Source organism: Nostoc sp. C057 (assembly GCF_013393925.1).
Classification (GTDB): Bacteria; Cyanobacteriota; Cyanobacteriia; order Cyanobacteriales; family Nostocaceae; genus Nostoc; species Nostoc muscorum_A.
Window position 1 is genome coordinate 5,149,489 of sequence record NZ_CP040281.1, and the last position, 57,311, is coordinate 5,206,799.

Here is a 57,311-nt window from a genome sequence, read left to right on the forward strand (position 1 = left end):
TAGAGTTGCAAAACCAATTATTAAACCCAACAAGGCGGCGACAATTGCCCCAGCTACTGCCGATATAAATAGGGGCACGCCCTTTAAACTTAACAATACCGTTGTATACGCTCCAAGGGTCATGAAAGCAATATGACCAAAGTTAATTAACCCTGTAAAGCCCCACTGTAAATTGAGTCCCAGTCCGAATAAAGCAAAAAGTGCTGTAGAAATTGCTAAGAAAATAAGATAGTCAACCATATTAAATAGTTATTTTGGCATTGGGAATTGGAAATTGGGAATTGGAAATTGAGAATTGGGAATTGGGAATTGGGAATTGGGAAAGACTTGTTGAAAGGTTCTCACTCAAATCACCTTGTCCCCTTGTCCCCTTGTCCCCCCTGCCTCCCCTGCCCCTCTGCCCCTCTGCCCCCCTGCCCCTTCACTGGGCGAATAAATTTTAGCGTAGCTTGAGCATAGTGCTACATTGCCGTTAACCTTTGCTAATTTTGTGGGAATAATATTTACTGTTGGTGTTGGGTTGTAGGTAAAAATTGGCCTATGAATTTGCTGAGGCTGAGAATGCATCACTTAATCGAGCAGTTAGGTGATGACGATTTGCAAGACATTTGGAACGTTCTGGAAGGTTTATATTATGACTTTTATATGCTCAAAGCGATACAACAAGTTAAGCGAGCGCAGCAACCGTGGGATATCTTAACCCATGAAGAAGCGGTACGACTGTTGATGTTTTTCTGATTCAGCAGCGCTTTCTTTTCTTGTGCCAGTGGCCCCTCAAGTTTTGGTTAAGGTAAAGCCTAGTGAGTCTAGAAATGCGCTATGCAAGGTCTTTTTTGCTAGACCTGAAAAATTTAGAACCTGCTGCTTACGAGCGGGTGCATGATTTTGTCTTTGTTGAGTTAGCCCAAAAGTGGCAACTGAGCGATTTAAAAGAACTACGACAGCTTGATGGTGAAGGCATTTTTCACCGTTTCACACTGGATAATTACCTGATTGGTATAGAAATCAGGGGTGAAATTGTGAAATTTCTGCGTGTCATTCCTATGCCAGATGTTTAAAGTGAAGAGTTAAGGGAACACTTAAAACTGTAAACTGTATAAGGCTAGGCAGGGATCGCTATAACCTTACACTAAACTGGTTTTTGAAAAACACTTTATTTGAGATTTCCCTATGGATGCTAGGGCACTTTGGCAACGATACCAAAACTGGTTATATTTCCACGAGGGATTGGGACTGTACTTAGACATAAGTCGAATGCGGTTCGATGATGCCTTCGTGGAATCGTTGCAGCCGAAGTTTGACAAGGCGTTTGCGGATATGGCGGAACTGGAGAAGGGTGCGATCGCAAATCCCGACGAGAACCGCATGGTTGGACACTACTGGCTGCGAAATCCTGATTTAGCGCCAACTCCAGAACTTACACAAGAAATTGTCCAAACCCTAGAACTAATCGAAGCCTTTGCGGAAAAAGTCCAAACAGGTGCTATTCATCCTCCCAGAGCAAGCCGCTTCACGGATATTATCTCCATTGGCATTGGTGGTTCCGCCCTCGGCCCCCAATTCGTCGCAGAAGCTCTCGCTCCTGATTTCCCACCTCTGAAACTTCACTTTATCGATAACAACGATCCGGCAGGTATCGATCGCGTCATCAATCATCTACGAAATACCCTCGCCAGCACTTTGGTATTGGTGATTTCCAAATCTGGGGGAACACCAGAACCCCGCAACGGCATGATTGAGGTTAAAAAAGCTTACGCCGGACATAATTTGGAATTTGCTCAATATGCGGTAGCAATTACCAGCGTTGACAGCAACCTCGATAAACTAGCGAAAGATGAAGGTTGGCTGGCTAGATTTCCCATGTATGACTGGGTGGGAGGACGCACATCAGAAATGTCTGCTGTGGGGCTAGTACCAGCCGCATTACAGGGCATTGATGTTCGCGCCATCCTAGATGGTGCAAAAGAAATGGATGACGCTACCCGCGTCCCAGATGTGAAAAATAACCCAGCAGCCCTGCTAGCTTTATCTTGGTACTTTGCTGGCAATGGAAAGGGCGAAAAAGATATGGTTGTCTTACCTTACAAAGACAGCTTATTTTTATTCAGTCGCTATTTGCAACAGCTGGTGATGGAATCTTTGGGCAAGGAAAAAGACTTAGACGGTAACGTTGTCCATCAAGGCATCGCCGTTTATGGCAATAAAGGCTCAACAGATCAACACGCTTACGTTCAGCAGTTGCGTGAGGGTGTAGCGAATTTCTTTGCTACCTTCGTTGAAGTGTTGGAAGATCGTCAGGGCCCATCCACTGAAATAGATCCGGGAGTTACATCAGGCGATTATCTTTCCGGTTTTCTCCAAGGAACCCGACAAGCGCTTTATGAAAATCACCGCGATTCAATTACAGTTACCATTCCCCAAGTTAACCCCCGAACTGTAGGGGCATTAATAGCTTTGTATGAACGTGCTGTTGGTTTATACGCTAGCTTGGTTAACGTCAACGCCTACCATCAGCCAGGGGTAGAAGCTGGCAAAAAAGCTGCTGCCTCCATTCTCGATTTGCAAACACGAGTGGTAGCAGTGCTGCAAAAAGAAAAAACTCCCATTTCTCTTGACGAACTCGCCGAGAAAGCTGGCGCATCAGACCAAGTTGAGGCAATTTACAAGATTTTGCGTCATATCCATGCCAATCAGCGAGGTGTGGTTTTGCAAGGTGATCTTCAGAAACCCGGCAGTTTAACCGTTTCTGCTAGCTGATAGCTCTAGTTTAAATATCACATTTTGTCCCTAATTGTTGTATCAGCAACAATTTTTGATTGTGAAGCATCCTAGATAAAACTTTTATCTAGGATGCTTTGCTGTATAGTTTGTAACTTGCAATTCCTAGTTAAGTTTTATAAGTTTAATTTAATTTTTTGAATTTTGACGCAGCTATGTTGAGAGACTCAGAGGTTGTTTGAAAAGTATTTCATTGTGACTTTAGATCCCCAAGAGGAGGAAAACAGAATCAAAGTCCCCCCTTTTTAATGGGGATTTAGAGGGATCTAAAACTTTTGATACCGACAAAAAGACTTTTCAAACATCCTCTCAAGATGCCCAGCTTTTTATAAAAATCGAGCATCTTTTTGTTCGTAACTCCTGCACGGATTACTATATACATCATTCATTACGAATTAATACTTACCAAAAGGCGTTGATTAAGATAGCTTTTGGGTAGAAAACAGCGATCGAGTAAAAAAGGATTATTGGCATCTCCAAATAATATATTACCCGGCTTCTCTCGATGACAGAATGGTGGCACAATTCCCCAGTCTTCTGCTAGCCAAATCCAGTACCCTATGTCAATTCTGCCGTAGTTTGAACCTGTGAGAATCTCCCCAACACTGTTGTTAATAGATACTATTTCTGGCGATGATTTGATTTCAATTAACAGCCAAGCTAACTCTTCTACAGAAAAGGAATAGCCATTATTAGCAGCTATGTTGACGAACTGCTGCGGATTTTTCGCTATGAGCAATTCTTCTTTGAGAGATGGCGTTTTTTGTGCAAAATCAAAAAGATCCCAAATCTGTCTTCTTGTAACTAGAAACCACGCAAGTTCTTCTGCCGTCAAATTATAACCATTGTCTTTTGCTAACTTAAGAAATGGCTCAAGGCTATCGGTTTCTGCTAGTTGACTTTTCAATTGGAAAGTTTGCTCTACTAAAGACAAAAAATCAACAATTTTTTGCCATACAACCTTGTCAAAACTTTTGTTAACTTTTATTTGTTCTTTCCAATAAATGTATTTATCTTCTTTAAGAAAGAAATTCCAAATTTGATAATACATGGGTCATCTCACCTAAGTCTTAAACTTGGTACAGGTTGGTTATCAATGAACACCAGTGTAGTAAGTATAATGTGTTTCTTCGACAGTACTAAATCTGTTATTTCATGTAAATGAAGTTACATGGTGACTAAGTACAAAGTTTTTGTAAAGTTTGTCACTATAAATAAACTATACTGAGAAAAAGATGAAGATGACGATCGCTGTGGTAAGTTGTGCGATCGCTCTTTATTGAAATCCATAAAAATAAAGTTAAGTCAATAGATAGTATTAATTATTCATAAACGAATTAACCGTAAAACAACTTGCACTTCAGTTACTTTGAAACGAACCGCAGAGACGCAGAAAGAAGAAAAGAAATATATTTTGCTGTTTTTAGTTAATAGGTAAATCGCGGAGGAAGTAAAAGCGATCGCTATTCCAATCACTACCTTTGATTCGCCCTAAATAGCCTGTTAAGGGTGAGGAAAGTTCTATCAGAATTTCGTGCATTTCTGGTGTTTTTATTGGCTGCGGCGGATGTGAGCCAAAATATGCACCATGTAAAGCTTCAACACCAGTAGATTCTGCACCTGAGCTTTGTAGATAATTTTTGACAAGCTGGATAATGTGCGATCGCAACCTTATAGATTGTTCAACTTTATCAATATAATTATTAATTTTATCTTCAGCTAAACCAAAAGGAGCTTGTTGCAAAGACTCTTTTAGTTCTAACAAGTTGATAGAATTTTTGTAGTGTGCTTGCAGTTCAACTAGTTTTTGTAATGTTTCGGGGCTAATAACATTCATTTGATTTTCGGTTGCTGTTCTCAGAGCGTAAAAATTTAGTTCTCCAGCCGCTACAATTAATTTAATTGAATTTTCATACTGAACTTTACGAAGATGGTTCATGCCTATTTTTAGTAACTGTGCAGGTGTCCCATCAGTAACTTTCTCAGTTTTAGTTGCTTTGCACTCTCCTACTATTGGATAAGGTTGTTCAGCGTAAAAATCCATACCTCCTGCGCCACCAGTTGCATCTGGATTCAAGCCTGAACCTGTAAAGCCTAATTTTAGTAATGCTCTACGAACTAATTTTTCAAATGTATGTCCGTCGCTAGAGTTCCCAACTTTAGCGATTTTTTGAATCCAAGGTAAGTCTGAATCTAATGTATTTGTTAGTTGCTCGCTACTCCAACCCAAAAATACTTTGATATCCTCGTCTAATTGCTTGGCTGCTGGTTGGCTAATGGTTAGGGATGCGATCGCACTTTGCAATTCTTCCAATTCAGGATGCAGTGGTGGCTGTCGATTTTCTAATTGATGCTTGCGTTGGGCGAAGATGCGATCGTTTAAAATTGGCTTTGCTTCAGAAATACTTAAAGGCTCATTCAAATAAATAAACTGGCTATTTGCCTTTATAGAAAGTGTAATTAGTTTGGGTAACTGATAAACACGCAAGTATAACAAAAAAATATTATGTCGTTGCCTTAGTATTTCTTGTAATGCTTCTATAGTCCAAATTGTTAGCGGTGATAAAGCAAGCAATGGTTCAGTATTATGCAGAGGTTCACACTTTTCACACCTTACCCAGGCTTTAACTGATACAGTTTCAGCACTGGCTTGGGTAAAAGCAGTTTTGGCAGTAGCCAAGAAATTTGAGTGATAGTACTGCTCAATAGGTAGCGTATTAATTGAAGAATCTATTGGATAAAGGGCAAATTGACGCTCTGGAACTATATAATTTTTGGACATCGCCACAATCGCTCGTCCTTGAATTAATGCCTCAACATCTGGTGCAGGCAAGCAAATAGCAGTATTAATTACAACAGAATTATTCATTATTTGTGAAAAATCTAAATATTGCGGCTAAATAAACCAAGTCCACCTGTGCGGGCTTCGTTTATTTAGCCCTAATTTTCTAGCTTTAGGTAAATTTATTACAACAATATACACCTTCTTTAAATATCTTCATCAATAGCATCTTCAGGAATCTCTCCAGATGGATCACTAAGAATTTCACGAATGAGATTATTGTCGATTACTATCCGATTTTGTAGAGCAAAATCAATTATTTCTGCTTCAGATAATTCATAATCATTTCGAGCTTTCATAACATAATTAATTGCTAAAATAGGCTTAATCTCTTCAGACTTTAACAATATCCATTCCCCACCTAGATTAGGTGATAAAAGTATATCTAAATATTGTTTTGCTTTAGTACCACTACTAATTTTTTTAGAACGAATTAAGCAGCCACGAGTTAAATCAAACTCTTTATATTCGATTAATCGTTTTAATGCAGCCTGTATAAACCTACCACTGACTCCTTGAAGAACAGATACTCCAATTTTTACAACATTGCCATTTTCCTGACCAACAATTTTAAAATTAATATATCCTTGGTCTACGCTCCGAGCTTTAATGTCTGCAATTTCCGTAATTTGGACATTTTCTACAATCTGTCCAACTAACGTGGAAAAGCTGAATTGCAGAGCATTAGCGAGTTTAGTTTTATCCTCGATGTCATCTTGTATCTTACTTTCAACGGCTGCCAATTCTTTATTATAAGCAGATTCTACTGGGTGCTTTAACGGTGGTGGCGGGATAATTGGAATAGTCCAGTTTTCTGCACACCATTGTAAAACCTTTCTAACCATTGGTTTTTCCTTTCCCAGTTCCCTCAGTTTCGCTTCGTCAAAAGGATAAACTGAATGAGGTGGTGTTACTTCGTGTTGGTCATAAAAGTCTTTTAACCACTGAGAAACTAAGACAATAACATCTTCAGGCTTGAGATAAGTTAACTCAATACTTCTTTGAGCAATCCTATCAGTGACTGATTCAGCCTCTTTTAAGGCTCTTATTTGATCAGTCCAAGTTTGAGGAAACATAGCCGTAATAAAAACACCACGTTTAATCTTGTCATATAAGTCTTTGGCTAAAATAGCAGTAACTTGTGATGCTGTAAATCCAGCATCATTACACATTAGAATACTTTCCAATTCGTCAAAACAAATGACTATTGGTTTGTAATCACTAATCAAGTCGAGAATTTGACGAACTGTGCTGAAAGCTTGGGCTTCTCTATCCTGAGCGCTAGAGTTTGCTAAACCTAGTGCATCAGCTCTTGATTGTGGTAGTTCTTGACCAGCAAGCCAGTTTATAGCGTAACGCTCCTCAGATGGATTAGAGGAAAGTGTCCATAAAATTGCAGCGATAATATCAGGGTTTTCAATGTCCTGCTTAATTCCTAGGACTCTATCTGTCCAATGCTCAACTACCTTGGAATTTACTCTTAAAACTTCGGAAAAGTGACGAACCATCTCATCACATGTGAAAGCTTTTTTGTAAGCTTCATTGAAAATAGCAGTTGCTAATTCCCGCCACTGGCTCATTCCTTGGCTACCGATTTGTTTAAGGCTATTTGCTAAATTTCGTAAAAATTCACCTTTGATTCGATTTAAATCGTTAATCTCGCTTGTATAAACAAATAAAGCACTACCATCAGTCTGAAGTCGGCGACGAATTCGACTGATAAGATGGCTTTTGCCTAGTCCTCTTTCAGCCTTGATAGTAATGCCTATGACTGGTTGTTGTTTGGTGCGAACTTTCTCAACGGCATCAAAAATAGCATCTGAGGCATGGGCATTTAAGGAGGGAACGTCAGGAAAACCTGTTACCCAAAATCTTGACTTCTAACTACTAAAGGTCTGTCAAATGGGTTGTGACTTTTGATGGCATTAATTAGGCCGTTTTCGTTAGACATGAATCTAAAGTGAGGTGAATTTTTGATTTTGGATACTAGATTTTGGATTGCTCACTATTTGTAGCTGTACGACATCTAAACTGGTGTTTCAGTGCGTGTGAAGAGCAACCTAAAAATTGATTTATGAGTTTAAACGCTTAGCGTAGCAGCGTAACCCACTTATAGGAGTAGTTATGGAATCTTCCAGTTTGTCTGGATCGCTGTCTGACAAGCTACCGCCTTGGAGTTGTAAAATGTCCTTTTCTTGCATTTCCAGTAGCCACTCATTGAAATTTTGACGACTCACCTGACCACCTATTTCTCTTCTAATGCGATAAATTGGCACTAGATCATCTAGGTTGTAGTTTTGGTTCAGCTTGTCGTAGACTTCCAACGCCACTGACTTAAACTCGTCGTAAGATCCGATCGCACCCTTTCCGTTAACTGGTACATCTGCACTAACTACTGCAACATCAATCTGACTAATCCACCGCAACAACGCATTCGCCGCCCAAGTTCCGACAATCGTCCCTTCAAATTTAAAATCGCCACTTTTCAAACCCTCACCCAATACCTCTAAACCCTTGGGGGATGTCAGAGAATATCCCTTTTTGGAAATTGCGATCGCACCCTGATTCTGCAATTCTTCAAATGAACCCTGATAATCTGCTACCTTCTGGCTTTTAGATACAATGCGCTTGCTAAGTTGACCCTTTTTAACTTCCTGCTGCGTTCCTCCCAAATCCCACAAAGCCAAAAGGAGACGAGTTCTAGTTTGGGCTGTATTTTTTGATGTCATATTGAGTGTATTTTTTGACAATATCTATTGTAGCGTCTGTATCTATTTAAGTAATTTACACTGAAAAAATAACCGAGAAATTGCTGAATATTTCGGCGTTTCAGCTAAATAGATTAATTAAAAATCAATAATATATTTCTTTGGGATGAATGCAATTTCTCTCAAAGGCAGGATGGAACACTTGAAGAAACCGATCATCATGAAAGTGAAACGCTGTAGCTGTGCAGTTACAAATTAAGTGAAATATGTTTTTTCAATCCCAGGTGAAATAACAGGATTTCCAACTTGGTTTTTGCAACAGCGAGGCTTTTAGCAAATACAGGTGATGAAGAAATCCAATGAACACAATATTTAAAGAACGTAAAATAGTGTCGCGTCTATTTGCAGTGCTACTTTCGGCATTGCTAATGGTACCCTTGCTGAGTAGCTGCGGAGGCGGTTCCCAAAAAGCTTCAGTACCACCACCTGTTGATGATACCGTTGGTAGAACAGTCAGCGATCGCACAAACCAAACCGAAGTTAAGAAAGGATTGGGTACAGGTCAAAAAGTGGCACTTTTGGCGGGGGCTGCGGCACTTTACTACATGTACAACCAGCACAAGAATGCTCCCCAAGAAGGAGCGCAAGGTAAGTACTATCTTTCCAAGAACGGGCGCGTATACTACCGCGATGCTGAACATCGCGCTCACTGGGTAACGCCACCAGCAGAAGGAATCCGAGTACCCGAATCTGAAGCACAAAAGTATCGGGAATTCCAGGGCTATAACCGGAGTGCCACAGGTCGCGATCTAACTGGTATAACTTCATCCGCAGCACCAGCACTCTAGATCGGCGAAGCGTGTGTAAATATAAAGCGGGTTTCCCGGAGGATAACGCCATCGCGCACGTCGGAAACACGAACTTAAATCAGGAGACTAGATTATGGTAAATGAATTTTTCCGAAAGGCGAAAGATTTACTCTTGGGATCGAACAGCGATCAAGATGCTGAATTCCGCGATGGGCTACGCCCCGCCGGAGGCGATCGCAATGTACGTCCAGCCAGCGAAGACCCCTACGGCGATCCCGCAGACCCAGCATCTTACGGCAACGTTATTCCAGCCAGTCAAGATCCTTACGGCGACCCCGCAGATATATCGTCTTACGGCAACGTTCGCCCAGCTACTGAAGACCCTTATGGCGACCCCGCAGACACAGGGGAGTTTGGTGATGTCCGCCCAGCCAGCGAAGACCCCTACGGCGACCCCGCAGACGAGGATTACCGTCGTTAACGCGAATGGCACAAATATTCTGGTGAGTTTGACGAACCTCTCCCTGCCTTGAACTTTAGTTCAAGTCTGTCCCTCTCCGACTCGGAGAGGGACTGTTTTATGTAGTAAGGGAATTGCAAAAAATAAATTATCCACAAAGACGCGATAAATCGCCGTCTCTACAAAGGACTGATTATTGTAAAGACGGCGATTTATCGCGTCTCTTCCCTTAACAGAACCGTATTGGACTATATGAGTCATCGAACTCATGTTGAATTACGAATTATTTTTGTTACCCAAAATTTCCTGCGATCGCTCAATATTTTGACGCACAGATTGAGCCGAAGTATGCAAACTCTCTCTTTCTTCATCGCTGAGTGTCAATTCCAATACACTCTCAATTCCACCGCATCCCAACCGGCAGGGAACACCAATTACAACATCTTCTAAACTGTATTCACCTTGCAGATATGCCGCTACAGGCAACAACCTCGACTGATTTAATAAAATCGATTCTACCATCACGCTAGTAGCCGATGCCGGAGCAAAAAAAGCACCTCCCGTCTGCATCAATTCCACAATTTCTGCGCCACCGTTGCGGGTTCTTTCCACCAAGCGTTCAATTGTGGCTGCATCCAGCAATTCAGTGATAGGAATGCCATTAACGGTAGCATAACGAGACAAGGGAACCATTAAATCGCCGTGGCTGCCCAATACCATCGCTTTGACATCGGCGGGTAAAACGCCCAATTCTAGGGCAATAAAGGTTTCAAAACGGGCGGAATCTAACACGCCAGCCATACCCATAATGCGATCGCGTGGTAAACCTGTAGCTTGCCAAGCTAAATAAGTCATCACATCCAACGGATTGGTGACGACAATAAAAATAGCATTGGGAGAATGAGCGATCGCATTTTTTGCCGCTTCCACCACAATCTTGGCATTGGTTTTCAGCAAATCATCCCGACTCATCCCTGGTTTGCGGGGAAGTCCTGCGGTAATCACCACAATTTGAGAACCAGATGTATCAGCATAATTATTTGTGCCGATAATCTGGCGATTATGTATTTCAATTCCCCTGGCTTCCATCAAATCCAGCGCCAAGCCTTGGGGCATTCCCGCGATAATATCTAGTAAAACTACATCTGCAAGGTTTTTCTCTGCAATGCGTTGAGCTAAAGTGCTACCAACCCTACCCGCACCCACGATGGTGACACGGGGTAAATTACACACAATTGGAGAGTTAGGAGAAAAAGACATAATTATTAAAGTGCGATTTTTATCAACAAGAATTCAAGAGTCAGGATGAATTCTGACTCTTGGATTTTGACTTCTGAATTCTTTTTGCTTATTTAAACTCTTCTAGTTGATCGACGCGTAACCAAACGTTGGGTGTTGGCACTTTCCCAAACTTAATCAGGGCGTAATCACCTTTAACATCTACAATTTCGCCCTTGGTTTCAAACAAATAAGAAGGAAAGCGAGTATCACTGGCTTTTGCTTCCAGACTGTTTTCCAGTTTCTCGCGGATAGCGCGAACCATATCTCCCTTTTTAACTGCCATGAATTCCCCTCTCAAATTTCTAGATTGTTTTATCTGCATTTTAGGAGACTTCCGAATTAGAAGTAACAATTCCTGTAAAGAAGCGATTAATCGCGTCTCCTAATTCCCCCTGGCGTTTGACATTCGGAACAAAAATGACTAGATCGCCCAGCTAGCCTAATCCGTTGAATTGGCGTATCACAAACTCGACAGGGTTCTCCAGCGCGATTATAAACCCAAGCAACACCACCATAATTGCCGTTGACACCCTGAACACTTAAGAAATTACTAAAAGTTGTACCGCCAGCCTGAATGCTGGTTTCTAAAACTTGAATTATGGCTGTTCGCAAAAGCTCAATTTGCTTTAGCTGCAAATCTATACACAAAGTTTCAGGTAAAATTCCACTCTTAAACAGGGCTTCATCGGCATAAATGTTGCCTAATCCAGCCACCACAGACTGATCGAGTAGCGCAGTTTTAATCGGACGGCGGCGGTTTTTGAGTTTGCTTGCTAGATATTCAACAGTGAATTCTGGCGAAAATGGATCTGCTGCCAGTTTTGCCAAACCAGTCATAATACTTTCTACAGCAACACCAGGTGGAACCCACCAAATTTTACCGAAGGTGCGCTGATCGACAAAACGTAATTCCTGCTGATCCCCAAAGAATAATCTAACCCGCGTGTGCTTATGTAATGGTTCATCTCGATGCAGCCATAGTAATTGACCGGTCATTCGCAGATGAACCCCTAGCCAACTGGTTGAGGAAGGGGAGGAGAGTTCGGCCAGGAGATATTTACCGCGACGATGCCAAGTGGCGATCGCATTTTTTTCAATTCCATCAACAAACTCATCAACAGAAAACGGGTAGGCGATGGTGCGATTGAGCAACACATCTCCACCCGTAATTTCTTGGTTAAGAGTCAATTGATTTAGACCCTTTCGGACTGTTTCAACTTCAGGCAGTTCAGGCATTTAAGCTGATTAAGCAGACAATTTTGATGTACTTGGGGGTTCAAATAAAGAAGAGATGGGATACTAACTTACACATCCGTAGATGGCTCGTATTATTACCCAAAAGAAACCGTGAATACCCGCAGGGCGGCTCTCATAGATTAGGGTAGGCTAGGGTGAAGAATGAATGAACTGAAATTTTCAGATTTCATACTTCAGACTTAAGACTACCCTTCATCATCGCATCAAACAACCCCCTTGTAGCTTTGCTGCTATTTTTTAGCTGGTTTAGCCTTTGGTGCTTCAACCTCGACTAATTCATCTTGGGCAAAGTTGTTGGTATTGATACCAGAGTAATTGACCTTTTCAAAGCGGACAATTACAGGGTATTTGATGCCGCTTTGGTCAATGGAAGCCACAGTTCCTAGATCCTGAAACCAGTAGGATTCAGGGCGGAGAATACGTACTTTAGAACCACGTTGAACCATGATTATTTTCCCTTTTAGTTATCAATCGCCAATCTAGAGGGCTAATTGATTTCACTCTACAACCTGAAGGTCGCTGCTAGAGTCTTTGTTAAGTTATTTGTCTGAATTGGGCATGGGGTATTGGGAATTGGGCATTGAATATTAGTTATTCATTCTTCCTCATCTCCCTCATCTTCCCCACTACCCACCCAAAATTTAAAAAGGTATCATACCCTACTTGACAAGGTTGACATTATAGCTTACCTTCATTCGCAAATAGTATTTTTGTACAAACTTTATGTTTTACTCAATATGAACACACTCCCCTCGTTACCTCTGCCAATCCGCAGATCGTTATCTATATAAGTGATATCTAACCAGCCTTGCTGTTTATCACTGTTTATGGCAACATCAATCGCCGGAAATTTTCTACCTTCTTCAATTTGTTGGATAAAAGTTCCCGGAGAATTGTATTCTATTAAACGTTGTAAGCCGATAATAGACCGCTCAAATTTCACTTGGACACGCCGACCTGAAACTGGCTCAAATTTAGCAGCAATGCTGACTAATCCTTCTAAATAAGGTAAGCCATAAATCTCAGCTATGTTGTAAACACTGGTAGTCTCTACCCGGATACACTGATAGATTTGACCCAGTTTACAAAAAGGTAGACGATCTAAATTTAAAAGAGCCTTGCTAGTGGTGTATAGTAATCGCCAATTGCCATCTAGCAAATTACCAGCTTCTACCGGGCGGGGTGTAGGATTAAAGTCTTCTAAATTGGCGATCGCAGCTAAGATAGCTTGTTTCTGTGCTTCAGTCGCCAGTAGACCGCGATTTGTACCAGCGATCGCATCCATGAGAGCCGCTTTTCCCATCATCGCCTGTCACCTCTAAAATCAGTCAGTTTCCATCAGCATAAACAAGATATTCATCACATATATGGAGAACCATAAAACTTACTAAGAATCGCTTGACTTAAGCCTTATGCCTATTAAATAAAAAATTTCTATCTGAATGCGGATTTATTCACTAAAGGGTTGAAAAGATAACTAAATAAATCCGTGTCAAGTGATAGACTCTAAATGTCAACTTACGTAAACCTTTTCTTGTCTTCTTTGATATGTTGAACTCTCCATTACGTGAAGAACCCCGTAACCAGCGAGCCCATGTCATCCCCCTCAAGCCAGAGTCCTCTTTGTTGGATTGGTTGGAAAATAAAGGTCGGATCATAACACGTGACGTTCAAGACCCAGATTTTCAAGATGGCGAAGAAGAAATAGACTCCCTAATGGGTGTAGAAGATGGGATTGGCTACGACCTTGATGATGATGACGATATAGGAATCGCCGAGGATTAGCCTTTTCAGGCTAGGGACTTGGTAGTATCCCTAGCTACTGATATTCAATTTTAATAAGTGTGGAGTGAAGGGAAACTTCTGTGGACGCTAAATTATCTCCTGAGCAAGGATTAAATATTTCTGGAATTGCACTAGCCTCTTTATTAGCCGTCGGGCTAGGTACAACAGCATTTTTCTTGGATTCGATGGCCAACAGGCTACCCTGGCAAAGTATGTCGCTAACCCTGCCACTGCTGTTGTGTGCTATGGGTTCAGGTGTGGTTGGCTTTTGGGTAATACCTTTACTCCAAGCACTCAAAACTGGACAAATAATCCGCGAAGATGGCCCCCAAGCCCATCTAAAAAAAGCAGGCACTCCCACAATGGGAGGTATATTCTTTATTCCTGTAGGTGTAATTATTGCCTGCATATTGTCTAACTTTGCTACAGATGTCCTTGCAGTTTCGGCATTGACAACCAGCTACGGATTAATTGGTTGGCTCGACGATTGGCAAATTCTGCGCCGGAAATCAAATAAAGGTATATCTCCCCGAACAAAACTTGCTTTGCAAGTTGGTTTTGCGGCAGTATTTTGCCTCTGGCTAATGTTTAATCAACCTTCTAATATTACAAATATTGCTTTACCTTGGGTCAGCTTCACACTACCATTAGGATTTCTATTTTGGCCTTTGGCAGGTTTTGTACTAGTTGCAGAAAGTAACGCAACTAATTTAACAGATGGTATTGATGGCTTGGCAGCCGGAACAGTAGCGATCGCACTTTTGGCATTAGGAGCTTTAATCGCGCCTACAGCACCAGGGTTAATGGTTTTCTGTGCGGCTTTAAGTGGTGGTTGTTTAGGTTTCTTAGCCCATAATCGTAACCCAGCCCGCGTTTTCATGGGAGATACTGGTTCCCTCGCACTGGGAGGAGCATTAGCTGCTGTAGCGCTCTTGACAAACACCTTAGTAGCACTGTTCATTCTCAGTGGTATCTTCTTCGTAGAAACTCTTTCGGTGATGGCACAGGTAAGTTATTACAAAGCCACCAAGGGGCCTGATGGCAAAGGCAAGCGCCTCTTTAAAATGGCACCCTTACACCATCATTTAGAACTCACTGGCTGGTCAGAATTGCAAGTGGTTGGAGTATTTTATGTCATCGCGGCTATTTTGGCTGCCATCTGCTTGGCGTAGGCGCAGCCCAACCCAGGCATCGCTCCATTCTGAATCATGTTTTGAGAAAATAGTAAAAGATAAAAACAACTCCCACATCTTCAGGGAGTTGTTTTTTTATACGGGAAAATGCTTTATCTAAAAGCCTCATAGAAACGCGAAATTGCACTGAGCTTCTCTACACTCTATTCCACCGCTTACAGAATTACGAATTACGAATTATTTTAATCGTACCTATTTACATACTCCATAACCCGATTCTTCCCTGTTCGCTTTGCTTCAAGCATCGCTTGATTTGCTCGATTCAAAAAATCCTTAACTGTAATCCCTGGTTCTGATACAGCTATTCCAAAAGAGGCGGTGATCCCTTGAAGGATCTGATCGCCATCCTTCAATTGCATTTGTTCAATATCTGCCCTTAATTGTTCTACTCGCTTCCTGAGCGCTTCTAGCGTCATATTAGGCATGACAATCACAAATTCTTCACCACCCCATCTACAAGGAATATCAAAAGAGCGAATAGATTTTAACAGCAGTTTTCCTAATCCCTGAATAACAATATTGGCAGTCACATGCCCATAGCGCGAGTTATAAGATTTGAAGTTATCGATATCCAGAAAAATAACACTAAGAGGTTGTCCCGACCTTTCAGCCTCCGCTAGCCTTTGTTCCAGTATAGTTTCCATATAGCTTTGATTAAATAGTTGGGTCATCCCATCCCGCAAATTATCATAGGTAAGACGTTGTTTTACCGATAGATTATTTAGTGCAAAGCCTAAAGTTCTAGCAATAATCTCAGTAATTTGTTGATCTTCTGGACTGATTTCTTCAAGGGCATAGATATGTAAAATCCCAACTACTTCGCCTTGTCCAAACAATGGAACACACAAATGTATGCCGCTAATAGGCTGTATTAAATGGTTGCACATCAGTCCTGAGTTACCAGACGATAAAAGGTTGAATTTGCCTCTCCGCAATGCCCAACATTCAGACAGTGAAAATACTTCTTTACTGGTTCTTTTATCTCCCCAAAAACTATTCATCTGAACATAATTCTTGGAATTAGCAATTATATATATACAACCACTCATATTAGGAAATAGCTTGGAACAGGTTAAAGCGACTACTTGATATACCTCATCTTCAGATTCGCAGCAATAAAGCATATCTGCCATATCTGAGAGATATATAAGTTCCCGTTTTTTTGCCTCTAATTTCAGCGTTTTTTCTTCTAGCTGCCGATTTAGATCAGTGAGCGATCGCTGTGCTTCTATTGATTCTGTAATATCGATACTGATCCCACCGATGCGGCGATCGCCCGTTGCGCCATCGCTAAACGGAAACTTAAACGATAGCCAGTAACACGGCTGATTATTGCCAGGTACCTTTACCTCTTCAATCAGCTTTAAGGGGCGTAGAGTCTTCAAAACGACTTGATCGTTTTCCATTACTCTCTGCCCCTCTTCGGGATCTGGCAAGAATTCACTATCCGTTTTTCCTAACCATTCTTGTGAATCTACTGAAAATCTAGACTGTAGCTCCTGGTTGTAATAAAGCACTCTAGATTGCTCATCTTTGATATAGGCCCCAAAGGGGCCCTGATCTAGAAATAGCCGTTGCATCTGCTGGCTGCGTTGAAGTTCGCGGGTATCTTCTTGATATTTGGCGATCGCCTCTACAATTTGATAAGCCGTTGGCATTAAGTAGAGTAAGGCAGACAAGGAAACAAACGCCATTACATCAAGCACGACTAACTGCAACAGCGATATTGCCGAATGTGTCTCAAAAATCGCCAAAAAGTGATGAAATCCGCAAAGTAGTACGAATCCACCTGATAATAAAAAGGCTAGCCAAAACTTAGAAGGGATAGTTGCCTTCGTTTTGGCAAAGAAAACCCCTATTAATACGGGGATGCCAAAGCATGAAAATGCAGTGATGCTGTGAGCAATTATGCAATTCCAGTAAATAGACTGCATTGCTTATCTGGTATGAATATTTCATCCGTTTAACTATAATTCTGGGTAGTTACAAGATGAAAGTAGAGCAAGGATGATTTCAGTGCCTCATAGCTTAGTTAGTTTTATGATAGCCCCCCTGAAAGGCTGCTCATTTCACTCCCTTACAAAGCTGACTTACCAAGTGAGTGAGTTCGGGCAAAATCAGTTTTTCCAGCGCCAGGCGCACAGCATTACTGGAACCAGGAAGCGAGAAGATTAATTTATTTTGATACACACCAGCAACAGCGCGAGAAGCGATCGCTCGCGAACCAATTTCTTGATAACTTAAAAAACGGAATAACTCACCAAATCCCGGTAAAGTTTTCTCCAATAACTTCTCAATGGCATCATAGGTAGTATCTCTTGGCGCAATACCTGTGCCACCATTAAAAATTACAGCATCCAAATTTGAGCTTTTACCCAAATTTTCTATCTGTTCTTGAATCTGTGTTGGTTCATCTTTGATAATCGTGTAGGCTCCAACAGCATAGTTAGCACCAAAGAGTAACTGCTGAATTAGCTGGCCACTTTTATCTGTTTCGGGCGTGCGTGTATCGCTGACAGTAACCACAGCACAAGTTACCGTAATCCCAAGCGAATCTGGATGTGGTTGTTGTGTCATGGATTAAGGGTTTTAACTTTTGATAATGGGCAATTGGGCACGGAGAATGGCGTATTGGACATGAAAAAACAACATAAGCCATTCGCCATTCACCCTACACACTATTTTTCAGCTTTGCTGAGTCCAAGATCGTTTTCTTCAGCATACCGTTCCATGAAGCGCATAAAGCGTTCCCATTCTTGGGCAGATTTCATCACGTAAAGTGCTTCTAATGCTTCCGGTTTCCCGTTGATAAATTTAGCCTTCACTTCACGGGTAATTATTTCGCCTTCTTCGTCACTCAAGTACATCCCGGTAATATCTTCGGTGCTACCTTGATCTAAAATTTTCGGATTCGTAAAAATAAACGTGGCTGTACCACTATCACCAGTGCGCGATCGCGTCAGCCGCACTTCTGGAATTACTACTTCGTCAAGACCTTTAGAAAACTGGATTTTCGCCATGATGAATGAATTTAAACTTTTGTGATGGTTAATTTAATATTCTCTCATCAATTAGAACTCCACTGTCTATAGGCTTCTGTTATTCTTTTTTGGTGTATATACTTAAATTGCTTTTTCTTCTGGTATTAAAGTCACCCAGTCAATTTCCGCAACAGTATCAGTATTAGCAATACCCACAAGTAAATTTAGCCCCCGCCCAATTTTGTCGACAATTTCACCGTTATATAGATTCATCAATATTCAAGAGAATTCGAGTCTTATCTACTGAACAATTAGAAGAAGAATTTTTAGACTTTTCAAATGTGTCTGATTTAGTCGCTTGGCTTGAGGAAAATACCAGCAGTTGAAATAAATCTATACATCACTTTCTGAGTTTTACCTTATGGAGTAATTCATCTTTAATCCGGTTGAGAATTGAGGTTTCATCCAGGTTTGTCAAAATGCGATTAATTACTGCTTTTGGCCCATCAGGCCCCCAAGTCGCGCCGTTGGCTAAATAAACTTTGGTAACTTGCCCAATACCGTAAGAAGAAACACCAGCTACTCCCCCTTGCGTAAGTGCCACTGATATATAAGGGCCAAGGGCAATACCTGCTGTAGCTGTTGCAGAGATACCAAGTAAAGTTTTCAATCCACTCAAACCCAAGTTTGCTAACAATTCACTAGCACCAATTCCGCCCATACTCAGGGCGATTTTTTGTAGCAGTTGTACAGCACCAGCTTCGGTCATAGAGAAGCCATAGAGCTTAGATAAACCCAAAATCAGAGCAATATCAATGACCACACTACTCAGAATATCTACCACAGTTACGGGATTAAGTGCGATCGCTAATGCTTTAGTCATCACAGCCTTCCAAATCAACTGATTAGCATTCTGTTCCCGAATCATCAGTTTTCGTTCGATTAACTGCTCATTTACAACGTCAGCATAAAGCATGGTATTAAGAGCAACCAAGGCTTTACCCTCACGGTGCAAAATCTCCAAAATTTTCAGTTTCAGTTCTTCAACTTGGGCATTTCCTGTACGCAGCTGTATACCCCTAGTACCATCAGGGCGACGAATCGCCGTCTTCACCAATGGCGATGCCGCAGCCATAACAATTTCTAAAGGCGTGAGTAATTCCCGCACCCTTTCATCCCGAATTTTGTGATAAATAGCCATCCGATCTGCTTCTGGATACTGGTCTACTTTGTTAAACACCAGAATGATCGGTTTACCTGCTTCCCGCAACTGAGAAAGGGCGGCGTATTCTAACTTTGTCATATCCCCAGAGATTACAAACAGAATCAAATCTGCTTGTTTGGCAATCTGTTCAGCTAACACAGCACGGGTTGCACCATCTACTTCATCTAACCCAGGAGTATCAATTAATTCCACCTGCGATTGACCTACACCAGGGAGAGTAACCCGCAAAGCCCGTTCAGTTTCTCCAATCGCTTCTTCACTAATACTCCAATTAACTGTTTGTGCAGTCCGGGTGACACCGTGCAGGGGCCCTGTTTCAAATACTGTTTGTCCCACCAAAGAATTGAGTAGCGAAGACTTACCACGCCCTACCATGCCAAAAGCTGCAATCTGCACCACCATGCGGTCTAACTTCCCCAGCATGGTTTCCAAATCAGCAATTTCCGTTTCCAATCCGGTTTTTTCTTGGGGGGTGAGGTCGAGATTGGCTACTAAGTTTCGCAGCGCGGTTTGTGCTTGTTTATAGTTCAGTTCTGTCTGAATGTCTTCAAAACTGAAAATAGCGCTATCCAATTCTTCCTCCCAACTGAGAGAATTTGCTTCAGTGTTAGCAGAATCGCTTTGATCAGGTTCAGGCACAGGTAATGTCGAAGTCATATCAATATAAGGTTTGAAATTGTGGGATTTTTAAATTACCCCTGTCTCTTATCCTAGTTATTTTTAACAAGGGTTTGGGGAGTAGGGGGGCAGTGGTGCATAAAAGAATAACTCTTGACCAATGACCAATGACCAATGACCAATGACTAATGACTAATGGCTAACAAAAAGTCATAAACTGAAAAATGCATCTAAATAGCGCGTTAGGATCTTGACTAAATTACCTGTGCGGAAAATCGTTATTGCCGGCAACTGGAAAATGTTCAAAACCCAGGCAGAGACCCAGGAGTTTTTACAAGGATTTCTGCCCCACTTAGAGGAAACCCCCGAAGGGCGAGAAGTGATATTGTGTCCTCCGTTCACTGATTTAAGTGTTTTGTCTAAGACCTTGCACGGTAGCCTCATCCAACTAGGGGCACAAAATATCCATTGGGAAGAATATGGAGCCTATACGGGTGAGATTTCTGGCCCAATGCTGACAGAAAGTGGTGTACGCTTTGTGATTGTCGGTCATAGCGAACGACGGCAATACTTTGGTGAAACGGACGCAACCGTTAATCTGCGCCTCCGAACTGCTCAAAGGTTTGGTTTGACTCCAATTCTCTGTGTTGGTGAAACTAAACAACAACGAGATGCAGGAGAAACTGAAGCACTGATTTCTCTCCAACTCAATAAAGGTTTGGTAGATATCGATCAGAATAATTTGGTGATTGCCTACGAGCCAATTTGGGCAATTGGCACTGGTGAAACTTGTGAAGCAGTGGAAGCTAATCGAATCATTGGCTTAATTCGGAGCCAGTTGAGTAATCCAAATGTATCAATTCAATATGGTGGCTCAGTGAAGCCAAATAATATTGATGAAATCATGGCTCAACCAGAAATCGATGGCGTTTTAGTCGGAGGAGCAAGTTTAGAACCTGAGAGTTTCGCTCGGATTGTGAATTTTCACTTAGTGTAATGTGCTTTATTTTCGTTCCCATGCTCTGCATGGGAATGCCTAATTTAGATATGAAGAATTCAGAATTCAGTAGTCAGAATTCTGAATTCTGAATTCAGAATTGAATTTTGTACGACTGAGTAATGAATATTGCTTGAAAACATTGCTCTTTGTCGGCGAAATAAAATTAAAATATTTTTCAAGAGTTGATACTCCATCCCTTCACGGGTGGAGTATTCTGAATTCTGACTACTGAATTCTGACTCCTGTTTTATGCCAAGCAACTTAATAATTCGAGGACGCTGTTTCGATTGGGGACAGCGAACTTATTTGATGGGTATTTTGAATGTAACGCCTGATAGCTTTAGTGATGGGGGTGAGTTTAACACTACCTCTGCGGCTTTAGTGCAGGCGCAAGCACTCGTAGCGGCTGGTGCTGACATTATCGATGTGGGTGGTCAATCAACTAGACCAGGGGCAAAGCAAATCACTCTGGCGGAGGAACTTGACCGGGTTTTATCGGTGTTACAGGTGCTAAGACCAGAAATTTCAGTCCCGATTTCTGTAGATACAACCCGTGCGGTTGTAGCCAAGGCATCTGTAGAAGCTGGAGCGGATATTATTAATGATATTTCTGGCGGCACTTTTGACTCAGAAATGTTGCCGACAGTTGCAGAGTTAGGTGTGCCGATTATTTTAATGCACATCCGGGGGACACCACAGACGATGCAACAACAAACTGATTATCAAGATTTGCTCGGTGAGATTTATAGTTTTTTGGCTCGGCAAATTGAGGTAGCAACTGCTGTGGGCATTCACCGGGAAAAAATTATTGTTGATCCTGGTATTGGTTTTGCTAAGAACTATGAGCAAAATTTAGAAATTTTTCGCGGACTGCGATCGCTAACAACACTCAATTGTCCTATCTTGGTAGGAGCATCCCGTAAAAGTTTCATTGGTCGCATTTTAAATCAACCAGATCCCAAAGCACGAGTTTGGGGAACGGCAGCAGCTTGTTGTGCTGCTATTTTTAATGGTGCTGATATCCTCCGAGTTCACGATGTTCAAGAAATGCACGATGTTTCACTAGTAGCCGATGCCCTATTGAGACAACCTAATACAGCATGATTACTAGGTATTACCGTTCTTCGTTTTTTTTGCCGTTACCTTCTTGTGTTACTGACTCGGCTATCAACTCCTGAAACATTTCACTTGAGTTAGCTGGGTCTACAAAGACAATTTTGGCATTAGCACTCTCACCAAGTTTTTGACTAGCATCTACGTAATCTTGAGCCACAAGATACCGCAAAATATCCCTACTATCTGGATTGGAACGGAGAGCTTGGGAGATGATTTGCACTGAAGCCATAGTTCCTTCTGCTTTCTTAATCGCAGCTTCCTTTTCCCCTTCTGCTTCGGTAATTAGCGCCCGTTTTTTGATGACGGCGGCTTGCTCCTCTTCTCTAGACTTTCGCACACTTTCAGGTAGGGTAATTCTCTGAATATCTAACCGGAGAATCTCAACTCCCCAATCTGCCGTTACATTATTCAATTGATCTAATATAGCTGAGTCCATCTCTGCTCTGGAGACGTTGGTCTGCTCTAGGGTATTTTGGGCAATGATTTCTCGGAGCGTAGTTGTAGTTATCTGTGTTAATGCCCCTTGCAGATCCTCAATCGCGTAAAAGCTTCTCTCAATATCTCGAATGCGCCAGTATACAATAGCATCCACTTCTACGTAAATATTATCTTGAGTGATCACATTCTGAGGTTTGATGTCTGTAAACTGCTCTCGTGTAGTATCTTCCATCACAATCTGATCGACCAAGGGAACAATAAAGTTCAGCCCCGGTTTAAGTTTCCGATGATACCGCCCCAAACGTTCGACTAGGGCTTCATTTCCTTGATTAATCAGTTTTGCAGAACCTAATGCATAACCTATAAGGGCTAAAACTATAGCAATAATTGGCTCCATGTATGCTCCTATTCGGCTTTTGGGAGAATTTAGTGTCAAAGATATGCTACTAGCTTGTCATATCTTTAGAGTTTAATGTTTTGAGTCTGTAATTTTATGAACACCAGCAGCAATGTCGAGTCACTGCGCGTCTTGTACATAATTTTGTAAGTAAAACTATTTTGCGGAATGCGTAGAAGCTTTACTTCTTGTCGTCAGACATCGCTATTAAAGCACCTCGATCGCACCCTGGCAAGGACTACTTCATGTAATCAACATTACTTGTACTGACATCTTTAGCCAGTCTAGACTGACATGCAGTATATTCACTTAAATTTAATCAATTTTACGTAAAATTTAGTAGCAATTTAACAACTCCACTACAAATCGGGTTAAAATTGGCTTCAGACATTAAAAATATAAAAATATTATGGGCAGATTGTTAATAAAACTTATAGGTTTAATCTTATTTTTCACAGGGTTATACTTTTTTGGTCAAAATATTATATTTGTTAGCGGTTACTACATACCTTTTTCCAGCAGATTACCAGCGACAGTTTCCGTATTAGCAATTATGGCAGGTGTGTTTACATTGGTGTTTTATCGCAGAGAAGCTAGTCAGCTTGGATGGATTTTGTTAGGTATTGGGATAGTACTAGTTTTCTTGAGTGGTGGAGTAATTTTCAGATCAACTAGCTTATGGAATCTATTTGTTGCTTTCGGCGCATTAGCAGCCGGATATAAATTATTGAATGAGGGCAGAATCAACTTTTAAAGTTTTGAAATATAATCAAATTTTCTCATAGTTGCGATAGCGATCTTATTTGATTAATGAGAATTGAAAGTCACAGTTCCCCAACTTTTCCCAGAAGTTGGGGATTTTCTGTCTCACGAATAACTTAGGATTGCGATGGTAGCCAAAACTACACTTATCGTCAGTTCATATTACAGTCAGGAAAATTTGACATTATAATTTATCTATCTGCTCTACTAGTGCTGAGAGTGCATTATAGCGCTTAAATTAACTTTTAATTAAGTGCCAATTTGACATTCTACAGGCACACATAATCCGTGTGATCTGGATGGATAGCCTCTTAATAATGACTTTAGATCGAGGGGTTTTACTAAGGTTGAGGCTACTATTACAATGGAAAATGTTGATTATGAGGAACAAGCAAGAATGACCCAAGTGATTCTTGGAGAGAATGAAGCAATAGACTCAGCTTTGCGTCGGTTTAAACGTCAGGTTTCCAAAGCTGGGATATTAGCTGATGTAAAATATCATCGGCACTTTGAAACACCCATTGAAAAACGCAAACGTAAGGCAGTGGCAGCTAGACGCAAAAGAACTTTTAAATAAACCTATTTGGTGTAATACTGGCGTTTCTTGAGGTTATGACCTAAAACAGGCAATAGCGCTTAGGCGTAGCCCTTCCTAGACATCGCCATTATTCTTACAAAAATTAAGCAAACTATGCCGCACTTCAATTAGGGTGTAGAGCGCGTTAAAGGCTTTATTTCGGTTGGATAGAGCAAGCTAAAATCGCTGCTCATCAACCAAAATAAACGCCTTTAGCAAACAAACTGGCCCCTAACCCGAATTTCTCACGTATTGTGTGGTTCGGGTGGGGAGTGTGGGAGGTGTGGGAGGTGTGGGAGGCAATGCAGCGTTCATTGATGTGCAGTTATTCAATTCCTCCTCTTTCTCCCCACACTCCCCACACCCCCCACACTCATGCTCATTTCTCACTTGTGAGAAATCCAGGCTAAGACTCAGAATTATTAATGGTGCGGCTATTACAAACATTCATCGCCTTTTCTACTCCCTGCTTGAGGCTTAGTTCAATACATTCAACCACGAACTGAAGTACAAGAGACATCTGCTGATTTTCGTCAGAGGAGAATCGTCCCAGCACATGGGAGACAGTATTAGAATCATCGTTATTAGCTGCACCTTTGGGTTTACCAATACCGATTCGTAAACGGGGAAAGTTTTGGGTACTCAGATGTGCGATCGCACTTTTCATCCCGTTATGTCCCCCAGCCGAACCAGATAAGCGCAGCCGAGTTTTTCCCAAAGGCAAATCCATATCGTCGTAAATTATCAGCACTGACTCAGGCGGCAATTTATACCAACTTGTCACCGCTTGAATTGACTGTCCTGAGCGATTCATATAAGTTGTCGGCTTTAGCAAGCGAATCTTACCTCCACCTGGGGCCATACCTTCGCCATACTCACCTTGAAACTTGCGGTTTTCTGCCAAGGAAATGCGCCAAGAACGGCAGAGGGCTTCTACAGCAGCAAAGCCGATATTATGGCGTGTTTGGTCGTACTTGCTTTCTGGATTCCCCAAACCAACAATTAGTTGTGGAATCACCAAAGCTGGTTGCGTAACAGCTTCTGTCATTTTGCCTATAGTCAATTGATATCAATCACTCAACTAGTACAATGTCTAAGCTAGTTTTGAGGGTTTGTAGTAAGCACTTCAGTGCTTAAAATCCAGGACTAAAGTCCTTACTACGAACTTGTTCACCCTTGGTAACTAATGAGACAAACTACTAGCTAGGTTGAGAAGAACTAGCGGTAGTATCCTGCTCCGATTTAGCAGGGTAGATTTGCTTAGGTTCCAATTCAGCAGTAGTTTTGACAGCTTCTTCTAACTGTTCTGCTTCTTTTTGAAACTCGGTTTGAAACTCCTTAGAAGCTTCTTGGAAACTACGGATTGTTTTACCCACACTCCGACCAATTTCTGGTAGCTTCTTTGGCCCAAAGATTAACAGCGCCACTACCATAATTACACCCATTTCCGGCAGACCGATACCAAATATATTCATTTTTGTCTCCTGTCAACTATAGAACCACTACAGAAACTCATATATTATGTAGTCTACTCAATAGTTAGTATGCACTGACCATTCACAAAAAAACCCGGAAGAACCGGGTGTAATTTAACTTGTTATCCAAACTTGATAGCGGTATATCTGTTAGCGTCCTAAACTCCGCCAATCGACATTTACATCCTGAACTAAGAGTGATCTATTGTAAAGTTGCAGAATAATCAGCAAAAATACAAAAAATAGCGCCATAAAAACAGCCATCACAGGGGTAGTACCCCAACCTGGAGCCACTTTTCCATACTCAGAGTTAAGTGGTTTCAGGATATCTCCCAACCTAGTCCTTTGTGCCATAGTTCACCTAATATTACTTGCCAAAGCTTTTTTTAATCTTCTGTAATATTCTATAAGAATAGCACTCATCATCTATCCCTCAATTATGGAACCCGCAATAGTTCTTAGCATTTCTATGGCCGCCGTGGTGGTTGCCATCACCGGAATTTCAATTTATACCTCTTTTGGCCCTCCTAGCAAGGAATTGAACGATCCGTTTGACGATCACGAAGATTAAAAGAGTCATTTGTCATTGGTCATTTGTCATTGGTTGGTGGTCTGTGGAAAACCACAATTGGCCACTGACACAGCAATAGTGGCTCACTCTAGCCTGGAATTGATCGCTGGTATTACCTTGAAACTGGCGATTTTCCAAGGCTGTATTGTTAAAATTTGTTGCCCAGATGAGAATTCAGTAGTAGAGGAACGCTCTAACAAATCTACTGTATCTCCTAGATTTAACCCTAAATTACTTTGCAAAGATAACTCAGCTGCTTCTCCGTGACATTCATAACACCGCAGAATTAACTGCTGTGGGTCATCTTCAGATGGCTTTAAGGCCATCAAGATTAAATTTTCAGCTGATAAATCTAGAAAACTCATCCCCAACCCATCTTTACCAGTAGAAAGGGGAGGGTTTTCATTAGGAGGATTCAATATGACTTGTAACGGTATATTCAATTCATAGCCACGCCGTACCGTATGGGCTGATTCCCAGCTACCAGCATGAGGATACAAGGTATACGTAAACTCATGAAAACCTTTATCAGCTTCTGAGTCTGGCCAATTAGGGCTACGTAGCAGTGTTAGGCGGAGTTGATTTGGTTTGCTGTCGTAACCGTATTTACAATCATTTAGCAAACTAACTCCGTGAATACCCTCCTGTGTTTCTCCTGTCAAATCCGCCCAACGCAAAGCGGGGACTTCCCATTTTGCCTCTTCTGCGGGGGTTTGCGGTTTAGTTGTCCGGCGAATCGCGCCACAGGGAATTTCATAAGTAGCAAAGTCTGCTTCGATATTCAGAGGAAAAGCAGCTTTCACCAATACATGATTTTCTTGCCAATTGACGGTAGTAGCTATCTTCAGTAGAGGTGAACCAGCTTGCAAAATATAGTCTTGGCAAAATTCCGATTCGCCCAACTGACGCACCACGCGCACACGACTTTGGACTGGCCCTTGTTCTAACCACTGAATAGATTGAAGATTTGTTGATGGTAAGGGATGTTGGGCATAATTGGGGTCTATATTCCAAGCATCCCAATATTGACCGCTATCTTTAAAAGCTTGTAGTTGATTTCCTGCACCACTCAAAAGTTCTCGTTGATAAGTTTTATCAAAAACACTTGATAAATCTCCCGTATCAGGGTCGATAACAACTCGTAAGAATTCATTTTCTAAAATCCAGTCTGGGAGGAGTGAGGGAAGTGGGGGAGATGAGGGAGATGGGGAAGATGAGGGGGAAAGCCAAAATATGCGATAGCCAACGGGTGGAATTTCGGTTGCGAGAAATAGTAGGGTTGATGGTTCAGATAATTGGGAGACAACCTGCTTTCCAGAAGTATCGTAAATCTGCCATTCCTGTGGTGTGGGTAAGGCTACAGAGACTACCTCAGAACGCTGCCAATTGAGAGAATTGAAAACGAAAATAGGTAAACTATTGGGTTTTGGTGGTTCTGATAGGGTAATGTGAGATGCGATCGCTAAAAGTGATTCTTGTAATATCTTCGTTCCGACTTGTTCCACTTGCTGCCACTGGGGTAACGCATCTGTATAAACTTGAGTAATTGAAGAACCAGGTAAAATATCGTGAAACTGTTGAAATAAAACCTGCTTCCAAGCTGCTTCAATTTCTGCTTTCGGATATGTCACACCACAGTTTATGGTTGCTAAGGTAGCAAATAGTTCAGCTTCATACAATAAATTTTCACAACGACGATTCCAGCGTTTTTGGTCTGCGTGGGTAGTGTAGCAACCGCGATGGAATTCGAGGTATAGTTCGTCATCCCAGGTGGGGAAGGCAGGGGAAGCAGGGAGAGAATCATAACTCCTGAATTCTGACTCCTGAATTCTGACTCCTGATTTGATTTGCTGTAAATATTTTTCAGCCGTCGTGAATTCTAAGTCTGGGAAGAAAGGCGACTTTTGCCAGCGTTGGGCGGTTTCTAACATATCACGGGTGGGGCCGCCGCCGTGGTCGCCGACACCGGGAAGCCAGAGGGATTCTGATAAACCAGTTTGGGATTGCCATTCCAGAGCGTAGGATGCCATTTTAACTGGGTCAATGTTTTCACCGATAGGTGCAGACATCAAACTAAAGACTTCGCTACCGTCAGGCGATCGCCACCAAAAAGCCCCATAATCAAATTTGGTAGTATCATTCCACCGCAACTTCTGCGTCACAAAATATTCAATACCGGCATTCGCGAAAAACTGCGGTAAAGTTGCACAAAAACCAAAAGTATCTGGAACCCATACTATAGTTGAAATCTTGCCAAATTTTTCTTGGATGTAGCGTTGACCATACAATAGCTGACGGACTATTGATTCACCAGAAATTAGATTGAGTTCTGGTTCCACCCACATTCCGCCGACAACTTCCCAACGTCCAGCGGCCACCTGTGCTTGAATCGCCTGAAACAAATCCGGGCGATGTTCCTCAATCCAAGCGTAAAGTGCGGGAGTCGAATGACAGAAAATTAACTCAGGGAAATCTGCTTGCAACTTCAGAACCGACTCAAAAGTGTTTTGCGCCGCATTCCAAGTTTCACTCACAGGCCATAACCATGCTAAATCTAAGTGAGCATGACCCAATAAGAAAATTTTAGATTTTTGATCCCCCCAACCCACGCCACTTGCTCCACTTGGGGAGACCCCAAGACCGCAGTGGCTCCCCTTCAAAAGGGGGGCTAAGATGTCAGATTGAATTAGGTTTTGGCGTAGGGACAAAACTGATCTTACTAACTCTCCCTTCTCTGTGTCCTCTGCGCCTCTGCGGTTCGTAACCTCCCCCACCACCTCTACCAAAGCATCCAACTTCTCCGGCGCAAACTTTTCCAAATAAAGCTGCACCACAGCTAATTCATCAGCCACAAAACCCGGATCGGGATTATTATCAACAATAGACTCATAAACTAGGAGCGATCGCACTAAAGCACCATCACAATGTCCCGGACTCACTAACCGCAAAGCCACAACAAACTCTTCTCCTGGCGTTACCCCTCGACTGAGAAGCACTCTCGGCGAACAATCAAATAAATCACCCTCCAGTACTAACTCCCCATTCACATAAATCTCAGCAGAATCTGCCCACCAAAGCAGCGCCAGCCGCAAAGATAACCCAGCTAAAGGATAACCCTGTAAATCTTGGGGCACTACCAACCTTTGGACTAGCCATAGTACTTTTTTCCCCCCAGTCCAAGCGATATGTTCTTTAGCATTCAACTTAACAGGTTGCCAATGAGACAAATTAGCAGCGACAACATCAGTAATAATCAGGTCAGATTCCTGGTATAGCCAGCTAGACTGAAGATTAACTTGGCAAAAAGAGCGTAGTTGCTCAATTGCTTGTGAGATGATTTTGGTATGAGATTGAGAGACAGTGGGAGTCATATATTCGCTAATATGAGGTGTTGGTTGTTTTTATTGTTTGGCGCGAGTCTCACAACTTAACAAGACTTGAACTAAAAAATTACTACTATGTCTTCTGGTTCCTCTGGTCGTTATCAAAGCAGACTATTTAACTTTGTCCACCAGCAATCCCGGCGGGTGACACAACAGTGGGAACACACCTTCCGGCATTTGCAAGTTGCCACTAAGTGGGGTGTGGAGGCACTACTTTACCCAGTGTATCTACTGTTTCAGTCATCTGAATCATCTGGGAAAACGCTACAGACCAAAGAGCCACAAACTAGACTAAAGTTACAACCAAATGATACCGATTTCCAGTCCGAAATTCCAAATGCTGATAGTCCTATTCAACAAGTACTAGAAGCAGTCAATTATGTCTTGTCAGATGAAGCCGTCTCCACTCCTACAAAAACATCTGAAACTTTCAATCCTTTGGCTTTATTGGAAGTTGTGCGGCTGAAGTTTGTTGATAAAAACTCGACAAATAACGTAAGTTATATAAAATCTTCAAGTATTACAGAGAATAAAGCGGAGATTATCAACTCTTTACAGTTAGATAACGCTCTAAAACAGCATTTACCAGCTGTGCGGGGAATTGCCACAAATTTGATGAATCGGAGTTTAGTACTTGTTACTACCGAAAATGAAATTCTAGATATTTTGACACCCCAGCAGCAGGCAAAGTTAGAAGATCGAATTATTAACGAAGTTGCTAATTACTGGCAGTCTTGGCGGTTGATTATAGCCAAAAAAGAAACGGAGCTATTACCACAAATTGACCGTTTATTAGCAAAACTCACTGACGGAAATACAACCAAAATTCCAGTTTTAGCTGAGGGTATATCAAAAGATTTACTTAATACTGAAAGATTACTAGCATTTCTAGATATAGCTGTTGCTAAGTTGGAGTCAAATGCTTTAGTACCTGTGCAAGAACGTAGCCAGGAAATTGTTCAAGTTGCCCAAACTCAGTTAAACATATTTCTTTATGGCAAAGAGCAATTAGCTGCTAGGGGAGAAATTGCAACCACTGCTGATGGTTTGGAAACTCATACACTAAATATTCACGCTTTGATTGAGGCGGCACTTAATTACTTTTTTGGTGTTGGTAATAGAAAAACACTTGATTCAACAACTAGTGATGAGCAATTCCCAGGTAAAATATTGTCATCACGCTTTAGAAAAGCCTTGGCTAAAAGCCCTCTATTGGAAAATCAGGATTTAGCTGTTGATCCTTGGCTAACATGGAATGATTTATTTGGAGACACTGAAACCGTTACTAACAAGTCAGTTACACTTTCTCAAGTGGAAAATAAAAATCCTGCTTTAGCGGCAAGTTTATCAGTAGGGCATTTTCCCCAAAAGAATTTAACTGTAAAACAACCTAAAATCGGATCTGGTTTGGTGCAAAGGAAACAAGCAACTAGTAATCTTGCCTCAAGCCAAAAAATATCTGGAAAAGTTTCCTCTGCAAAACAAATTCAAGCCCATACTTCCCTAACTAAACGTGAGATTCGGAAAGGGGAAATTTTGCAAGAGCAGTTTCATCAAAGTAGTCAAATTGAGGCACAGCCAGACTGGATAGAAACCAAAGCAACTTCAACAGGCTATGAGAAACATCCCTTAGAGCAACTTCTGGAATGGGTTGATTATGCTATGCTCTGGCTAGAAGAGAGATTTGTAAAGATTTTTCAGTCATTACGGCAGATGTGGCAGGGAAAATAATAGTAATTCGTAATCTTTTTAGAGCAATAAACTCTTCACCACAACATGTGATTTAGGAAAGAACGTAACAGCTTGGTTCCGGTTGGTTCTTGATAGTTAGTTGGCAACATAGCCAGCATAGCATTCTGTAACGTCTCCAAAGCTACTTCTACTTCCTGGCGCTTTGGTCTGGTTGTTTGGGCAAAATGTAACGGTTCACCGACTCGAATTGTTAACTCTTTTCTTAAATAAAGGTCATGAGTCCCAATCAGTGCAACTGGAATAATCGGTACACCAGCCCGCAAAGCATAAATCACAGTCCCGCGTTTTAAAGGGAGATGCAACTTACCCTCAGCAGTTCCGAGTCGTCCTTCGGGAAAGAGAATCATCCCATCTCCACGAGTCAAAATTGCCAGGATAATCCGGTCTATCTGTCGGAGTGTGTGTATATCTTCCCCTGTCGGTACTGTCTGTTTAATTGCTGTAGCAAGCTCAACTAAATCTTGCCTTCCTGCTTTAGCCGCTTCCATGACAGCAACTTCTTCTTTCCACACCCGTTCCAAAGGAATCACGCCCCCCGCAAAACCGAGGATAAAGCGCTTCCACCACTTGTTATAAAGAGTACGAGCATCGCCCAGGATGTAATAGTGGGGTTGGGTTGGGAGTTCGGCTAACAGGAGTAAGGGATCTATATGGTGGAGATGGTTGACAGCTAGAATTGCAGGTTTCTGAGGTATTCTTTCGAGGTGTTCGACCCGTACCTTGAAAAAGGAATGGATGAGCGATCGCATCACAAAACGACGCAGCCCAGAGTTGGCTCTAGGTTCTGAATGCCCCTGATTAAGACCTTCCAAGCGATTGAGGGTTTTTTCGATAATCTGGCGAACAGCGCGATCGCCAGCCGCAGCTACACCCTCTTTTACCCGCTTTATACTTGCAGTAGTTAAAGTTTTTAATTGTGTACTATCTTCGCTCTGATGGCTAGATTTCGAGTCGGTATGAACTTCGGAAATTACCCCATCAGCTTGGTCTTCCTGAACAGATACCTTAGAAGAATTTTTGATAAAAATCTCCTTGAATTCATAAATCAATCATAATTCTTGAGGTTATATTATTAACCAACCCACGGTTAGAAATTGTGGAATGCTCTTATCAAGATTTTAAATAAATTAGCTGTAATTATCCCAATAGCTAGAAGATATTTTTATACAATCAGTGTTGACATATTAGTAACTTGCTGAGAAGATACCTAAAAAATTAACCAGATGATTGACCATAGCGATCGCATCGTGTCTCGTAAAGAAGGCACATTCCAAGGTGTCGGAGGACTTGACCTGTATTATCAAAGCTGGCATCCAGAGGGTAAAGTACGGGCAATATTAGCCATTGTGCATGGACTCGGAGCCCACAGCGATCGCTACAGTAATGTAATTCAGCATTTGATACCCAAACAATATGCTATCTATGCCTTAGACTTACGTGGTCATGGACGCTCACCAGGTCAGCGAGGCTATATCAACGCTTGGAGTGAGTTTCGAGAAGATTTGGGAGCCTTTTTACAGTTAATTCAGACTCAGAATCCTAGCTGCCCAATTTTTCTTTTGGGTCATAGTTTAGGCGGGGTGATTGTCTTAGATTATATTCTGCGCTATCCCCAACAAGCATCAGTTTTGCAAGGTGTGATCGCTCTAGCGCCAACCTTGGGGAAAGTTGGGATTTCACCGATTCGGGTGCTTTTAGGAAAACTGCTCTCACGGGTGTGGCCGCGTTTCACACTGAATACAGGCATTGACATCAGTGCTGGTTCAAGAGACCCGCAGGTTTTAGCTGCGATCGCTCAAGATACACTACGACATACCCTTGGTACTGCCCGTCTAGCTACAGAATTCTTTGCAACAGTTGATTGGATTAATGCTCACGCAGGTGATTGGCAATTACCATTGTTGATTCTCCACGGTGGTGCAGACCGAGTTGCTTTACCTGCGGGAAGCGACATCTTTTATCAACGGTTAAAGTATACAGATAAACTGAGAATTGAGTATCCAGAAGCCTATCACGAAATTCAGCGTGACCTCAATTATCGAGAGGTAATGGCTGATTTGGAAGATTGGTTAGAGCGACATCTAGCACCGCAGACGGCGCAGTTAGGATGGGGAAGCGGTGAGTTAGAGTTTCCTAGTTCTTAATATCCTGATTACAACCTTCTTTCTATCAACCGTCGAGTTAAATCTTCGATTACACCTATACTCAGTTGATATCCATTAAAAATCGTAAACAAAGGGCTAACAGCCTGATTAACGTACTGTGCTAACGCCGAGCGAGGTGTTTCAAGCGGTAGATTAACGAACGCTAAAACTTCATCTTGATATGCTGAACCTTGTGAATAAATAGAACGCTCTTGATTTGCCCAAGAACTAAGTCTACGTCCCCGCAAGCCAGTCCATTTAAATGCAAAAGCTAATTGCGTTTTTTCTGGCTCACAACCCATTGCCTTTGCAAACTCAATACCAACTGCTATAGCTTCAGCCGTTCTAATTACAGGTAGAGCAAAATCAAGAACTGTCATAGGTGGAGCTGCGTAATTCTTGACTGACATATCATCTTCTAATGCTCGCCTCAGATAAAATTTACCCTTTGGATCGAACCGCATGAAGTCAATGTCTCTGCTCCAACCTGAATCCAGACTAACAATAAGCGCTTCCCAAGCTCCGTCATAAACATAAGGTTGGTCTTTGTCAACGAAACCTCGACTATCTAGCCACACAGGCCAACCAGTATATTTAGGATTATTAAAACTCAAGAGATTAAAGAATTGCTCATTTGCAGAGTGTAGAGGTACTTCTCCAATAATTATTAATGCTACCTGCCAAGTACCATGCTCCGGTAAAGTAATACTACGTTCTTTAACTACGGTGTTAAATCTTTCTTTACTTTCTTGAAGATAATATCGCAGTTTATCTTCAATTGATTCCTCTGGTTGTATTCCTTGTGCAATTGTGAAAGCCAATTCACGGAGCAGAGAAGGCGTGACACCACCAAGATGGCGGCGTAAAAAACGACCAATATCTGCTTCACGATTCTCGAAGCATAAATTCATGATGCGTTCCCAATCATTACAGCGAGGTTCTGAACTGCTAACAGTATTATTTGTATTCAGACTTCGCACATAAATACTATGAGCTTTAATTAGATCCTTACCTTGTTCATCCTTTAAGCCAGCCTTTGCTGCTACAGGTGTTATAAATCCAGAAGGAATCTCTAATGCTGGATACTCTTGACCATCTTTTTTAAGATAGTGAATTTTTACTTCAAAAGATTGACTGCAAAATTTACTGGCAATAGACTGAATAACATCAGGATGAAAACTTTCTCTTGGATTTTGATGCGCTCCCTGAATATCAGGAGAACCATCATTGTTGAAACCAATCAAAAATATACCTCCATCATTATTTCTGAGGGCAATGCAAGCCTTGGCTATCTTCGCCATACCCTCTTTAGATTGAGGATCGATCCATCTTTTAATCTCTACAGATAAACTTTCAGATGGATTCAAAACTAAATTATTAAAGAAATCCTGATTATAGATACTTCCCATTTTCAGCTTTAAATTTACTATCAAGCAAGGTACATTAGCACCAGAGTAACGTACCTTTATCTGTTTAAGTATATTTGTACTATAAAATTTGTTACGAAAGTACGACCTACAAAACGTAGCAGAATATTAGTATCTATGAGGTATACCACTGTTAAGGATGATCCTCGTAAATACTCTCACGAGTTACAGCATAATCTGACAGCACTGGTAAATTTGACTCAACGTATAGCGCAAATTCGTCAGCTAACTTATCTGCAATTACTTCAAACTCCTCATTATTCAGTTGACCTTGTGTCTGAAGCTTCGTCATCAACTGAGTGCGTTTTCCTTCTTGACCTTTGCACTGTTGATCTTGAAAGATTAGCTCTTGAAGATATTCACTGGCTGAACTATAGCCTTTAGCTACTTGTTCTTCGACAAAGACTTTCATCGACTCAGGTAAGAAAATCTGAATGTTAGTCATAGCTTGAGATATATAGTGAGCGATTTTATCTACTACCTTAGCACTGCGATCGCATCTACTTTTATCAAACAAGCGATCGCATATTAAAGAGTCAGTTATCTACATTATCTGAAAAATATGTTGCTGAGGATAGAGAGTTTTTGCTAACCAAAATAGGCTCTCCCTTTACTCCTCCACGAGTAAGAGTACAAATTTTATAAAGGTTTTCGCACTCAAAGATTGCCATAACTAGCTCTTTCCCCGTTTGATAAGAGGATGGTAAGGGTTTACCTACCTCGCATTCCATATCAATTTCGCGATCGCGCCACTGTAACTTCCAAATACGCTTTTCGGTTATTGGTGCTTTGACAGACTGAGCAAAAGCATTATACACCTGCTCTGCTTTGATATCATCCTTGGCTGCTGGCACAAAAAACTTCATAGGCTTTGGTTACAAGTAATGTGAGTTTCACTAGCATCAGCGTAACGCAGTTACCAAGGCAATCTGCTTCCATCCCACGAGAAAAACTGCCCACTATCGCCTTCTTGAAGCTGTTCAATCACAGCCAATAATTGGGAAACCGTGTGTTCCACTGAGAATAATTTTTCCGCAGGTACATTTTTCTGGAAAGGACGGGAAAGGCGCGTATCAGTTGTACCAGGATGCAATGTAACTATTAATGCTTTCGGACAACTTCTTTTATACTCAATTGCCGCAGTCCGCATCAACATATTGAGTGCTGCTTTAGAAGCGCGATAGCCATACCATCCACCAAGTTTGTTATCGCCAATACTGCCCAATTTAGCAGAAATACTAGCGAACACACTGCGTTCTCCATGACGCAACAGAGGCAATAGATGTTTAGCTAGCAAGACAGCACCAATACTATTTATTTGAAAGTAGCGTAGCAAGTTTTCTGAATTTATCTGTTTTAAGCTTTTTTCAGGTTGCAAAGTATCTTCATGCAACAGTCCTACACAGTTGACTACCAAATGCAGTTTGTCAACTTGGGTATGTATTTTGTGAATAGTTTCAACAATCTGCAACTCGTCAGTAATATCCATCTCTAAACAAATTAATCGCCCAGAATGTTCGTCTACAAGAGCTATTAAATCGGTGGCTAATTCTAGCTGACGAGAAGTTGCAAAAACTTTAGCTATTTTATCATCCTGTAGCAATCTTTTTACAAAACCAAAACCAATACCTTGGCTGGCTCCCACAATCAATACGTTTACAGAATTTATTTCATCGTTTAAAGACATAAAATTTTAGGGTCTAATAATATTAAAACTTAATAATTAGGATAGATATTGGGTTTTTATTCGCTTCACCCAAACTACTAAGATTAGCAAAACAGAACATTTAGGTTTATTTACCAATGCAAAACTTGCTAAAAATCCTATCCAAAACTGATTCTGTTACTTCTTCCCCAGTAATCTCTCCCAGTGCTTGAATTGCACCGCGTAAGTCAATTGTCCAAAAATCTAGAGGAAGCTGCTGGACAATTGTTGCTTGTACTTGTTCCAAAGATATTTTAGCTTGAGTTAAAGCTGCTGCTTGCCTTTGATTAATGGCTAAATCCATATCAGCAGCTTGGACTTTTTCTACTTTGACTAGCTCTAAAATTGCTACTTCTAAAGCATCAATACCTTGATTTTGTGCTGCTGCTGTGGCAATTTTAGATTTTGAATTGGGTATTTGAGATTGAAGAGTTTTTCTTTCGCTTTCTTCTACTAAGTCAATTTTGTTGATGACTAAAATTAATGGACGGTGTTGTACTTGTTCGTAAATTTCTCGATCGCCTTCTGTCCAACCTGCTGAAGCATCGATGGTAAGCAAGACTAAATCAGCTGCATTGGCGGCACGGCGCGATCGCTCTACGCCAATTTTTTCCACTTGATCTGTTGTTTCCCGAATCCCGGCTGTATCTAGCACTTGTACGGGAATTCCCCTGACAACTAGCTGGGATTCAACTACATCGCGGGTTGTACCGGGTAAGTCTGTGACAATGGCGCGATCGCTCCGGCTCCAAGCGTTCAATAAGCTCGACTTACCCACGTTTGGCCGCCCGACAATTGCCACTTTTAACCCTGTGCGTAACAACTCCCCTTTGTCTTTGGTTGCCAATAACCTCGTTATTTCGGCGGCAATTTTCTCGATTTCTGATATTATTGCTGTATCATCCAACGGCGGTAAGTCTTCCTCAAAATCGATTCGAGCTTCGATTTCTGCCAAAATATCTAAACAGTTAGCGCGTAACTGCCGGATCGGATGAGCTAATTTTCCCTGTAAACCAGCTAAGGCAGTTTGGGCAGCTTGAGGTGATTTAGCTCCCACTAAATCAGCAATACCTTCGGCTTGAGTTAGATCCAATCGCCCATTCAAAAAGGCGCGGAGAGTAAATTCTCCGGGTTGAGCTAGTCTAGCGCCATTTTCTAAACACAGTTGTAATACCTGTTGCACTGCCATAATTCCCCCGTGGCAATGGAATTCCACTACATCTTCACGGGTGTAAGAACGAGGTGCTTTCATAATCAGCAATAGGGCTTCATCTACCAATTGTTGGGTTTGAGGATGACGAATATAACCGTAGAGAATCCGGTGACTTTCCCAAACTTGTCGCCCTGGTGCATGAAAGAGAGTTTGGGCTAGAGCCATTGCTTCAGAACCAGACACCCGCACAATACCAACACTACCCTGTTGGGGGACAACAGCAGTTGCGATCGCAGCGATAGTTCCAGTAGTAGCAAAAACTTCTGACATGAATGCCCTTCATAAGAGTGAGAAATTAGGAATCAAAATCATAACTCATAACTGATAACTTTCTAAATAGTAGGTGTTTAGACTAATAGGATAGCAACTGGCAAGGTAAAATTTACCTAGAGGTTAATGCCTGATAGTAAAGAGTTAGGGGTGAATATTAGAACTCACAACTTTATAACTTATAAGTTTTAGAGAGAGGAATTTACTGTGGAGCAAAAGATTAACTGTGCTGTAGCCTGTGTTAACGGATGTGTTTTAGGGGATAAATGCCCCAACATCGAGTTTAGAGAGGCCGCTGCAAAATTTATTGAAGAGACTCCCTTAGACAAAATGTTGGAGTTGGCACAAGAACGTCTGCGGAAAAAAATGACGGAACCGCCAAAATGGGTTTTTCCTGAAGATCCATAGCATTCGCACCAACAGGCACAAGCAAGACAGCGAGGAGCTTAAATAGTATCTGGATCTATATTTAATTCTCGCAGTTTTGCCGCCAAGCGATCGCTGCGTTGCTTTTCTTGTTCAGCCTGTTGTGCGACTTCTTCGGGTGTGGGAACCAGTTTTCCTTCAGGCGTGAAAAAGCGTAGCTTTTCTTGATAAACCCCTAAATGCAAACCTAGCTGTTGACTCCACAACCAGCCTTGGGGATTTGGTTCCAACGGTTGATATTTACCATCAAGTAAATGAAACCCTGCAAATTCTAACGTTTCTGGATCAAACCAGAAATAATCTGGTGTGCGAAAGATATCTTGGTAAATTTGTTTTTTGAGTCCCTTGTCAGTGTCACCTGTGCTATCTGAGAGAATTTCTATAATTAGATTAGGATATTTGCCATCTTCTTCCCAGACAACCCAGCTTTTACGGGGTTTGCGTTCAGTCCCCAGTACGACAAAAAAATCTGGACCCCGGAAGTTTTCTGATTTGCGCTGGTGTGGACTGTAGTAGATGGTGAGATTACCCGATGCATAAAAGTCATTGCGATTTTGCCACAACCACTCCAAGCATTGGATGAGCAGTGTCATTTGTAGCCGATGCAAGTCAGTTTCCAAAGGCGGTTCGTCACTATATAAATCCCCTGGCGGAAATATAACATCTTTTGGGACTTCAAAATCTTTGGTGACAGACATGGTGGCAAGTGTCTCAGTGGTATAAGTTTAGCGTAGCAGTGAGGAGCGTAGACGCTATCTATAAAAACCGTTCGATGATAATCTCGTCCACATACGTTCCTTTAATTTTAGCCTGTCTTTGCGCCGTCCCAATTATGTGAAAACCACGTTGGAGATAGCTAGCTAACGCCCCTGCGTTATCGGCGCGAACGTAGATTAATATCTTTTCGTATCCTTTGGTACGAGCAGTCTCAAAAGTAACCTCGAATAAACTCTTACCAATACCATGTCGTCGGTATAAGATATCTACGTATGTTCCGATGATTCCCACATGGTCAAAGGCATGTGTGAAGGTTGCAAATGGTTCCATACTTTGAAACCCAACAACCGCTCGATCTGGTAATAGCACAGCGACATGGAACACCCCACGCTGGGGAAAATTTAAAATATACTCACGTTCGGCATCGACTGTGAGCGGCGTATCAAATGCGGTGTATACACCAGCTTCTATAATTGGGTTCAGAATGCCAACAATCGCCGCAGCATCATCCAGTCGTGCAGCACATTCATTTCCGGTGTCTCCTAGAGGTGAGTGCTTTTGCTGGTAGTGATACTTAATAATATTTGCTTGCTTAATTTCGGGAACACAGTTGAACAATAACGCTAACCTGGACTCTAAATATCTAACCCAACAACCATTAAGTCAGGCGGATGTTCAACATTAAACTGGTAATATATCTCTCTTTGTTCTTGTGCTGGAAGAGTTAACTGCCATTCTAAAATGCCCATTTCACCAAGTTGAATTTGTGGGTTACTACGGCTAAGGCGCACTTTAATTTGCTCGTTGCGGCTAACTGGTAATTGTTCAGTTACTTTCAGATTTACTTCTTTGTCGAGTAAGTTAGTAATTATCAACCGATAACTATAAGTAATCCGGCGCTGGTTGCTAATCAATCTTTTATCTACTAGACGTTCAACTAATTCGCGCTCAATTTTCAAACCTTCATCCATCCCTAAATTCAGTTTGAATTCTTGTCCTGGTGCAATATTCTCTAACTGAGTTGTCCCAATAAAAACATTGTTGCGGAAAATATTCGCTTTCCCTGGTAACAAAGTCGCACCATTAGGATTATTTTTCACATTTGCTTGCAGATAAGCAAAACTTACCAAACGCGGCATTGCCACATAATCAAAGCTACAAGGATAATCGTCATTAAAAATTGTCGTTTTATGGGGTGCGCCATCACTGGGAATATTACCGCCACCATTCAATTTAAAGGTAACTACACTACCTTCTTTGGATACTTCTGCTGTCACACTTTCTGCTTGGATAAGAACACCATCTGCACCTTCGTCTTCTTCTTGCCAATCGGCTCTGGCAGCAGAGGTAGGCGGTTCTGCTATGCTAGGCAGCAGTGGTGGCTGGGCAGCAAATCGTCGTTGTCGTAACATTTGTGGACGTGGCGCATCAATATACCAGGGTTCAAGTTTAGGCGGTAGTGTACCTAATCCCGGTTTAGCAGTAGAAAGGGTGAGATTTGCACCAATCCAATCTTCGCCACTACTTTGAGTAATTTCTGCAAGGTAGCCCAGATGCACAATATCGCTGGTAGTGCTAAAGCGCAAGTCATAAAGCGGAGTCCAACGGGCGCGATTTACTATGTAAGACACCTCTAATTCAAATTCGCCTTCACCTGCAACTTCAACTCCTACAACTATGCTCAAACTCTCTTTGGGATGGGGTGTTTGAATTTTTTGCAATGAGGCGCGGAGTGCTTGCAGTTCTTTGTCTAATTCCTGCTGTTGGGTTTTGCACTCTCCAGATGCGATCGCATATTCACTATACTGGCTTCCGAGAAAGTTCAAAAAATCCAAAGTTTCGCTCAGGCTAAGATTTTTCCGAGACAAACTTTGTGCAAAGGGTTCCTCTGTTTTTTCACGTAAACCGGCGATAAAACTAGACTGTAATACTAAAGCATCTACTTGGGCTTGCAGGTGTCGTTTTTCTGCTTCTAACTGCTCAATTTGCCTTGTTAAATGTGCAACTCGCTCTGCCACTGGTTCAGTGGTGTAAATGCGATCGCTACTCACTCCCATCAAACGCACTGCCACTGTCCCTGTACCGCTAACCCTGATAGACTCAGTTTCTAGAGTCTCTGGCACTGAGGTAATTACTAATTCCTGTTCAATTCCTATTAAATTAACTACACCCCGCCGTGTAACCAATGCTCTGTCAGCATAAACTGTAACAGCTACAATCTCGCTTTGTACTGTTTTGCGCCAAGATGGTATTTCCGGGTTAACCATTGCCAGTTTTCCCCCATTTTTAATTGATTCTGCTGGTTAATTGTCAATGGTTGCCGGTCTAAGAGTCAACCCTTTTGGGTAATTCGTAATTCGTAATGACGCTCGCGGACTCGCTAACGTAATTATGAATTACCCGTTAATTGGTTCAAGTGTACTAGAAGTAGTATCAGTGTTTTGATCTACAAAATTCCTTGCCGCAGCCAGGAGATAGTCATAATAGGCACGAGCAACGATAGATAGTTGCTTACCTGCGGGGTAAACCATGTACCAATGTCGCTGAATGGGAAAGTGTTGGACATCTAAAATGCTAAAATCTGAAGCGTCTAATAGTAAAGTATGACGAGATAAAACCGAAATTCCTAAACCACCTGCGATCGCTTGTTTAATTGCTTCGTTACTTCCCAATTCAAGTTTGACTTTTACTGTCACCCCTTGTTCTTCAAATAGGCTTTGGACGGCACGACGAGTTCCTGAACCTGGTTCTCGCATAATAAAAGGTTCGTTAGATAGGCGTTGAATCGGAATATTTTTTTCTTTGGATAACGGATGATTAACTGGTGCAAAGACTATCAAAGGATTTTCTAAAAATGCCTCACAAGTCACATCCATATTATCTGGAACTTGACTCATAATATATAAGTCGTCCAGATTTTGACTCATCCGTTCCAAAATTTGTTCGTGATTCGTTACTTGCAGAGAGATATCAATCCCTGGATAAAGTTCGCAAAACGGCCCTAACAAACGTGGGATAAAATATTTTGCTGTTGTAATCACTGCCAAGCGTAATTGTCCCTGTTTTAGCCCTTTTAAATCTGCTACCTTCATTTCATACTGGGCTATATTTTCAAAAATCTGCCGACAAGTGGCAAATAATTCTCGTCCTGCCTCGGTGAGATACAACCGCTTTCCTACTTGTTCAAATAATGGCAACCCTACCGATTTTGTGAGTTGCTTAATCTGCATAGAAACGGTAGGTTGGGTGAGAAACAATTCCTCAGCAGCCCGCGTAAAGCTACTGTGCCGTGCCGCAGCCTCGAATACCTTTAACTGGTGCAGCGTCGCTTGTTTCAAAGGTGGTTCTCCTCTATATAGTTATTCATCGATATAAAACTAGTATTAACTGAACAGTTGCAAATGGTATAGCGATACTCATAGAAATTTACGAGTTTTATTATAGATAAAACTCTATTACTTCTATTAAAATAAAGGTATTTTATTTATAGATTGAAGAAGCTATGATCAAAACAACAAGAAAAGCGTAAGATCCCTTCCACTTCCCGATGAATGATGATTTTCCCAAATTCATCTATCATCATTCATCATTCCATAATTCTTCTACAACTTCTGCAATTTTTGTAGGTAGCTTAGTTAAATCTGGTAATCTTAGCACTTCTATTTCGGCAACTTGTTCTTTAATGTTCACTGGCAAGTTTAAAGGCTGCTGTGTTTCTATCCAGCAGCTTGCCAATGGTAAGGTTTGCTCCATTTCGTCTAGTGGCCGAGGAATTACCATCACTGCATTTAATTCCCCAATGCGTTCTGCTTCAAACATTCCCGCTTCCACTGCTACCGCCACATTTGCTACGGAACCACGAATAATGGCTGTACACAAACCCCCACCAATTTTTTCATAGGCTGCTAAATGAACATCAGCAGCTTTGAGCATGGCATCACACGCGCCTACCATCGCTGGAAATCCTCGCGTTTCTACCAAACCAATTGCTTGATTACTCAGACGGCTAGAATTACCCTCCTCCATCAATTTAGTAAAACGGGTTGTGATGGGAAGTACTATATCTAGGTTGGGATAAGGCCGAGGAATCACCAAGCTAGAAACTAACTGACCAAACTGTTCAGCTGTTTGCACACCCGATTCTACAGCCAGACGCACGTCAGCAATTCCACCCCGCACGATCGCAGTACAATATCCACCACCTATTTTTTCATACCCAACTAGGTGAACTCCTGCTGATTTCAGCATCATATCCGCCGTCCCAACTATTGCGGGAAAGCTGCGGGTAGAAACTAAACCTAAAGCAGTATCTTGGAAGGTGTCTCGATGACTCGTTCCTTCGATGGCTTTCATAGACCGTTGATTAGATGTTTCCATTTGAACTTTCCCAGATAATCACAAAGCCGACAACTTACAATTAACACTTACTCACACTAATCGTCAGAGTTTGGGTTGCTTAAGGATTGTCTATGAGGAAACAATGTAGTCAACAGTCTGCTTATGCTCCCTTGTCCATAAATCTGATTCCCGAAACCGTTAGGGGATTCTGTAGTTAGCTGATTGGGGTCTGAGTCAGGTTTTATAGGCTCTTGGGCGGGTTCTTGTAAGGGGGGTTCAATATCCTTGGCTGGTTCCTCTACGAGAGGAGGCTGGCTTTCAGGAGTAGCGGGAGATTTAAAGTAAGAAATCGACTTATTTTGTTTGAAATCCACAAAAGCGGCGGCTGAGAAGTTAGTTGAGGAAACTACCTTTTCCTTAACTTCACCTGAGCCATTTTCTTCTTCCTTCTGCGGTGGCGCACTTGTAGCCGTAGGGTTATTCGTGGATGGTTCCGGCTGCTTTGTTTGAGCAATTTGCCGACTGGTGTCTCCTAAAATCGATCCAGGTGGAACTACTTGTCCAGGTTCAACTGAATAGTTAAAAACTGTTGTTGCTGAACCAATGCAAGCATTTGCTCCAATTTTGCCCTTGCCAACCATCAAAAAACCGGCTCCCAAGTTTGCCCCTACTTCTACCTCTAGGGTTCCTTCATGGACTTGGAGAATTGCTCCCATGCCAATACAGACCCCTGGGCCAATGATGATCTTGCTGTTTTCAGCTGCTTGGAGGATTACCCCAGGTGCAAGTACTGCGCTTGGATGAATAGTCACCTCACCACTAATGTAAGAATCAAAATTATTGCTGAGGCGCAGTGACAGCACAGACATGGAAATTTTAACCTCGGAAGCCGGAGTGGGGATGAGGAGTAGGGGAGGCAGGGGAGCGGGGGGGCAGGGGGCAAGGGAGGCAGGGGAGACAAGGGGACAGAGGTGAGAACTTGAAACAAGTCTTTAATTCTCCTTGTCCCCTTGTCCTCTTGCCCATACCCAATTCCCAATTCCCAATTCCCAATTCCCCACTACCTACTACCTACTATGGTCTTTGGATAATCGTTTCTAATACCCGACGCTTGGCTTTGGGGTCAATACCAATTAAGCGTACATATTCCCCTTGGTATTCGCCAAGGTGTCCTTCTACGGCTGCGATCGCTTCTCTTTCTGAGGAGGCTTGAATTTGACCGGTACTAGTCCAAGAACCTGTACGGAACCGCCGTTGGTCTACGTGTTCAAGGCTAATTTTAGAGCCGCCAGCCAATAATTGTCGGAGTTGGCCTACGACTTCACTACTCAAGCGGGTACTGGTAGCTGTTGCTGTAGCTGTAGCTGTTGCAGAAGACGCACTGTTAGTAAATGATTTCTGACTGCCAGAGGAGGCTACTTGACCATTTGGACGTTGGATAATCGTTTCTAATACCCGACGCTTGGCTTTGGGGTCAATACCAATTAAGCGTACATATTCCCCTTGGTATTCGCCAAGGTGTCCTTCTATAGCTGCGATCGCTTCTCTTTCGGAGGAGGCTTGAATTTGACCGGTACTAGTCCAAGAACCTGTACGGAACCGTCGTTCGTCTACGTGTTCAAGGCTAATCTTATACCCACCAGCCAATAATTGCCGTAGTTGGTCTACTACTTCAGTACTCAAACGGTTACTGGTAGCTGTTGCCGTAGCACTTCCAGAACCTCCACTGCTGCTAGTAAATGATGATTTCTGACTACCAGAGGAGGTTACTTGACCATTTGGACGTTGGATAATTGTTTCTAATACCCGCCGCTTGGCTTTGGTATCAATACCTATTAAACGCACATACTCACCTTGATGGCTTTCTATACATTCTTCCAAGCCGGAAATTACTTGATTTATGGAAGTTGCTTCAATTGGCTTGCAGCTAGTCCAGGAACCAGTACGGAAACGGCGCTCGTCTACGTGTTCCATGCCAATTTTGTAACCACCTGCCAAAAGTTGGCGGATTTGCTCTACAGTTTCGCCATTGACTTTGCCACTGCTTGAGCCGTTACCATTACCATTACTGCTGTAGCTGCCATTGCTATGACTACTAGCCGGAGCCTTAAAATTGGTAGCTGGTTTAAAATCACCATCCGGCCGTTGGATGATGCTTTCTAACACACGTCGTCTATCTTTGTCAATACCAAACAGGCGGACATATTCGCCGCTATGGTCACTTACACAGCTTTCTAATGCTGCGATCGCTTCACCGATGGATCTCGGTTCAATTGGTTGGCAACTAGTCCAAGAACCCGTGCGGAACCGTCTCTGGTCTACGTGTTCTGTACCAATTTTATACCCTTGTTCCAATAGATAGCGCAACTGCTCTATTGTTTCTGCACCCAAGCTATTGCTCGCCACTTCACTACTCCTTTCCAACTCTAAAACAGTAATACCATTACCTGTATAAGATTTAGCGTTCTCATCCCGAATGGGTGCTATACATTTGCTATCCGCAGCACAAAGATAACCAGCTCGTAGCGCCTGATTAATCCCAACCACATGATGAGCAAATTCCTTATCCTGCTCTTGCACATCTGGCAAGCGGTCAGCTTGCTGCTGGGTAGTAATTACCGCTCCCGAAGGTATATATTTACCTGGGGGAATTTCTACGTCTTGAATCAAAGCGTGCATCATCACGATGCAACCTGCACCTACTCTGGCATTAAACACTGTAGAGCGAAAGCCAATGAAGGAATTATCGCCTACATAAGCTGGCCCGTGAATTAGAGCCATGTGGGTAATGCAAGCATTTTTACCTACCCATACCGAGTATTTTTCTTGGTCATCGCCAATTACTCGACCTTGCTCTAACCCATGAATGACCACACCATCTTGAATATTAGTGTTTTCACCAAGATAAAAAGGTGTGCCTTCATCCGCTCTAATCGTAGTCCCCGGAGCAACGATTACATTTGCACCTATTCGTACATCCCCAATCAGATTGGCGAATGAATGTACAAAAGCAGTTTGATGGATTTCGGGTTCAGCTAAATTCCTTGACCACGGAGTTGGGGGTGCTGCCGTGCTGCGGACTGCCATTGCGAGATTCCTCCTATATTGTCATTTGTCATTTGCCCGTTGTCATTTGTCCTTTGTTATTCACTAATGACCAATGACCAATGACCAATGACTAAATGACTATCGATATTGATCTTTTTTGCTGTAAATCATGCGATCTTCAACATAAATTGTATCTATGATCGCTACTACCACTGCATCTAGTGGTCGCTGTTCGTTGCCAATAACTTGACGAGCAACACTGCCACGACTGACAAGTACCCACTCATCTACACCTGCTCCCACACTATCTGCTGCTACCTCATATTGTGGGAGGATGTTTCCGTCTTCATCTACAAATTGTAACAACAGTAGTTTCACACCTCTGAGACTTGGATCTTTTTGGGTGCTAACTACTGTGCCGCGAACTTTGGCGACTTGCATTACAAATTACGGTCTTCTACCGAAAGGACGAATTGCGTTCACATTTTCCCGGAATTGCTCTACGTCTTCTGTATAACGAATTGGTAGGACGTATTCCAAGTTTTCGTGAGGACGAGCAATGATGTGAGTAGACAGCACTTGTCCACCATTGACTCGCTTCACTGATTCAACACCTGCGGCTACGGAAGCTTGCACTTCCGAAACGTCACCCCGGACAATTACTGTAACTCGACCACTGCCGATTTTTTCATAGCCGACTAGAGTCACACGAGCAGCTTTCACCATCGCATCAGCAGCTTCCACTACTGCTGGAAAGCCCAGCGTTTCAACCATTCCTACTGCAATTGACATTAGTTTTAATCCCTATTTAAAGTTTTTAGCCTTGGACAAAAGTGATGCTCAAAAAAGCAAAGAGCGTTAATTACTTTGTTTAAACAGCTTTTAGGTACGGAACTGTTCCACAGCTTCGGTGTAACGAATCGGCAAGACGTATTCCAGGTTCTCGTGAGGACGAGCAATGATGTGAGTGGACAACACTTCACCACCAAATACTCTTTTTGCCGCTTCAACCCCAGCAGCTACAGAAGCTTGCACTTCCGATACATCTCCCCGAACTATCACGGTGACGCGAGCGCTACCAATTTTTTCATACCCTACTAAGGTGACACGGGCGGCTTTCACCATCGCATCAGCAGCTTCTACAACTGCTGGAAAGCCTTTCGTTTCAATCATTCCAACTGCAATTGGCATCGCAGAACTCCTACAAAATTAATGCAATCTGTACTGTCGTTTGAATTTTTTGACGGGGAGAGCCTGATCTTATAGCTAAGAAAACACTTCCAAATTAAGCATAGGAAAGCTTGGCGTTCCTGGCAATATAAATTACTATAATAGTTTATGATAAGAAAGTTTTAAAAAACTTAACAAATATTTATCTAGGCTTTTGAGCAATTAAAGTTTACTGAATTACTTGAGCAGCCACTTATGCTTTATAATTTCTTTATCACATTTACAAAACGACATTCATAACCAAGACTAATTCTATCTGGCGAGGGAAGAGCGGCGGCTGCATCTTTTACTGTATCTATCTTTCCTCGAATTTTGCTGGATGTACAACGACTAGGTGAAAAGTATATAATCTTTTCAAATATATCGTATAAATTACTCTGCTCAAAGTAGAAATACAAATGTAAAAACAGAGGTGAGGTTAAGGCAAGTAAATGCTTTTGCGTATGTAAAGTTATATTTTATCAAAGTTTAGTAGGGGAAAGTAAAGTAAAAATACTTTGGATAATTTAGTTTAAACAATAGTAAAAAAATGTTGATATTTTACTAAATTTATTTTTTAAATAAATAATTGTTTGAAAGATTTTTTAAAATAAAGGCTGAGTCATAAAGGTAAATTTAAATGGATCAATTTCTATTTTCAACAAGTTGGTTTGTGCCTTTATATAGCTTATTAGGCGCAATTTTGACGTTGCCCTGGGGAATAGGAATAATTCAGCGAACAGGGCCAAGACCTGCGGCATACATAAACTTGTTGACAACTGTTGTGGCCTTTGTCCATAGTCTATTTGTATTTAAAAATATCTGGGATAGAGAACCAGAAAATTTACTGGTGTCGTGGTTTAAAGCTGCTGATTTAGACTTATCTTTTAGCTTGGAACTCTCACCAGTCAGTATTGGGGCAACAGTTTTAATTACAGGTTTAAGCTTACTGGCACAAGTTTACGCTCTGGGTTACATGGAAAAGGACTGGTCGCTAGCGCGTTTTTTTGCGCTGCTAGGATTTTTTGAAGCAGCGTTGAGTGGTCTAGCAATCAGCGATTCTTTGTTTCTCAGCTATGCCCTTTTAGAAGTTCTGACACTTTCGACTTACTTGCTAGTGGGATTCTGGTATGCTCAACCGCTAGTAGTGACGGCGGCGCGAGATGCGTTTTGGACTAAACGGGTAGGAGACTTGTTGCTGCTGATGGCTGTGGTGACACTTTCCACCTTGTCCGGTAGTTTGAACTTTTCGGATTTATATGAGTGGGCGCAAACAGCTAATTTAAGCCCAGTCACATCAACATTGCTAGGGTTGGCGTTAATTGCTGGGCCGGCTGGAAAATGTGCCCAATTCCCACTGCACCTGTGGTTAGATGAGGCGATGGAAGGGCCCAATCCTGCTTCGGTAATGCGAAACTCGCTGGTAGTCGCTGGTGGCGCTTATTTACTGTATAAATTTCAACCATTGTTAGCACTGTCGCCAGTTGCCTTGAATGCTTTGGTAATCATGGGTACGGTAACGGCAATTGGGGCGACATTAGTATCTATAGCTCAAATTGACATTAAGCGATCGCTATCTCATTCCACCAGTGCATACATGGGGTTAGTGTTTTTAGCGGTGGGGTTACAGCAAGGTGGTGTAGCACTGATGTTGCTGTTAACTCATGCGATCGCTAAAGCATTATTATTTATGAGTTCCGGTTCAGTCATCTTAACTACCCAAAGCCAGGACTTAACCGAAATGGGCGGACTTTGGTCACGGATGCCAGCCACCACTACCGCCTTTATTGTCGGTTCGGCGGGAATGGTGACAGTGCTACCTTTGGGAGGCTTCTGGGCAATGCTAGGATGGGCTGACGGTTTTGTGAATATTAGTCCTTGGGTAATTGGGGTTTTATTATTGGTCAATTGCCTGACAGCATTGAACTTAACTAGAGTATTCAGATTAGTCTTTTGGGGGAAACCGCAACAAAAGACCCGACGCACGCCAGAAGTTGGTTGGCAAATGGCCTTCCCGATGGTGACTCTCACAATCTTGACTTTACTTTTACCTTTGATGTTACAGCAATGGTACTTACTACCAGATTGGGAAAGTGTTAATTGGTATGTAGCATTAGCGTTGTTTACTTCTACCGTGCTGGGAGTAGTTATCGGTTCTACAGTTTATCTGCACAAAGCTTGGTCAAGATCGAGATTCTTGGCGTGGAGATTTGTGCAAGACTTATTAGGTTATGATTTTTATATTGACCGAGTTTATCGCGTAACCGTGGTGAGTGCAGTCGCACTGCTATCTAGAATTTCTGCTTGGAGCGATCGCTATTTAGTCGATGGTCTAGTAAACTTAGTTGGGTTTGCGACAATTTTTGGCGGACAAACTTTAAAGTACAGCATTTCTGGGCAATCTCAGGGCTATATGTTGACCATCCTCGCAGTTGTCAGCGTCCTGGTTTTCTTCATTGGTTGGTCATCTGGTTTACTAGATAAATTGCCTTTTTAAAGATATTGTCATTGGTCATTTGTCATTTGTGATTGGGTAAGAGTTTTTTCCCATTCCCAATTCCCCATTCCCAATTCCCCATTCCCAATTCCATATCTGCTTATGCTTAGTGTTTTAATTCTAGTGCCGTTAATCGGTGCAGCTTTAATTGGTTTCTCGCCCTCTGGTATCAATGGGAAATTTGCCCGTGGGGTGGCTTTGGTCTTTGCCATTATCGCTTTCTTGTGGACAATCGTACTAGCAATTCAGTTCCATCCAGGGGAAATCACTCAACAGTTTGCTGAGTCTGTACCTTGGATAGATGTCTTAGGCTTAAACTATAACCTGGGAATTGATGGTTTATCTTTGCCACTGCTAGTTTTGAATGGACTGTTAACTTCTATTGCCATCTACAGTAGCGATGAATCTCTACAGCGCCCTAAATTTTATTACTCTTTGATACTATTATTGAGCGCTGGGGTGACTGGAGCATTTCTGGCACAGGATTTACTGTTATTTTTCCTGTTTTACGAATTAGAATTAATTCCGCTATATCTGTTGATAGCTATTTGGGGTGGGGAAAAGCGGGGTTATGCGGCTACAAAATTTCTTATTTATACCGCAGTTTCGGGAATCTTGATTTTGGCAAGTTTCCTCGGCATGGTGTGGCTGAGTGGTTCCTCTAGCTTTGCACTAGCAACCTTAAACGCTACGACTTTACCCTTAGCCACACAGCTTTTACTGCTAGCGGGGATTTTGATCGGTTTCGGGATTAAAATTCCCTTAGTTCCCTTTCATACTTGGTTGCCAGATGCTCACGTTGAAGCTTCCACACCAATTTCGGTGCTATTGGCTGGGGTGTTGTTGAAGTTGGGAACTTACGGCTTACTGCGGTTTGGGATGAACTTGTTACCAGAAGCTTGGGCTTATTTAGCTCCTTGGTTAGCGACTTGGGCAGTGGTGAGTGTATTGTATGGTGCATCCTGCGCGATCGCTCAAACCGATATGAAAAAAATGGTAGCATACAGTTCCATTGGACACATGGGCTATGTGCTGTTAGCGACGGCGGCAGCTACACCATTAAGCGTGTTAGGTGCTGTAATGCAGATGATTAGCCACGGCTTAATTTCCGCCATGCTGTTTTTGCTGGTAGGAGTTGTGTATAAAAAAACTGGAAGCCGAGATTTAGATGTTCTCCAAGGATTGCTGAACCCAGAACGGGGTATGCCTGTAATTGGTAGCCTAATGGTTTTGGGAGTGATGGCCAGTGCTGGGATACCAGGAATGGTTGGGTTTATTTCCGAATTCATCATTTTTCGGGGCAGCTTCCCAGTTTTTCCAGTGCAAACCCTACTATCAATGCTTGGTACTGGCTTAACTGCGGTTTACTTCCTCATACTCCTAGACCGGGCCTTTTTTGGCCGCTTGTCTGCACAAGTTACTAACTTACCACGTGTGTATTGGAGCGATCGCGCCCCAGCTGCAATTTTAGCTGTGCTGATTGTGATTTTCGGCATTCAACCCGCTTGGTTAGCACGCTGGACTGAACCAACAATTACAGCAATGGTGAATAGCCAAAATGTAGTAGTAGCAGTGTCCTTGGAGAAAGCAATGGGGAATGGGGAATAGGGAATGGGGACAAGGGGACAAGGGGACAAGAGGTGAGAACTTGAAACAAGTCTTTCCCCTTGTCCCTAATTCTCCTTGTCCCCAAGTCCTCTTCCCAATGCCCAATTTCCAATTCCCAATGCCCCAATCCCTATACTTTTTGGAGAGATAGCAATGGTAACTATTAAAAAGAAAGCGGCTCACAATCCCTTAGCTGAGTATATTGAACGGCTGCAAAAAGGAGAAGCATTACTCCCCAATAGTCCAGAAAATGTATTAGAAGTAGTTGGTATTCTTAAAAGCTATGGTGTAGTTTTAGATGCCTACTCAAAAAATCTTAACTATATTGCCGAACATCAGTTTTTAATATTTTTCCCATTTTTTAAATACTTTAATGGAGAGGTTTCTGTTGAGAAATTACTCCGGCACTGGTGGCATAATCGAATTAATTTTGAGTATGCCGAATATTGTATGAAAGCCATGATGTGGCACGGTGGCGGCGGACTAGATACATATTTAGATACAACAGAATTTAAAGAAAGAGCGCAAGCTGTTATTGCCGCAAAATTTAAAAATAATCCCTTAATTTCGGGTATTAACCAACTGTTTCCAGATTTTTTAACCGAACAATTGCGTGTCTCTGCTTACTACACAGGTTTAGGTCAATTTTGGCGAGTCATGGCTGATATTTTCCTCAGCTTATCAGACCTCTACGATCAAGGCAAAATCAAATCGATTTCTGAAGTTGTAGAACATATTAAAGGAGGGTTAGTGGCAAATGCGTCAAACCCAATTACCTACGCCGTCAAAATACGAGGTGAAGTCTATGAAATCATTCCTAAAAGCGTTGGTTTGACTTTCTTAGCAGATACAGCAATACCTTATGTAGAAGCAGTATTCTTCCGGGGAACTCCTTTCCACGGTACAGTTTCATACAACGCCCAAGGATATCAAATTCCCCCAGATCAAACGCGATTTCAATATGGTGCATTGTACGCCGATCCTTTGCCAATTGGCGGCGCGGGTATTCCTCCCACCTTGTTAATGCAGGATATGCGTCATTATCTTCCAGAGTATTTGCACGAAATTTATCGTCGTAGTCTTCGAGGTGAAGATGATTTGCGGGTACAAATTTGCATGAGTTTCCAAAAATCGATGTTTTGCGTGACAACAGCAACGATTTTGGGACTGATGCCTTATCCTTTGGACACTAAAGATCCAAATGAGGAAAAAGGTAATCGAGTTTATTTAGAGAAGTGGATGAGTCGGCTAGAAACTTCGCGGTTGTTGGATGTGAATAAATAACTGAATTGAATACCGAGAAATTTCAGATGCTTCTCAATCGCTATAAAAATCTTCACCTAATTCAACAACTTGATCCAGTGCAAGATCATTGCCGGATTTATCACTTAATGAATGGCTATGAGTTTCCCTGGGATATGACGCGATCGCTCGAAGTTGCTTTGATGCGAACTTATTGCGTTCCTAGTATTTCTAAATTGCTGAATCAGACAGGAGAATTTACCCATTGTCCGCAAAAACGCTACGATGATACGTCAATAATTGTTGGAGAGATGATTAAGTGGGGCTATGATAGCGATCACGGCAAAGAAGCCCTGCAACGCATGAATGCCCTCCACGGACGCTTCAAGATTGACAACAACGATTTCCTGTATGTACTTTCAACCTTCATTTTCGAGCCTATCCGTTGGAATGTGCAGTTTGGTTGGCGGCTGATGTGCGAACAAGAAAAATTAGCGTCTTTTTACTTCTGGCGAGAAGTAGGTAAGCAAATGCAGATTCAGAATATCTCTGAAACCTACGAAGAATTCGAGCGCTATAACCTTGACTACGAACGCCAAAACTTCCGTTATTCAGATACAAATTGTCGAGTTGGGGAAGCTACGCGCGATTTATTTTTGAGTTGGTTTCCTTCATGGATGCGTTCTGCCATCAAACCAGGTATCTACGCTTTAATGGATGAGACAATGCTCGATGCCTTTGGTTTTCCCTATCCTTCGCCATTGCTGCGATCGGCTATGGTAAGTCTACTAAAAATCAGAGCCAAATTAATCCGGTTATTTCCGCCTCGGAATCAGCCTAATTTTTATATTGACTCTCCTATCCCCAGCTATCCCACTGGCTATGAAATTGCAAATGTGGGGCCACTTCATCCAAAAATCTAGGCTTCTGGTTCGATACCTAGCGATCGCAATTGAGCAGTTAAGCGATCGGCTCTTTCCTCACCAGTCAACAACAAATTACCTTGCAAATCCCACCAACGTAGCCAAGGTAATTCCATATTGTAATATTGTCCCTGCCAAATCCCTAACTCAACTCCTAAAGGATGTATGGGATAATGTCCGCGTTCATTTGCTGTTAATAACTGATATTGTCCACCAATTAATTCATAAACTTCTACGCTGGCTTTATTCACTTCATAAATGCCGTAGAAGGGAGGACGAATTACCTGCTCATAAATCCAAAATTTCCCCTTCCAAGGAGTTTTATCTCGCTCCTCGCTACCATCCCCAGAGACAAATTCTAATGCAATCAATGGGGCAATAAACTCTCGCCATAATACATAAGACCTACGTGTTTGTCCATCCAGAGTAGGTGGTACATTCCCTACATAGAACCAGTCTGGTGCTTCTGCGCCTTTTTCTGGAGGGTCAGTGATGCGCCAGTAGATACCACTATCTTGACCAATACAGTATTGCCCATTAGGATGACGTTTTTGCAATATCGGTTTAATCGAGTCTGTTAATAGAATACTTTGGGGATGTTCCTGAAAGTTTTTCACGAATGTACCGTCAGATTCAGGAAGCTGTGTATGGTCTGGGAACGGGGTGAGGGCGGTGGATGGGTCGGTTGCAGAGGTCATAAGACTACCTTTGCAGGAGTTAAGGGTTGTTTTTTAGTTTAGCAAGTGTAGATGATCGCTTTTTATAATTAGGCTTTAAGATTATTGGATTTTTGGCCCGATATACCCAATGATAATTTTATCTGGCCCTAATTCTTCAGAAAAATGAAGTCGCCAAGCTCCTGCACCAGTCATTCTTAGGTGCAAACTGAATATACGATACACATCATCAGGACACTTAAAGGTTAGCTTATCCTCTAAACTTTGAAGCCTAGAGTCACTTTCTGGAGTTGCTTTGCTAGGAATAAGGTCTAAATCAAAAGCTCCATCTGTCCAAGTTTTACAGTAGTTTTCTAGTTCAAACAACTTGTTTACAACCTGTCTGAACATTGGCGTTCGACAATAAAGGCTTTGGATCGGTTTGCTGACATTTTGGCAAAACTCCAGATTGGGAAATAATTCCTCTCTCCGATTCCAAAGATCCTCACCGTCGATAACTCCGGTACGAATACGTTTTTGTATCCATTCCCTGTGTTCCTGCACATGGTTGCTACGACTAATATGGATAATCTTTACAATGTAATCAATTACCTCTCCATCTTCATCAATTCGTCTGGCTGCGAGTTCTAGATGGCTTAAATCCCAGCATTCTTCAAAAAGCAAGCTAACTGCGATCGCATCAAGCATAAAAGCAATACCAAGTCCAATTGCGGCTTCTCCCTGATGCCAAAATTCAGACAAGCCAGCATTATTTTCAATCTCTTGAATATCTGAATTTGCAATATTAGTTGAGAAAGGACTTCCTGTTGCTAAAGTTCTAATAAAACCTCGTTCAACTTGATCAACTTCCCGATCATTAAGCCAACGACGTAAAGGATAGTCAGGTGCAAGTATAGTTGTATGAAAGTTATCTTTAGTGCGAAGATAGACTTTCACACCCTGAGCTTTGACTGCCTTTATAGTGTTAATGAAGTTCGACATCCATTGTCGCGCTGTTTGCTTATCAGAGGTAGGATTTTGCAGAGAAAGTTCATTTAATACTAGGTCAATCTCCACAATCTACTCTCCCGCAGGTTCTAACAAAACATCCAAGCTTTTTTCCCACTCATCAAAGAATCCATCAGGCCATCGATCAATTCTGCCATTCCGATCAATGCGTGGTGAAACTACTTTTGTCAAAGCTTGTCCTTGCTTTTCTTGTTGCTGAAAGTAATGCAACTGGACATAATGCTGGGGAATAATGCCACCATGAACCGCAAGACGAATCCCGTTTAAAACATGATCGCTATGAGTTTCTATCACAACCTGAATATCACAACTAGCTGCTAGTGCTAATAATTCTCCCATTTTGGCTTGTCCTCTAGGATGAAGATGAGCCTCTGGGTTTTCAACTAGGATTAGTGTACCAGGAGGAGATGAAAGTATAGCTACAATAATTGATAAAGTGTAGGTAATACCAAAACCAACGTTGGTTGCACGGTAACGATTACTATCTCCATAAAAATATTTAATAGTCACCAAACCCATCGCTGAGTTAGCTTCTATTTCTATACGTATACCAGGACTCACCTCTCTCATCCATGCTTCCACTTGATCTATCAGATTCATTGACTTTGCTTGTGGATAGCTGAGATTTGGTATGGGTATTGCTTCACGTCCATAAATATAGAGGAAATGCGCTGTATATTCTCCTCTAGTACCAATTTGTCTAAGTCTTCGGACTTGATAATCAGATATTTCATTAAATGAACGTGGGCCTATTCGTTCCGCTTGAAGGTAGTGAAAATATTTGCTAAAAATATATGATTGACGGATTTCAGATTCATTTGGTTCTGAAATTACATTTAAAACATCTTCTTCTTTCTTATCTGGGTTGTAATTAAAATCCCATATACCTTCATACTTTTCCCAGATAATCTCAAAGCTTATATGGTTATCTTTTGCACTCTCATAAAGGGCATCTTGTGCTGTACCAATACTTACTAATTCTCCATTTAGCGCCAAGCCAGTTTTTGGCAACAAATCCTGTTGATAAGATTGGCGTATTAGTAGTAGTGATTGAAGCACAGAGGATTTTCCAGTGCTGTTAAGTCCAGAGATTAGTGTTAAAGGTCTAAATTCAAGCAACTGATCTTCAAATTTTTTGAAGTTAATTAGACGAAGAGAACGAATCATAAAAGTATTTCCTGAATTATTTTACCAATAATCTCAAATCTATACTCAACTTTTTTAGCAGCTTGGGATATAGATGCAAGAAATTCTTTATCATTATCTACATATTGAATAAAAGTCTCAATTATTTTCTGTTTGTATTGCTTTAAAATTTGTATTTCTTTATCATTTAGTTGACTAAAGTATATTGACCAAGTTTCAAATAGAGATTTATTTAATGGAAACTTCCTATTATTTTTATAAGAGATTTTCCGAAAAGCCTTTTCTTCAAAAATATCATAAGCAGC

The 57,311-nt window shown here is 41.9% G+C and carries 61 protein-coding genes and 1 pseudogene (2 of these 62 only partly in view); 20 read left to right on the plus strand and 42 right to left on the minus strand.

Going from position 1 to position 57,311, the window contains the following annotated elements; genetic code table 11:
- Positions 1-240, minus strand: the start of a protein-coding gene (locus tag FD724_RS21970) for a branched-chain amino acid ABC transporter permease (protein WP_179074088.1). It extends 894 nt beyond the left edge of the window; only the first 240 of its 1,134 coding nucleotides appear in the window; its start codon is at positions 238-240; its stop codon lies off the left edge, out of view.
- A 300-nt stretch (positions 241-540) separates the two neighbouring features.
- Between FD724_RS21970 and FD724_RS21975 the strand changes: the two genes are divergently transcribed.
- The 3 genes from FD724_RS21975 (at position 541) to FD724_RS21985 (ending at position 2,757) form a co-directional block, all read left to right on the plus strand.
- Complete coding sequence (locus FD724_RS21975; RefSeq protein WP_114082804.1) at positions 541-738, plus strand: hypothetical protein; 198 nt, start codon at positions 541-543, stop codon at positions 736-738.
- 62 nt (positions 739-800) lie between these two features.
- Positions 801-1,058, plus strand: coding sequence for a hypothetical protein (locus FD724_RS21980; protein WP_012410276.1), 258 nt, complete (start codon positions 801-803; stop codon positions 1,056-1,058).
- A gap of 112 nt (positions 1,059-1,170) precedes the next feature.
- On the plus strand, positions 1,171-2,757 hold the full coding sequence (locus tag FD724_RS21985; protein ID WP_179074089.1) for a glucose-6-phosphate isomerase: 1,587 nt from the start codon (positions 1,171-1,173) through the stop codon (positions 2,755-2,757).
- Positions 2,758-3,166: 409 nt separating this feature from the next.
- On the opposite strand, the gene FD724_RS21990 is transcribed toward FD724_RS21985, so the two are convergent.
- The 4 genes from FD724_RS21990 to FD724_RS22005 form a co-directional block, all read right to left on the minus strand.
- The gene (locus FD724_RS21990; protein ID WP_179074090.1) at positions 3,167-3,829 is read right to left on the minus strand and encodes a Nif11-like leader peptide family natural product precursor; all 663 of its coding nucleotides are present in this window, start codon (positions 3,827-3,829) and stop codon (positions 3,167-3,169) included.
- A gap of 372 nt (positions 3,830-4,201) precedes the next feature.
- Positions 4,202-5,647 (minus strand): DUF1802 family protein, encoded by a 1,446-nt coding sequence (locus FD724_RS21995; RefSeq protein WP_179074091.1) that lies wholly within the window; start codon positions 5,645-5,647, stop codon positions 4,202-4,204.
- Between the two features lie 119 nt (positions 5,648-5,766).
- Positions 5,767-7,434: a P-loop NTPase fold protein gene (locus tag FD724_RS22000; protein ID WP_372726527.1), complete on the minus strand. Its 1,668-nt coding sequence runs from the start codon at positions 7,432-7,434 to the stop codon at positions 5,767-5,769.
- A gap of 258 nt (positions 7,435-7,692) precedes the next feature.
- On the minus strand, positions 7,693-8,349 hold the full coding sequence (locus FD724_RS22005) for a hypothetical protein (RefSeq protein ID WP_179074092.1): 657 nt from the start codon (positions 8,347-8,349) through the stop codon (positions 7,693-7,695).
- 338 nt (positions 8,350-8,687) lie between these two features.
- On the opposite strand from FD724_RS22005, the gene FD724_RS22010 reads away from it, so the two are divergent.
- Together FD724_RS22010 and FD724_RS22015 are read left to right on the plus strand one after the other, a co-directional pair.
- Positions 8,688-9,176 carry a hypothetical protein gene (locus FD724_RS22010; RefSeq protein WP_114082809.1) on the plus strand — a complete coding sequence of 163 codons (489 nt, stop codon included), beginning with the start codon at positions 8,688-8,690 and terminating at the stop codon, positions 9,174-9,176.
- Positions 9,177-9,270: 94 nt separating this feature from the next.
- Positions 9,271-9,618: a translation initiation factor gene (locus FD724_RS22015; protein ID WP_179074093.1), complete on the plus strand. Its 348-nt coding sequence runs from the start codon at positions 9,271-9,273 to the stop codon at positions 9,616-9,618.
- Between the two features lie 60 nt (positions 9,619-9,678).
- On the opposite strand, the gene FD724_RS22020 is transcribed toward FD724_RS22015, so the two are convergent.
- The 6 genes from FD724_RS22020 to FD724_RS22045 all read right to left on the minus strand — a co-directional run bounded on the left by FD724_RS22020 (position 9,679) and on the right by FD724_RS22045 (position 13,441).
- Positions 9,679-9,858, minus strand: coding sequence for a hypothetical protein (locus FD724_RS22020; protein ID WP_179074094.1), 180 nt, complete (start codon positions 9,856-9,858; stop codon positions 9,679-9,681).
- Positions 9,859-9,873: 15 nt separating this feature from the next.
- Entirely contained in the window at positions 9,874-10,857 is a 984-nt protein-coding gene (gene mdh, locus FD724_RS22025; protein ID WP_179074095.1) for a malate dehydrogenase, read from the minus strand.
- 88 nt (positions 10,858-10,945) lie between these two features.
- Positions 10,946-11,161, minus strand: a complete 216-nt coding sequence (locus FD724_RS22030; protein ID WP_114082812.1) for an NAD(P)H-quinone oxidoreductase subunit O — start codon at positions 11,159-11,161, stop codon at positions 10,946-10,948.
- A gap of 86 nt (positions 11,162-11,247) precedes the next feature.
- Positions 11,248-12,114: a DNA-formamidopyrimidine glycosylase gene (locus FD724_RS22035; protein ID WP_179074096.1), complete on the minus strand. Its 867-nt coding sequence runs from the start codon at positions 12,112-12,114 to the stop codon at positions 11,248-11,250.
- A gap of 251 nt (positions 12,115-12,365) precedes the next feature.
- A complete protein-coding gene (locus FD724_RS22040; RefSeq protein ID WP_012410286.1) occupies positions 12,366-12,581 on the minus strand; it encodes a photosystem I reaction center subunit IV in 216 nt (71 codons plus the stop codon).
- 275 nt (positions 12,582-12,856) lie between these two features.
- Positions 12,857-13,441 carry a PAP/fibrillin family protein gene (locus FD724_RS22045; RefSeq protein WP_163930107.1) on the minus strand — a complete coding sequence of 195 codons (585 nt, stop codon included), beginning with the start codon at positions 13,439-13,441 and terminating at the stop codon, positions 12,857-12,859.
- A gap of 242 nt (positions 13,442-13,683) precedes the next feature.
- On the opposite strand from FD724_RS22045, the gene FD724_RS22050 reads away from it, so the two are divergent.
- Both FD724_RS22050 and mraY read left to right on the plus strand, forming a co-directional pair.
- On the plus strand, positions 13,684-13,920 hold the full coding sequence (locus FD724_RS22050; protein ID WP_179074097.1) for a DUF3134 domain-containing protein: 237 nt from the start codon (positions 13,684-13,686) through the stop codon (positions 13,918-13,920).
- 80 nt (positions 13,921-14,000) lie between these two features.
- The gene (gene mraY / locus FD724_RS22055; RefSeq protein ID WP_114082817.1) at positions 14,001-15,092 is read left to right on the plus strand and encodes a phospho-N-acetylmuramoyl-pentapeptide-transferase; all 1,092 of its coding nucleotides are present in this window, start codon (positions 14,001-14,003) and stop codon (positions 15,090-15,092) included.
- Positions 15,093-15,295: 203 nt separating this feature from the next.
- On the opposite strand, the gene FD724_RS22060 is transcribed toward mraY, so the two are convergent.
- The 4 genes from FD724_RS22060 to FD724_RS40370 all read right to left on the minus strand — a co-directional run bounded on the left by FD724_RS22060 (position 15,296) and on the right by FD724_RS40370 (position 18,367).
- Positions 15,296-17,047, minus strand: coding sequence for a diguanylate cyclase (locus FD724_RS22060; protein ID WP_179074098.1), 1,752 nt, complete (start codon positions 17,045-17,047; stop codon positions 15,296-15,298).
- A gap of 130 nt (positions 17,048-17,177) precedes the next feature.
- Positions 17,178-17,690 carry a molybdenum cofactor biosynthesis protein B gene (locus FD724_RS22065; protein ID WP_179074099.1) on the minus strand — a complete coding sequence of 171 codons (513 nt, stop codon included), beginning with the start codon at positions 17,688-17,690 and terminating at the stop codon, positions 17,178-17,180.
- 101 nt (positions 17,691-17,791) lie between these two features.
- Positions 17,792-18,133, minus strand: coding sequence for a photosystem II reaction center protein Psb28 (psb28, locus tag FD724_RS22070; protein ID WP_114082820.1), 342 nt, complete (start codon positions 18,131-18,133; stop codon positions 17,792-17,794).
- Between the two features lie 102 nt (positions 18,134-18,235).
- Positions 18,236-18,367 (minus strand): D-aminoacyl-tRNA deacylase, encoded by a 132-nt coding sequence (locus FD724_RS40370; RefSeq protein ID WP_218651470.1) that lies wholly within the window; start codon positions 18,365-18,367, stop codon positions 18,236-18,238.
- 14 nt (positions 18,368-18,381) lie between these two features.
- Between FD724_RS40370 and FD724_RS22075 the strand changes: the two genes are divergently transcribed.
- Positions 18,382-18,480, plus strand: coding sequence for a DUF4351 domain-containing protein (locus FD724_RS22075; RefSeq protein WP_306297097.1), 99 nt, complete (start codon positions 18,382-18,384; stop codon positions 18,478-18,480).
- Between the two features lie 14 nt (positions 18,481-18,494).
- On the opposite strand, the gene FD724_RS22080 is transcribed toward FD724_RS22075, so the two are convergent.
- The gene (locus FD724_RS22080; protein WP_179074100.1) at positions 18,495-19,976 is read right to left on the minus strand and encodes a GTP-binding protein; all 1,482 of its coding nucleotides are present in this window, start codon (positions 19,974-19,976) and stop codon (positions 18,495-18,497) included.
- 226 nt (positions 19,977-20,202) lie between these two features.
- Between FD724_RS22080 and tpiA the strand changes: the two genes are divergently transcribed.
- Both tpiA and folP read left to right on the plus strand, forming a co-directional pair.
- On the plus strand, positions 20,203-20,934 hold the full coding sequence (gene tpiA, locus FD724_RS22085) for a triose-phosphate isomerase (protein ID WP_179075588.1): 732 nt from the start codon (positions 20,203-20,205) through the stop codon (positions 20,932-20,934).
- A gap of 252 nt (positions 20,935-21,186) precedes the next feature.
- Positions 21,187-22,041: a dihydropteroate synthase gene (gene folP, locus FD724_RS22090; protein ID WP_179074101.1), complete on the plus strand. Its 855-nt coding sequence runs from the start codon at positions 21,187-21,189 to the stop codon at positions 22,039-22,041.
- A gap of 10 nt (positions 22,042-22,051) precedes the next feature.
- Here folP and FD724_RS22095 read toward each other — a convergent pair whose 3' ends face one another.
- Positions 22,052-22,888, minus strand: a complete 837-nt coding sequence (locus FD724_RS22095) for an SPFH domain-containing protein (protein ID WP_179074102.1) — start codon at positions 22,886-22,888, stop codon at positions 22,052-22,054.
- 409 nt (positions 22,889-23,297) lie between these two features.
- Between FD724_RS22095 and FD724_RS22100 the strand changes: the two genes are divergently transcribed.
- Positions 23,298-23,642 carry a hypothetical protein gene (locus tag FD724_RS22100; RefSeq protein WP_114082825.1) on the plus strand — a complete coding sequence of 115 codons (345 nt, stop codon included), beginning with the start codon at positions 23,298-23,300 and terminating at the stop codon, positions 23,640-23,642.
- A 405-nt stretch (positions 23,643-24,047) separates the two neighbouring features.
- Complete coding sequence (rpsU, locus tag FD724_RS22105) at positions 24,048-24,227, plus strand: 30S ribosomal protein S21 (RefSeq protein ID WP_012410658.1); 180 nt, start codon at positions 24,048-24,050, stop codon at positions 24,225-24,227.
- A 406-nt stretch (positions 24,228-24,633) separates the two neighbouring features.
- Here rpsU and pth read toward each other — a convergent pair whose 3' ends face one another.
- From pth to psbH, 3 genes are all read right to left on the minus strand, one after another.
- The gene (gene pth / locus FD724_RS22110; RefSeq protein ID WP_179074103.1) at positions 24,634-25,275 is read right to left on the minus strand and encodes an aminoacyl-tRNA hydrolase; all 642 of its coding nucleotides are present in this window, start codon (positions 25,273-25,275) and stop codon (positions 24,634-24,636) included.
- 151 nt (positions 25,276-25,426) lie between these two features.
- Complete coding sequence (locus tag FD724_RS22115) at positions 25,427-25,702, minus strand: TatA/E family twin arginine-targeting protein translocase (RefSeq protein ID WP_179074104.1); 276 nt, start codon at positions 25,700-25,702, stop codon at positions 25,427-25,429.
- Positions 25,703-25,852: 150 nt separating this feature from the next.
- The gene (gene psbH, locus FD724_RS22120; RefSeq protein ID WP_094327589.1) at positions 25,853-26,056 is read right to left on the minus strand and encodes a photosystem II reaction center phosphoprotein PsbH; all 204 of its coding nucleotides are present in this window, start codon (positions 26,054-26,056) and stop codon (positions 25,853-25,855) included.
- 85 nt (positions 26,057-26,141) lie between these two features.
- Here psbH and psbN point away from each other — a divergent pair, with 85 nt between their 5' ends.
- Positions 26,142-26,273, plus strand: a complete 132-nt coding sequence (psbN, locus tag FD724_RS22125) for a photosystem II reaction center protein PsbN (protein WP_012410654.1) — start codon at positions 26,142-26,144, stop codon at positions 26,271-26,273.
- 83 nt (positions 26,274-26,356) lie between these two features.
- Here psbN and FD724_RS22130 read toward each other — a convergent pair whose 3' ends face one another.
- On the minus strand, positions 26,357-29,644 hold the full coding sequence (locus FD724_RS22130) for an alpha-mannosidase (protein WP_179074105.1): 3,288 nt from the start codon (positions 29,642-29,644) through the stop codon (positions 26,357-26,359).
- A gap of 87 nt (positions 29,645-29,731) precedes the next feature.
- Between FD724_RS22130 and FD724_RS22135 the strand changes: the two genes are divergently transcribed.
- On the plus strand, positions 29,732-31,387 hold the full coding sequence (locus FD724_RS22135) for a hypothetical protein (protein WP_179074106.1): 1,656 nt from the start codon (positions 29,732-29,734) through the stop codon (positions 31,385-31,387).
- Between the two features lie 35 nt (positions 31,388-31,422).
- Here FD724_RS22135 and FD724_RS22140 read toward each other — a convergent pair whose 3' ends face one another.
- Entirely contained in the window at positions 31,423-32,298 is an 876-nt protein-coding gene (locus tag FD724_RS22140) for a 1-acyl-sn-glycerol-3-phosphate acyltransferase (RefSeq protein WP_179075589.1), read from the minus strand.
- A 333-nt stretch (positions 32,299-32,631) separates the two neighbouring features.
- Here FD724_RS22140 and FD724_RS22145 point away from each other — a divergent pair, with 333 nt between their 5' ends.
- Entirely contained in the window at positions 32,632-33,552 is a 921-nt protein-coding gene (locus FD724_RS22145) for an alpha/beta hydrolase (RefSeq protein ID WP_179074107.1), read from the plus strand.
- Positions 33,553-33,560: 8 nt separating this feature from the next.
- On the opposite strand, the gene FD724_RS22150 is transcribed toward FD724_RS22145, so the two are convergent.
- The 5 genes from FD724_RS22150 to mnmE form a co-directional block, all read right to left on the minus strand.
- Positions 33,561-34,961, minus strand: a complete 1,401-nt coding sequence (locus FD724_RS22150) for a helix-turn-helix domain-containing protein (protein ID WP_179074108.1) — start codon at positions 34,959-34,961, stop codon at positions 33,561-33,563.
- A gap of 151 nt (positions 34,962-35,112) precedes the next feature.
- On the minus strand, positions 35,113-35,496 hold the full coding sequence (locus FD724_RS22155) for a hypothetical protein (protein ID WP_256874332.1): 384 nt from the start codon (positions 35,494-35,496) through the stop codon (positions 35,113-35,115).
- A 19-nt stretch (positions 35,497-35,515) separates the two neighbouring features.
- Complete coding sequence (locus FD724_RS22160) at positions 35,516-35,833, minus strand: hypothetical protein (protein WP_256874333.1); 318 nt, start codon at positions 35,831-35,833, stop codon at positions 35,516-35,518.
- Positions 35,834-35,895: 62 nt separating this feature from the next.
- Positions 35,896-36,666 (minus strand): SDR family NAD(P)-dependent oxidoreductase, encoded by a 771-nt coding sequence (locus FD724_RS22165; protein WP_179074110.1) that lies wholly within the window; start codon positions 36,664-36,666, stop codon positions 35,896-35,898.
- Positions 36,667-36,772: 106 nt separating this feature from the next.
- On the minus strand, positions 36,773-38,167 hold the full coding sequence (mnmE, locus tag FD724_RS22170; RefSeq protein ID WP_179074111.1) for a tRNA uridine-5-carboxymethylaminomethyl(34) synthesis GTPase MnmE: 1,395 nt from the start codon (positions 38,165-38,167) through the stop codon (positions 36,773-36,775).
- 207 nt (positions 38,168-38,374) lie between these two features.
- Here mnmE and FD724_RS22175 point away from each other — a divergent pair, with 207 nt between their 5' ends.
- Positions 38,375-38,575 (plus strand): hypothetical protein, encoded by a 201-nt coding sequence (locus tag FD724_RS22175; RefSeq protein WP_012410641.1) that lies wholly within the window; start codon positions 38,375-38,377, stop codon positions 38,573-38,575.
- A 38-nt stretch (positions 38,576-38,613) separates the two neighbouring features.
- Here FD724_RS22175 and FD724_RS22180 read toward each other — a convergent pair whose 3' ends face one another.
- From FD724_RS22180 to FD724_RS22225, 11 genes and pseudogenes are all read right to left on the minus strand, one after another.
- Entirely contained in the window at positions 38,614-39,291 is a 678-nt protein-coding gene (locus FD724_RS22180; protein ID WP_179074112.1) for a Uma2 family endonuclease, read from the minus strand.
- A 58-nt stretch (positions 39,292-39,349) separates the two neighbouring features.
- A complete protein-coding gene (locus FD724_RS22185) occupies positions 39,350-39,928 on the minus strand; it encodes a GNAT family N-acetyltransferase (protein WP_242060654.1) in 579 nt (192 codons plus the stop codon).
- Between the two features lie 17 nt (positions 39,929-39,945).
- Positions 39,946-41,577 carry a mucoidy inhibitor MuiA family protein gene (locus tag FD724_RS22190; protein WP_179074113.1) on the minus strand — a complete coding sequence of 544 codons (1,632 nt, stop codon included), beginning with the start codon at positions 41,575-41,577 and terminating at the stop codon, positions 39,946-39,948.
- 129 nt (positions 41,578-41,706) lie between these two features.
- Positions 41,707-42,648 carry a LysR family transcriptional regulator gene (locus FD724_RS22195; RefSeq protein ID WP_179074114.1) on the minus strand — a complete coding sequence of 314 codons (942 nt, stop codon included), beginning with the start codon at positions 42,646-42,648 and terminating at the stop codon, positions 41,707-41,709.
- 241 nt (positions 42,649-42,889) lie between these two features.
- Positions 42,890-43,687 (minus strand): BMC domain-containing protein, encoded by a 798-nt coding sequence (locus tag FD724_RS22200; protein WP_114082839.1) that lies wholly within the window; start codon positions 43,685-43,687, stop codon positions 42,890-42,892.
- A gap of 56 nt (positions 43,688-43,743) precedes the next feature.
- Positions 43,744-44,517: a transferase gene (locus tag FD724_RS22205; RefSeq protein ID WP_179074115.1), complete on the minus strand. Its 774-nt coding sequence runs from the start codon at positions 44,515-44,517 to the stop codon at positions 43,744-43,746.
- Between the two features lie 205 nt (positions 44,518-44,722).
- Positions 44,723-44,980 carry a ribulose bisphosphate carboxylase small subunit gene (locus FD724_RS42110; protein WP_256874608.1) on the minus strand — a complete coding sequence of 86 codons (258 nt, stop codon included), beginning with the start codon at positions 44,978-44,980 and terminating at the stop codon, positions 44,723-44,725.
- A 96-nt stretch (positions 44,981-45,076) separates the two neighbouring features.
- Positions 45,077-46,735 (minus strand): annotated as a pseudogene (locus FD724_RS22210) (ribulose bisphosphate carboxylase small subunit); the annotation flags it as partial.
- A gap of 99 nt (positions 46,736-46,834) precedes the next feature.
- On the minus strand, positions 46,835-47,137 hold the full coding sequence (locus tag FD724_RS22215; protein ID WP_012410634.1) for a EutN/CcmL family microcompartment protein: 303 nt from the start codon (positions 47,135-47,137) through the stop codon (positions 46,835-46,837).
- Between the two features lie 6 nt (positions 47,138-47,143).
- Complete coding sequence (locus tag FD724_RS22220; protein ID WP_010995041.1) at positions 47,144-47,488, minus strand: carbon dioxide-concentrating mechanism protein CcmK; 345 nt, start codon at positions 47,486-47,488, stop codon at positions 47,144-47,146.
- Between the two features lie 90 nt (positions 47,489-47,578).
- Entirely contained in the window at positions 47,579-47,887 is a 309-nt protein-coding gene (locus tag FD724_RS22225) for a carbon dioxide-concentrating mechanism protein CcmK (protein WP_012410633.1), read from the minus strand.
- A 658-nt stretch (positions 47,888-48,545) separates the two neighbouring features.
- Between FD724_RS22225 and FD724_RS22230 the strand changes: the two genes are divergently transcribed.
- The 4 genes from FD724_RS22230 (at position 48,546) to FD724_RS22245 (ending at position 54,175) form a co-directional block, all read left to right on the plus strand.
- Positions 48,546-50,402, plus strand: a complete 1,857-nt coding sequence (locus FD724_RS22230) for an NAD(P)H-quinone oxidoreductase subunit F (RefSeq protein WP_179074117.1) — start codon at positions 48,546-48,548, stop codon at positions 50,400-50,402.
- 102 nt (positions 50,403-50,504) lie between these two features.
- Positions 50,505-52,010, plus strand: a complete 1,506-nt coding sequence (locus tag FD724_RS22235; protein WP_179074118.1) for an NADH-quinone oxidoreductase subunit M — start codon at positions 50,505-50,507, stop codon at positions 52,008-52,010.
- 153 nt (positions 52,011-52,163) lie between these two features.
- Positions 52,164-53,294 (plus strand): CO2 hydration protein, encoded by a 1,131-nt coding sequence (locus FD724_RS22240; protein WP_179074119.1) that lies wholly within the window; start codon positions 52,164-52,166, stop codon positions 53,292-53,294.
- A gap of 26 nt (positions 53,295-53,320) precedes the next feature.
- Entirely contained in the window at positions 53,321-54,175 is an 855-nt protein-coding gene (locus FD724_RS22245) for an oxygenase MpaB family protein (protein WP_179074120.1), read from the plus strand.
- Here the strand turns inward: FD724_RS22245 and FD724_RS22250 are convergent.
- From FD724_RS22250 to FD724_RS22265, 4 genes are all read right to left on the minus strand, one after another.
- The gene (locus FD724_RS22250; protein WP_179074121.1) at positions 54,172-54,873 is read right to left on the minus strand and encodes a Uma2 family endonuclease; all 702 of its coding nucleotides are present in this window, start codon (positions 54,871-54,873) and stop codon (positions 54,172-54,174) included. The two genes, FD724_RS22245 and FD724_RS22250, sit on opposite strands and share 4 nt — an antisense overlap.
- Before the next feature lie 81 nt (positions 54,874-54,954).
- Positions 54,955-55,908, minus strand: coding sequence for a hypothetical protein (locus FD724_RS22255; protein ID WP_179074122.1), 954 nt, complete (start codon positions 55,906-55,908; stop codon positions 54,955-54,957).
- Positions 55,909-55,911: 3 nt separating this feature from the next.
- A complete protein-coding gene (locus tag FD724_RS22260; protein WP_179074123.1) occupies positions 55,912-57,027 on the minus strand; it encodes a DUF3696 domain-containing protein in 1,116 nt (371 codons plus the stop codon).
- Positions 57,024-57,311 carry the end of a DUF262 domain-containing protein gene (locus FD724_RS22265; RefSeq protein ID WP_179074124.1) on the minus strand. 855 nt of this gene lie beyond the right edge of the window, so only the last 288 of its 1,143 coding nucleotides appear in the window; the start codon falls outside the window, past its right edge; it ends in the stop codon at positions 57,024-57,026. The genes FD724_RS22260 and FD724_RS22265 overlap by 4 nt, the downstream gene beginning before the upstream one ends.

Excerpts from the sequence above, each read along its gene's own strand:
- FD724_RS22135 (WP_179074106.1), top strand. The coding sequence starts at position 29,732 with ATGTCTTCTGGTTCCTCTGGTCGTTATCAAAGCAGACTATTTAACTTT.
- FD724_RS22030 (WP_114082812.1), bottom strand. The coding sequence starts at position 11,161 with ATGGCAGTTAAAAAGGGAGATATGGTTCGCGCTATCCGCGAGAAACTG.
- FD724_RS22080 (WP_179074100.1), bottom strand. The coding sequence starts at position 19,976 with ATGACTTCGACATTACCTGTGCCTGAACCTGATCAAAGCGATTCTGCT.
- FD724_RS22220 (WP_010995041.1), bottom strand. The coding sequence starts at position 47,488 with ATGTCAATTGCAGTAGGAATGGTTGAAACGCTGGGCTTTCCAGCAGTA.
- FD724_RS22130 (WP_179074105.1), bottom strand. The coding sequence starts at position 29,644 with ATGACTCCCACTGTCTCTCAATCTCATACCAAAATCATCTCACAAGCA.
- FD724_RS22225 (WP_012410633.1), bottom strand. The coding sequence starts at position 47,887 with ATGCCAATTGCAGTTGGAATGATTGAAACGAAAGGCTTTCCAGCAGTT.
- FD724_RS22250 (WP_179074121.1), bottom strand. The coding sequence starts at position 54,873 with ATGACCTCTGCAACCGACCCATCCACCGCCCTCACCCCGTTCCCAGAC.
- FD724_RS22045 (WP_163930107.1), bottom strand. The coding sequence starts at position 13,441 with ATGATGGGAAAAGCGGCTCTCATGGATGCGATCGCTGGTACAAATCGC.
- FD724_RS22180 (WP_179074112.1), bottom strand. The coding sequence starts at position 39,291 with ATGTCTGTCACCAAAGATTTTGAAGTCCCAAAAGATGTTATATTTCCG.
- FD724_RS22115 (WP_179074104.1), bottom strand. The coding sequence starts at position 25,702 with ATGAATATATTTGGTATCGGTCTGCCGGAAATGGGTGTAATTATGGTA.
- FD724_RS22145 (WP_179074107.1), top strand. The coding sequence starts at position 32,632 with ATGATTGACCATAGCGATCGCATCGTGTCTCGTAAAGAAGGCACATTC.
- FD724_RS22100 (WP_114082825.1), top strand. The coding sequence starts at position 23,298 with ATGGGCAGATTGTTAATAAAACTTATAGGTTTAATCTTATTTTTCACA.
- FD724_RS40370 (WP_218651470.1), bottom strand. The coding sequence starts at position 18,367 with ATGAATCTATATAACGGTGAAATTGTCGACAAAATTGGGCGGGGGCTA.
- FD724_RS22050 (WP_179074097.1), top strand. The coding sequence starts at position 13,684 with ATGTTGAACTCTCCATTACGTGAAGAACCCCGTAACCAGCGAGCCCAT.
- FD724_RS21985 (WP_179074089.1), top strand. The coding sequence starts at position 1,171 with ATGGATGCTAGGGCACTTTGGCAACGATACCAAAACTGGTTATATTTC.
- FD724_RS22190 (WP_179074113.1), bottom strand. The coding sequence starts at position 41,577 with ATGGTTAACCCGGAAATACCATCTTGGCGCAAAACAGTACAAAGCGAG.
- FD724_RS22260 (WP_179074123.1), bottom strand. The coding sequence starts at position 57,027 with ATGATTCGTTCTCTTCGTCTAATTAACTTCAAAAAATTTGAAGATCAG.
- FD724_RS22245 (WP_179074120.1), top strand. The coding sequence starts at position 53,321 with ATGCTTCTCAATCGCTATAAAAATCTTCACCTAATTCAACAACTTGAT.
- FD724_RS22010 (WP_114082809.1), top strand. The coding sequence starts at position 8,688 with ATGAACACAATATTTAAAGAACGTAAAATAGTGTCGCGTCTATTTGCA.
- FD724_RS22215 (WP_012410634.1), bottom strand. The coding sequence starts at position 47,137 with ATGCAAGTCGCCAAAGTTCGCGGCACAGTAGTTAGCACCCAAAAAGAT.
- mdh (WP_179074095.1), bottom strand. The coding sequence starts at position 10,857 with ATGTCTTTTTCTCCTAACTCTCCAATTGTGTGTAATTTACCCCGTGTC.
- FD724_RS22040 (WP_012410286.1), bottom strand. The coding sequence starts at position 12,581 with ATGGTTCAACGTGGTTCTAAAGTACGTATTCTCCGCCCTGAATCCTAC.
- folP (WP_179074101.1), top strand. The coding sequence starts at position 21,187 with ATGCCAAGCAACTTAATAATTCGAGGACGCTGTTTCGATTGGGGACAG.
- rpsU (WP_012410658.1), top strand. The coding sequence starts at position 24,048 with ATGACCCAAGTGATTCTTGGAGAGAATGAAGCAATAGACTCAGCTTTG.
- FD724_RS22065 (WP_179074099.1), bottom strand. The coding sequence starts at position 17,690 with ATGACACAACAACCACATCCAGATTCGCTTGGGATTACGGTAACTTGT.
- psbH (WP_094327589.1), bottom strand. The coding sequence starts at position 26,056 with ATGGCACAAAGGACTAGGTTGGGAGATATCCTGAAACCACTTAACTCT.
- FD724_RS22205 (WP_179074115.1), bottom strand. The coding sequence starts at position 44,517 with ATGTCTGTGCTGTCACTGCGCCTCAGCAATAATTTTGATTCTTACATT.
- FD724_RS22005 (WP_179074092.1), bottom strand. The coding sequence starts at position 8,349 with ATGACATCAAAAAATACAGCCCAAACTAGAACTCGTCTCCTTTTGGCT.
- FD724_RS22035 (WP_179074096.1), bottom strand. The coding sequence starts at position 12,114 with ATGCCTGAACTGCCTGAAGTTGAAACAGTCCGAAAGGGTCTAAATCAA.
- FD724_RS22095 (WP_179074102.1), bottom strand. The coding sequence starts at position 22,888 with ATGGAGCCAATTATTGCTATAGTTTTAGCCCTTATAGGTTATGCATTA.
- FD724_RS22240 (WP_179074119.1), top strand. The coding sequence starts at position 52,164 with ATGGTAACTATTAAAAAGAAAGCGGCTCACAATCCCTTAGCTGAGTAT.
- FD724_RS22235 (WP_179074118.1), top strand. The coding sequence starts at position 50,505 with ATGCTTAGTGTTTTAATTCTAGTGCCGTTAATCGGTGCAGCTTTAATT.
- psb28 (WP_114082820.1), bottom strand. The coding sequence starts at position 18,133 with ATGGCGAAAATCCAGTTTTCTAAAGGTCTTGACGAAGTAGTAATTCCA.
- FD724_RS22015 (WP_179074093.1), top strand. The coding sequence starts at position 9,271 with ATGGTAAATGAATTTTTCCGAAAGGCGAAAGATTTACTCTTGGGATCG.
- FD724_RS22230 (WP_179074117.1), top strand. The coding sequence starts at position 48,546 with ATGGATCAATTTCTATTTTCAACAAGTTGGTTTGTGCCTTTATATAGC.
- FD724_RS21990 (WP_179074090.1), bottom strand. The coding sequence starts at position 3,829 with ATGTATTATCAAATTTGGAATTTCTTTCTTAAAGAAGATAAATACATT.
- FD724_RS22165 (WP_179074110.1), bottom strand. The coding sequence starts at position 36,666 with ATGTCTTTAAACGATGAAATAAATTCTGTAAACGTATTGATTGTGGGA.
- FD724_RS21995 (WP_179074091.1), bottom strand. The coding sequence starts at position 5,647 with ATGAATAATTCTGTTGTAATTAATACTGCTATTTGCTTGCCTGCACCA.
- FD724_RS22150 (WP_179074108.1), bottom strand. The coding sequence starts at position 34,961 with ATGGGAAGTATCTATAATCAGGATTTCTTTAATAATTTAGTTTTGAAT.
- psbN (WP_012410654.1), top strand. The coding sequence starts at position 26,142 with ATGGAACCCGCAATAGTTCTTAGCATTTCTATGGCCGCCGTGGTGGTT.
- FD724_RS21975 (WP_114082804.1), top strand. The coding sequence starts at position 541 with ATGAATTTGCTGAGGCTGAGAATGCATCACTTAATCGAGCAGTTAGGT.
- mnmE (WP_179074111.1), bottom strand. The coding sequence starts at position 38,167 with ATGTCAGAAGTTTTTGCTACTACTGGAACTATCGCTGCGATCGCAACT.
- FD724_RS22020 (WP_179074094.1), bottom strand. The coding sequence starts at position 9,858 with ATGACTCATATAGTCCAATACGGTTCTGTTAAGGGAAGAGACGCGATA.
- FD724_RS22200 (WP_114082839.1), bottom strand. The coding sequence starts at position 43,687 with ATGGAAACATCTAATCAACGGTCTATGAAAGCCATCGAAGGAACGAGT.
- FD724_RS22060 (WP_179074098.1), bottom strand. The coding sequence starts at position 17,047 with ATGCAGTCTATTTACTGGAATTGCATAATTGCTCACAGCATCACTGCA.
- pth (WP_179074103.1), bottom strand. The coding sequence starts at position 25,275 with ATGACAGAAGCTGTTACGCAACCAGCTTTGGTGATTCCACAACTAATT.